This window comes from Microbispora sp. NPDC049125 (assembly GCF_040802045.1).
Taxonomy (GTDB): Bacteria; Actinomycetota; Actinomycetes; order Streptosporangiales; family Streptosporangiaceae; genus Microbispora.
The window spans coordinates 1-56,351 of record NZ_JBEZDW010000036.1 but is presented as its reverse complement, the minus strand read 5'-3'; the positions used below and the strand labels follow the sequence as shown (position 1 = coordinate 56,351).

The 56,351-nt window shown below is 68.7% G+C and carries 49 protein-coding genes, 2 tRNA genes and 2 pseudogenes; 19 read left to right on the top strand and 34 right to left on the bottom strand.

Going from position 1 to position 56,351, the window contains the following annotated elements; genetic code table 11:
- Positions 1-49: 49 nt before the first annotated feature.
- The gene (locus AB0B72_RS31745) at positions 50-673 is read right to left on the bottom strand and encodes an NADPH-dependent F420 reductase (protein WP_367742948.1); all 624 of its coding nucleotides are present in this window, start codon (positions 671-673) and stop codon (positions 50-52) included.
- Between the two features lie 40 nt (positions 674-713).
- On the bottom strand, positions 714-1,448 hold the full coding sequence (locus AB0B72_RS31740; protein ID WP_367742947.1) for an SDR family NAD(P)-dependent oxidoreductase: 735 nt from the start codon (positions 1,446-1,448) through the stop codon (positions 714-716).
- 122 nt (positions 1,449-1,570) lie between these two features.
- Here AB0B72_RS31740 and AB0B72_RS31735 point away from each other — a divergent pair, with 122 nt between their 5' ends.
- The gene (locus AB0B72_RS31735) at positions 1,571-2,209 is read left to right on the top strand and encodes a TetR/AcrR family transcriptional regulator (protein ID WP_367742946.1); all 639 of its coding nucleotides are present in this window, start codon (positions 1,571-1,573) and stop codon (positions 2,207-2,209) included.
- A 591-nt stretch (positions 2,210-2,800) separates the two neighbouring features.
- Here the strand turns inward: AB0B72_RS31735 and AB0B72_RS31730 are convergent.
- Complete coding sequence (locus AB0B72_RS31730) at positions 2,801-3,664, bottom strand: hypothetical protein (RefSeq protein ID WP_367742945.1); 864 nt, start codon at positions 3,662-3,664, stop codon at positions 2,801-2,803.
- 75 nt (positions 3,665-3,739) lie between these two features.
- Here AB0B72_RS31730 and xerC point away from each other — a divergent pair, with 75 nt between their 5' ends.
- The gene (gene xerC / locus AB0B72_RS31725) at positions 3,740-4,576 is read left to right on the top strand and encodes a tyrosine recombinase XerC (RefSeq protein WP_367742944.1); all 837 of its coding nucleotides are present in this window, start codon (positions 3,740-3,742) and stop codon (positions 4,574-4,576) included.
- A gap of 103 nt (positions 4,577-4,679) precedes the next feature.
- On the opposite strand, the gene AB0B72_RS31720 is transcribed toward xerC, so the two are convergent.
- From AB0B72_RS31720 to galU, 7 genes are all read right to left on the bottom strand, one after another.
- Positions 4,680-4,756, bottom strand: a tRNA-Ala gene (locus tag AB0B72_RS31720).
- Between the two features lie 50 nt (positions 4,757-4,806).
- Positions 4,807-5,502, bottom strand: a complete 696-nt coding sequence (locus tag AB0B72_RS31715) for a hypothetical protein (RefSeq protein WP_367742943.1) — start codon at positions 5,500-5,502, stop codon at positions 4,807-4,809.
- A 180-nt stretch (positions 5,503-5,682) separates the two neighbouring features.
- The gene (locus AB0B72_RS31710) at positions 5,683-6,327 is read right to left on the bottom strand and encodes a GNAT family N-acetyltransferase (RefSeq protein WP_367742942.1); all 645 of its coding nucleotides are present in this window, start codon (positions 6,325-6,327) and stop codon (positions 5,683-5,685) included.
- Positions 6,328-6,390: 63 nt separating this feature from the next.
- Positions 6,391-6,867, bottom strand: coding sequence for a molybdenum cofactor biosynthesis protein B (locus tag AB0B72_RS31705; RefSeq protein ID WP_367742941.1), 477 nt, complete (start codon positions 6,865-6,867; stop codon positions 6,391-6,393).
- Between the two features lie 31 nt (positions 6,868-6,898).
- The gene (moaC, locus tag AB0B72_RS31700; protein WP_367742940.1) at positions 6,899-7,366 is read right to left on the bottom strand and encodes a cyclic pyranopterin monophosphate synthase MoaC; all 468 of its coding nucleotides are present in this window, start codon (positions 7,364-7,366) and stop codon (positions 6,899-6,901) included.
- The gene (glp, locus tag AB0B72_RS31695; protein ID WP_367742939.1) at positions 7,363-8,547 is read right to left on the bottom strand and encodes a gephyrin-like molybdotransferase Glp; all 1,185 of its coding nucleotides are present in this window, start codon (positions 8,545-8,547) and stop codon (positions 7,363-7,365) included. Before glp ends, moaC begins: the two co-directional genes overlap by 4 nt.
- A 4-nt stretch (positions 8,548-8,551) precedes the next feature.
- Positions 8,552-9,457: a UTP--glucose-1-phosphate uridylyltransferase GalU gene (gene galU / locus AB0B72_RS31690; protein WP_367742938.1), complete on the bottom strand. Its 906-nt coding sequence runs from the start codon at positions 9,455-9,457 to the stop codon at positions 8,552-8,554.
- A gap of 42 nt (positions 9,458-9,499) precedes the next feature.
- On the opposite strand from galU, the gene AB0B72_RS31685 reads away from it, so the two are divergent.
- The 3 genes and pseudogenes from AB0B72_RS31685 to AB0B72_RS31675 form a co-directional block, all read left to right on the top strand.
- Positions 9,500-10,075 carry a 5-formyltetrahydrofolate cyclo-ligase gene (locus AB0B72_RS31685; protein WP_367742937.1) on the top strand — a complete coding sequence of 192 codons (576 nt, stop codon included), beginning with the start codon at positions 9,500-9,502 and terminating at the stop codon, positions 10,073-10,075.
- Positions 10,076-10,113: 38 nt separating this feature from the next.
- Positions 10,114-11,613: a potassium/proton antiporter gene (locus AB0B72_RS31680; RefSeq protein WP_367742983.1), complete on the top strand. Its 1,500-nt coding sequence runs from the start codon at positions 10,114-10,116 to the stop codon at positions 11,611-11,613.
- A gap of 71 nt (positions 11,614-11,684) precedes the next feature.
- A pseudogene (locus AB0B72_RS31675) lies at positions 11,685-11,897 on the top strand (FmdB family zinc ribbon protein); the annotation flags it as partial.
- Between the two features lie 14 nt (positions 11,898-11,911).
- Here the strand turns inward: AB0B72_RS31675 and AB0B72_RS31670 are convergent.
- A complete protein-coding gene (locus tag AB0B72_RS31670) occupies positions 11,912-12,109 on the bottom strand; it encodes a hypothetical protein (protein ID WP_367742985.1) in 198 nt (65 codons plus the stop codon).
- A gap of 84 nt (positions 12,110-12,193) precedes the next feature.
- Between AB0B72_RS31670 and AB0B72_RS31665 the strand changes: the two genes are divergently transcribed.
- Complete coding sequence (locus tag AB0B72_RS31665; protein ID WP_367742936.1) at positions 12,194-13,000, top strand: S-methyl-5'-thioadenosine phosphorylase; 807 nt, start codon at positions 12,194-12,196, stop codon at positions 12,998-13,000.
- Between the two features lie 5 nt (positions 13,001-13,005).
- On the top strand, positions 13,006-13,629 hold the full coding sequence (locus AB0B72_RS31660; RefSeq protein ID WP_367742935.1) for a flagellar biosynthesis protein FlgA: 624 nt from the start codon (positions 13,006-13,008) through the stop codon (positions 13,627-13,629).
- 33 nt (positions 13,630-13,662) lie between these two features.
- On the opposite strand, the gene AB0B72_RS31655 is transcribed toward AB0B72_RS31660, so the two are convergent.
- Together AB0B72_RS31655 and AB0B72_RS31650 are read right to left on the bottom strand one after the other, a co-directional pair.
- A complete protein-coding gene (locus AB0B72_RS31655) occupies positions 13,663-14,811 on the bottom strand; it encodes a D-alanyl-D-alanine carboxypeptidase family protein (protein ID WP_367742934.1) in 1,149 nt (382 codons plus the stop codon).
- A gap of 151 nt (positions 14,812-14,962) precedes the next feature.
- On the bottom strand, positions 14,963-15,421 hold the full coding sequence (locus AB0B72_RS31650; RefSeq protein WP_367742933.1) for a hypothetical protein: 459 nt from the start codon (positions 15,419-15,421) through the stop codon (positions 14,963-14,965).
- Between the two features lie 158 nt (positions 15,422-15,579).
- On the opposite strand from AB0B72_RS31650, the gene AB0B72_RS31645 reads away from it, so the two are divergent.
- Positions 15,580-15,652, top strand: a tRNA-Arg gene (locus tag AB0B72_RS31645).
- Positions 15,653-15,858: 206 nt separating this feature from the next.
- On the opposite strand, the pseudogene AB0B72_RS31640 reads toward AB0B72_RS31645, so the two are convergent.
- The 3 genes and pseudogenes from AB0B72_RS31640 to AB0B72_RS31630 form a co-directional block, all read right to left on the bottom strand.
- Positions 15,859-16,097: pseudogene (locus tag AB0B72_RS31640) on the bottom strand (site-specific integrase); the annotation flags it as partial.
- Between the two features lie 215 nt (positions 16,098-16,312).
- The gene (locus AB0B72_RS31635) at positions 16,313-16,897 is read right to left on the bottom strand and encodes a hypothetical protein (protein WP_367742932.1); all 585 of its coding nucleotides are present in this window, start codon (positions 16,895-16,897) and stop codon (positions 16,313-16,315) included.
- Positions 16,898-17,188: 291 nt separating this feature from the next.
- A complete protein-coding gene (locus tag AB0B72_RS31630; RefSeq protein WP_367742931.1) occupies positions 17,189-17,356 on the bottom strand; it encodes a DUF2637 domain-containing protein in 168 nt (55 codons plus the stop codon).
- 248 nt (positions 17,357-17,604) lie between these two features.
- On the opposite strand from AB0B72_RS31630, the gene AB0B72_RS31625 reads away from it, so the two are divergent.
- Complete coding sequence (locus AB0B72_RS31625; protein WP_367742930.1) at positions 17,605-17,760, top strand: hypothetical protein; 156 nt, start codon at positions 17,605-17,607, stop codon at positions 17,758-17,760.
- Positions 17,761-17,979: 219 nt separating this feature from the next.
- Here AB0B72_RS31625 and AB0B72_RS31620 read toward each other — a convergent pair whose 3' ends face one another.
- Complete coding sequence (locus AB0B72_RS31620; protein ID WP_367742929.1) at positions 17,980-18,363, bottom strand: hypothetical protein; 384 nt, start codon at positions 18,361-18,363, stop codon at positions 17,980-17,982.
- Positions 18,364-18,419: 56 nt separating this feature from the next.
- On the opposite strand from AB0B72_RS31620, the gene AB0B72_RS31615 reads away from it, so the two are divergent.
- Together AB0B72_RS31615 and AB0B72_RS31610 are read left to right on the top strand one after the other, a co-directional pair.
- Positions 18,420-18,974: a TetR/AcrR family transcriptional regulator gene (locus tag AB0B72_RS31615; RefSeq protein ID WP_367742928.1), complete on the top strand. Its 555-nt coding sequence runs from the start codon at positions 18,420-18,422 to the stop codon at positions 18,972-18,974.
- A gap of 903 nt (positions 18,975-19,877) precedes the next feature.
- Positions 19,878-21,368: an RICIN domain-containing protein gene (locus AB0B72_RS31610; RefSeq protein WP_367742927.1), complete on the top strand. Its 1,491-nt coding sequence runs from the start codon at positions 19,878-19,880 to the stop codon at positions 21,366-21,368.
- A gap of 603 nt (positions 21,369-21,971) precedes the next feature.
- Here the strand turns inward: AB0B72_RS31610 and AB0B72_RS31605 are convergent.
- Complete coding sequence (locus tag AB0B72_RS31605) at positions 21,972-22,541, bottom strand: TetR/AcrR family transcriptional regulator (protein ID WP_367742926.1); 570 nt, start codon at positions 22,539-22,541, stop codon at positions 21,972-21,974.
- Between the two features lie 29 nt (positions 22,542-22,570).
- Between AB0B72_RS31605 and AB0B72_RS31600 the strand changes: the two genes are divergently transcribed.
- Positions 22,571-23,578: an oxidoreductase gene (locus tag AB0B72_RS31600; RefSeq protein WP_367742925.1), complete on the top strand. Its 1,008-nt coding sequence runs from the start codon at positions 22,571-22,573 to the stop codon at positions 23,576-23,578.
- Positions 23,575-23,967 carry a hypothetical protein gene (locus AB0B72_RS31595; protein WP_367742924.1) on the top strand — a complete coding sequence of 131 codons (393 nt, stop codon included), beginning with the start codon at positions 23,575-23,577 and terminating at the stop codon, positions 23,965-23,967. Before AB0B72_RS31600 ends, AB0B72_RS31595 begins: the two co-directional genes overlap by 4 nt.
- Positions 23,968-24,239: 272 nt before the next feature.
- Here the strand turns inward: AB0B72_RS31595 and AB0B72_RS31590 are convergent, their stop codons facing one another.
- A complete protein-coding gene (locus tag AB0B72_RS31590) occupies positions 24,240-24,863 on the bottom strand; it encodes a hypothetical protein (protein WP_367742923.1) in 624 nt (207 codons plus the stop codon).
- 384 nt (positions 24,864-25,247) lie between these two features.
- Here AB0B72_RS31590 and AB0B72_RS31585 point away from each other — a divergent pair, with 384 nt between their 5' ends.
- Positions 25,248-26,297 (top strand): hypothetical protein, encoded by a 1,050-nt coding sequence (locus tag AB0B72_RS31585; RefSeq protein ID WP_367742922.1) that lies wholly within the window; start codon positions 25,248-25,250, stop codon positions 26,295-26,297.
- A gap of 225 nt (positions 26,298-26,522) precedes the next feature.
- Here the strand turns inward: AB0B72_RS31585 and AB0B72_RS31580 are convergent, their stop codons facing one another.
- The 3 genes from AB0B72_RS31580 to AB0B72_RS31570 all read right to left on the bottom strand — a co-directional run bounded on the left by AB0B72_RS31580 (position 26,523) and on the right by AB0B72_RS31570 (position 29,178).
- Positions 26,523-28,166: a multicopper oxidase family protein gene (locus tag AB0B72_RS31580; RefSeq protein WP_367742921.1), complete on the bottom strand. Its 1,644-nt coding sequence runs from the start codon at positions 28,164-28,166 to the stop codon at positions 26,523-26,525.
- The gene (locus AB0B72_RS31575; protein ID WP_367742920.1) at positions 28,159-28,656 is read right to left on the bottom strand and encodes a hypothetical protein; all 498 of its coding nucleotides are present in this window, start codon (positions 28,654-28,656) and stop codon (positions 28,159-28,161) included. The genes AB0B72_RS31580 and AB0B72_RS31575 overlap by 8 nt, the downstream gene beginning before the upstream one ends.
- 81 nt (positions 28,657-28,737) lie before the next feature.
- A complete protein-coding gene (locus tag AB0B72_RS31570; RefSeq protein ID WP_367742919.1) occupies positions 28,738-29,178 on the bottom strand; it encodes a nuclear transport factor 2 family protein in 441 nt (146 codons plus the stop codon).
- Positions 29,179-29,289: 111 nt separating this feature from the next.
- On the opposite strand from AB0B72_RS31570, the gene AB0B72_RS31565 reads away from it, so the two are divergent.
- Positions 29,290-30,213 carry a LysR family transcriptional regulator gene (locus AB0B72_RS31565; RefSeq protein ID WP_367742918.1) on the top strand — a complete coding sequence of 308 codons (924 nt, stop codon included), beginning with the start codon at positions 29,290-29,292 and terminating at the stop codon, positions 30,211-30,213.
- A gap of 1 nt (position 30,214) precedes the next feature.
- Here the strand turns inward: AB0B72_RS31565 and AB0B72_RS31560 are convergent, their stop codons facing one another.
- Positions 30,215-30,658, bottom strand: a complete 444-nt coding sequence (locus tag AB0B72_RS31560; RefSeq protein ID WP_367742917.1) for an ester cyclase — start codon at positions 30,656-30,658, stop codon at positions 30,215-30,217.
- 984 nt (positions 30,659-31,642) lie between these two features.
- Between AB0B72_RS31560 and AB0B72_RS31555 the strand changes: the two genes are divergently transcribed.
- On the top strand, positions 31,643-32,995 hold the full coding sequence (locus AB0B72_RS31555) for a cellulose binding domain-containing protein (protein ID WP_367742916.1): 1,353 nt from the start codon (positions 31,643-31,645) through the stop codon (positions 32,993-32,995).
- 73 nt (positions 32,996-33,068) lie between these two features.
- Here AB0B72_RS31555 and AB0B72_RS31550 read toward each other — a convergent pair whose 3' ends face one another.
- Genes AB0B72_RS31550 through AB0B72_RS31530 form a run of 5 tightly spaced genes read right to left on the bottom strand, consistent with a single transcriptional unit; the run spans position 33,069 to position 42,928 of the window.
- Entirely contained in the window at positions 33,069-34,991 is a 1,923-nt protein-coding gene (locus AB0B72_RS31550; RefSeq protein WP_367742915.1) for a hypothetical protein, read from the bottom strand.
- A complete protein-coding gene (locus tag AB0B72_RS31545) occupies positions 34,988-36,109 on the bottom strand; it encodes a VWA domain-containing protein (protein ID WP_367742913.1) in 1,122 nt (373 codons plus the stop codon). The genes AB0B72_RS31550 and AB0B72_RS31545 overlap by 4 nt, the downstream gene beginning before the upstream one ends.
- The gene (locus tag AB0B72_RS31540) at positions 36,106-38,349 is read right to left on the bottom strand and encodes a DUF5682 family protein (protein WP_367742912.1); all 2,244 of its coding nucleotides are present in this window, start codon (positions 38,347-38,349) and stop codon (positions 36,106-36,108) included. Before AB0B72_RS31540 ends, AB0B72_RS31545 begins: the two co-directional genes overlap by 4 nt.
- A 2-nt stretch (positions 38,350-38,351) precedes the next feature.
- A complete protein-coding gene (locus AB0B72_RS31535; protein ID WP_367742911.1) occupies positions 38,352-39,428 on the bottom strand; it encodes an AAA family ATPase in 1,077 nt (358 codons plus the stop codon).
- Complete coding sequence (locus AB0B72_RS31530; protein ID WP_367742909.1) at positions 39,425-42,928, bottom strand: WGR and DUF4132 domain-containing protein; 3,504 nt, start codon at positions 42,926-42,928, stop codon at positions 39,425-39,427. The genes AB0B72_RS31535 and AB0B72_RS31530 overlap by 4 nt, the downstream gene beginning before the upstream one ends.
- Before the next feature lie 322 nt (positions 42,929-43,250).
- Between AB0B72_RS31530 and AB0B72_RS31525 the strand changes: the two genes are divergently transcribed.
- Positions 43,251-43,634: a gamma-glutamylcyclotransferase family protein gene (locus AB0B72_RS31525; RefSeq protein ID WP_367742908.1), complete on the top strand. Its 384-nt coding sequence runs from the start codon at positions 43,251-43,253 to the stop codon at positions 43,632-43,634.
- A 76-nt stretch (positions 43,635-43,710) separates the two neighbouring features.
- Here the strand turns inward: AB0B72_RS31525 and AB0B72_RS31520 are convergent, their stop codons facing one another.
- Both AB0B72_RS31520 and AB0B72_RS31515 read right to left on the bottom strand, forming a co-directional pair.
- The gene (locus AB0B72_RS31520) at positions 43,711-45,408 is read right to left on the bottom strand and encodes a cellulose binding domain-containing protein (protein WP_367742907.1); all 1,698 of its coding nucleotides are present in this window, start codon (positions 45,406-45,408) and stop codon (positions 43,711-43,713) included.
- 497 nt (positions 45,409-45,905) lie between these two features.
- Complete coding sequence (locus AB0B72_RS31515; RefSeq protein ID WP_367742906.1) at positions 45,906-47,945, bottom strand: NB-ARC domain-containing protein; 2,040 nt, start codon at positions 47,943-47,945, stop codon at positions 45,906-45,908.
- Positions 47,946-48,073: 128 nt separating this feature from the next.
- Here AB0B72_RS31515 and AB0B72_RS31510 point away from each other — a divergent pair, with 128 nt between their 5' ends.
- Positions 48,074-48,229 (top strand): hypothetical protein, encoded by a 156-nt coding sequence (locus tag AB0B72_RS31510; protein WP_367742905.1) that lies wholly within the window; start codon positions 48,074-48,076, stop codon positions 48,227-48,229.
- 197 nt (positions 48,230-48,426) lie between these two features.
- Here AB0B72_RS31510 and AB0B72_RS31505 read toward each other — a convergent pair whose 3' ends face one another.
- Positions 48,427-49,680, bottom strand: a complete 1,254-nt coding sequence (locus AB0B72_RS31505; protein ID WP_367742904.1) for a hypothetical protein — start codon at positions 49,678-49,680, stop codon at positions 48,427-48,429.
- Positions 49,681-49,731: 51 nt separating this feature from the next.
- Positions 49,732-51,600, bottom strand: coding sequence for a cellulose binding domain-containing protein (locus AB0B72_RS31500; protein ID WP_367742903.1), 1,869 nt, complete (start codon positions 51,598-51,600; stop codon positions 49,732-49,734).
- Between the two features lie 1,219 nt (positions 51,601-52,819).
- Here AB0B72_RS31500 and AB0B72_RS31495 point away from each other — a divergent pair.
- Positions 52,820-54,169, top strand: coding sequence for a glycoside hydrolase (locus tag AB0B72_RS31495; protein WP_367742902.1), 1,350 nt, complete (start codon positions 52,820-52,822; stop codon positions 54,167-54,169).
- 187 nt (positions 54,170-54,356) lie between these two features.
- On the opposite strand, the gene AB0B72_RS31490 is transcribed toward AB0B72_RS31495, so the two are convergent.
- Positions 54,357-55,178 (bottom strand): carbohydrate ABC transporter permease, encoded by an 822-nt coding sequence (locus AB0B72_RS31490; RefSeq protein ID WP_367742901.1) that lies wholly within the window; start codon positions 55,176-55,178, stop codon positions 54,357-54,359.
- The gene (locus AB0B72_RS31485; protein WP_367742900.1) at positions 55,175-56,161 is read right to left on the bottom strand and encodes a carbohydrate ABC transporter permease; all 987 of its coding nucleotides are present in this window, start codon (positions 56,159-56,161) and stop codon (positions 55,175-55,177) included. The genes AB0B72_RS31490 and AB0B72_RS31485 overlap by 4 nt, the downstream gene beginning before the upstream one ends.
- Positions 56,162-56,351 lie beyond the last annotated feature (190 nt).

Below are 56,351 nucleotides of genomic sequence, written 5' to 3'. Positions count from 1 at the left end.
AGTCACTCACTTAGCCAACATCAGCGGATTTCGGTGATCTGCCGTGAGTTCAGCCCTGGAACTCGTTGACGCCGAGAGCGAAGTCCCAATGGCCGAGCCCGTTACCGGCAAGGCCCATCGTGACCACACCCATACCTTCCAGCCAGTGCGCCATCTTCAAACCACCGACGTCCAGAGGGCGCAACCCGAGGCTCTCGACGAACGCCGCAAATCCCGCCTTGGCCTGCGCGTCGTCGCCGGCGAAGAACACGTTGGGCCGCCCGTTCTCCAGGACGCCACGGAAGATGGTGTTGAACGCCTTCACCACGCTCGCGCCGGCCGGCGCCACCTTGGCGACCTCCTGCGCGACCGAGGTCTGCTCACTGTGGGCCAGCCCGTCGAACGTAGCGTTGAACGGGTTGCTGATGTCGACGATCGTCTTGCCTGCGAGGGCATCCCCGTACGCGGCGACCACCGGCACGACAGCTCCGTACAACAGGGAAGTGATGACGATGTCCCCGGCCGGGACGGCGCCCCACCTACCCGCCGTCGTACCGCCGCCCAGAACCTTGGCCAGGGCATCGGCCTTGGACTGATCGCGGCCCATGACCTCGACCGTGTTGCCGCCCGCCACCGCGAGCGTGCCGATCGTACGGGCCATGTTGCCGGTGCCGATGAAGGTGATGGTGCTCATGAGACTGTCCTCTTCCTGTTCCCAAGGTCTCGCGTGTGAGTCAGATGGCGGTGACGCCGCCGTCGGCGACCAGTTCCAGTCCGTTGACGTATCGGGAGTCGTCGGAGGCGAGGAACAGGGCGATGGTGGCGATTTCCTCGGGGCTGCCCATCTTTCCTCGCGGGATGAGCGACTCGAATGCGGCCTTGGTTTCCTCGTCGAACAGTTCTTCCTGTTTGGCGGTGGCGACCTGGCCAGGGGTCAGGACGTTGACGCGGATCTTGCGGTCGCGCAGCTCGTTGAGCCAGACGCGGGCCCAGGCCTGCTGGACGGCTTTGCTTCCCGCATAGAGGCTCCAGCCGGGGAAGGCACCGAGTGAGGCGTTCGATCCGGTCATGAAGATCGAGCCTTGGTCGTTGATCAGCGGCAGCGCCTTCTGCACGGTGAACAGCGTCCCGCGCGCGTTGAGCGAGAACGCGCGATCGAACTGCTCCACGGTGATCTCGCCGAGAACAGCGGCCTCGCCCATCCCGGCACTCGCCCAGAGCACGTCGATCGAGCCCTTTTCCCGTTTGACGGTGTCGAACAGGCGGTCCAGATCGTCGAGCTCGGACGCGTCGCCCTGGACGGCGGTGACGTTGCGACCGATCAGCTTGACGGCGTCGTCGAGTGCTTCCTGCCGCCGGGCCTGAATGAAGACGTAAGCGCCTTCCTCGACGAACACTTCGGCACCGGCCAGCGCCATCCCGGCGGATCCACCAGTGATCACCGCTACCTTGCCATCGAGCTTTCCCATGATCACTCCGTTGAGTTGGCGAGTCTATTAAGTACACCGATCTGTTTACGTAACGTACCTGACGGTCGACGCTGCCGCAAGCTATGTAAACCGGTCGGTACCAAACGGCCTATGCTAGGGACATGACGGAGTTCGAGAAGGGCCCTCGGGGCCGGCGCCGCGGCCGTGGCGCACGCGAGCGCATCCTCAGCGCGTCACAGCAGCTCTTCCGCGATCAAGGCATCAACCGCACCGGCATGAACGAGGTCTGCGCCGCGGCCCAGGTGTCCAAGCGGACGGCCTACCAGCATTTCGCCAGCAAGGACGAACTGGTAGCCGAATACCTGCGCCGGTTCGATCCCGACGTCATGCCAGGAGTGTTCGACCGCGCCGACCTCTCGCCGCGAGAACGACTTCTCGCCGCCTTCGCCATGCCCGCGTCCACGCCCCTCTGCCCCTACATCGCGGCGGCCGTGGAACTCCACGACCCCGAGCACCCCGCCTCCCGGTACGCACGCGACTACAAGACCGCCATCGCCGCGCGACTCACCGAAACCGCCCGCGAAGCCGGCGCCCGCAATCCCGAGCAACTCGGCGAACAACTAGCGCTGCTCATCGACGGCGCCGCCGCCCGCACCCGAGTCCTCAACCACGATTCCTTCCCCACCGCCGCCGCCATCGCCGCCGTGCTCATCGACAACGCCATCCCGGCTGCGCCTTCCGAGCAGTCCAGCGATGACCGCGGAGCTCCGGCGTCCGCCCCCGTTCCGATCGGTGGTTGATGACGACCCGCTGACGCTTCGTCACCTGATCGCGACCACGACGGCTGCCGCCGACTGCTCGTCATCTACCGCGGCATCGCTTCGATGACCGATTCCGGAGACGCGCGATGCCGCGGCGTTCCGGCGCGGCGGTGAGCAACCGGATCAGAACGCCGCCGTCCGCTCCGCCGATGTCGGCGACGAGCCGTGCGCCCGGAAGGTGGGTACTCGACGGCATCCGGTTCAAATTTGTTCCGGTGAGCGTCGACCGACCGGCGTTGCCGAACCCGAGCGTCCCAGTTGTCGATCACCGGGACTCCCAGACGAGCGCCCGCAACCGTAGGCGGATCCAGGTGCCGGGTAAGTCCGCCTAAGGTGGCTCCCCGTTCGACTTCCCAGGACCCCAAGATCGGAAAAGGGCCCCCGGAGGAACCTCCGAGACCCCTTCTCCCCTACAAATTCGTTGTGGAGCTATGGGGATTTGAACCCCAGACCCCTTCGATGCGACGTGACCGCATGATGCGCAGATCTGCTGCTCAGCCCGCATCCAACGGCCGTTGTGGTTCGCGGACGCTCACTGTCGATCGCAGCGGTTGTCACTCAATTGGTCACTCATCCTGTCGCGAGTTCCTCGAAACCGAGCTTCAGCCAGCTCTGCCCCACGACGACATGAAGTTCGCTGCCTCGACCCAACACAGTCGCTGTTCTCGGAACCGGTCGCCCGTTAGGCATCACCAGCCGTGCGGGGCGATCCGTCGAAAGGGCTTCGCCTTGAATGCTCCCAGCAACCAGCCGGTGCCGGTCTTCGCCATAGCCGCCGACGAGAACGACTCGGCCATCGGCGACGACGAGCGCATGAGCGCCGTGCACCTCCGTGGACCAGCCGGCGACCACGGCAGATCGGATCCGCACGATCGGGAAGTCGGTGTAGTAGTAGGCCCACACCCCCTCCCCCGCCACGTTCAGCGCGTAGCAGTCGGAGATCGCACCGAACTCGCCGTCATACGGGTAACGCCATGCGACGCCCAGGTCAGGCGTGAAGCGGATCAATCCGGGAGAGCCGATGGGCTCGGGACCTGGACCGCCCCATCCGTAGTTGCCGTACACCCCTTCGTCAAAGTAGCTGACCCATATGTCGCCGGAAGAGGTCGTCTGCACGTCTTCGATTCCGTCTCCCAGCACCCCCTCCCGCACGAGCTCGCCGTCGGCGGTGTAAATCGCGGCGTTGGACTCGGCCGTCCCGTCACTCCAACGGCACCGCGCGCCCACCAAGAGCACACCCCCGTCCGGCAGCGGCTGGACATGAATGTGCGCGAGTGACTGCTCGGCGATGGACACCGTCGTCGCCGGATGGGGACGGTACGTGACGACATGCATCGAGACGGGCGCGGCCGTACGTGAATCCGGAAAAGACGCCCAACCTGGTTGGATAGTCCGTGCGGCCAGCGCATCGGCGTTCTCCTGTGACGCCCACACGACGACCAGTTCTCCCTCGGGACCTGTCGCCGCCCTCACCAACTCCGCACCTGGGGATGGCGGGAGCAAGTCCGCATGGTGGCGCAGCCTTGCAACGCCCGCCTTCCGATTTCTTCCGGTTCGACCTCGCATGGGGCATACGTTATTGATCTCAAGCGGGCCATCCGGCAGGCTCAGGCCCGCGACATGGTGCTGAGGAACGTGGCCGAACTGGTCACCACACCGAAGGGTAAAGCGGGACGCCCCAGCAAGGCCCTCACCCTCGCTCAGGCCAAAGCTCTGCTGACGGCCGCCGAGTCCTCGTCCCTGCACGCCTACGTGCTACTCAGTCTCATGACCGGTATCCGTACCGAGGAGGCCCGCGCCCTCCGGTGGGATCACGTCGTGGCGTGGGTGGACAAGGTCGATGGATGGCGGCCGGTCGCCAATGTCGGTTTCGATCATAAGCGGTTCGCGATCTACGTCTGGCGTGCGGATCGCGTCGGGGGCGACACAAAGACCCGGAAGTCGCGGCGCACGCTGGAGTTACCGCGACAGGCCATCGACGCGCTACGCCAGCACCACGCGCGGCAAGCCGCTCAGCGGCTCAAGGCGGGCGAACTCTGGCAGGATCACGGCCTCGCCTTCTGCACCGCTGTCGGGACCCCTTTGGACGCCCACAACGTGCGGAGAGCCTTCCGGGGGATCACCAAGAAAGCTGGTCTCGGAGACGAGTGGACTCCCCGCGAGCTGCGTCACTCCTTCGTCTCGATCATGAGTGACAACGGCGTTCCCATCGAGACCATCGCCGATCTCGTCGGGCACGCGGGCACCAGGGTTACGGAGCAGGTCTACCGGCACCAGCTCAAGCCGGTGATCACCAAGGGTGCCGGAACCATGAATGCGCTCTTCGGCGGTAGCAAGAAGAGGTAGAAGTCCGGGTGAGGTGGCTCCCCGTTTGGCTCCCAAGGACCCTCAAGATCGGAAAAGGGGCTCCGGAGAACTCTCCGAAACCCCTTCTCACCTGCAACTACGTTGGTGGAGCTATGGGGATTTGAACCCCAGACCCCTTCGATGCGAACGAAGTGCGCTACCGGACTGCGCTATAGCCCCAACGACTCGACCAGATTAGCAAACTCTGGGAGGTCCTCGCGCCATCCGGCTCAGTCTCCGACGGCCCGGCGGCCGTCGGCGTACTGGTCGAACACCTGGACACGCTTGCGCGCCTCGAACTGGATGATCTCCGCCTCCCGCGCCTTGAGCGCCGCCATGGCGCGGCGGCGCTCCCGCTGGCGGCGCAGATGCTCGGCCCGGGCCCGGGCGGCCCTGTCCCGCTGCTCCCTGTCCACGCGTACGGCGACGCGCAGCACGGCGAGATAGCCCACGAGAAGCACGCCGGACGGCGCCACGGCCCACCAGGGCGCCACCCGGACGGCGGCGGTCACCACGGAGGCGAGGACGAGCAGGATGCTCCACAGCAGACGCCTGCGACGGCGCGCGACCACGCGGGCACGGCGCCGCCCCTTGGTACGGACCGGCCGGGCGGGTGCATCCACGCTCGCCGGAGCATCGCCGGAGCCGGCCGCCACGGGTCCGTCGCCCGCGGTCGTGCCGCCGTCCCCCACAGGCTCCTCATTGGAGCGGTCCTTAGCGGGCCCGTCGACGATCGTGTCGGCCTCGGAAGCCTCGTCGGAAGCCTCGTCGGACGCTTCCTCGGACGCATCGCCGGAGACCGGGACGCCGGCGGGCTGCTCCTCGTACGCGTCGTCGTCGTTGTGCCGGTCACGCCGCAGCCACATGGGCAGCAGGACGCTGAGCCACATGACCACGATGGCCAAATAGAGGATGGCGCTACCCATGCGGCCACCTCCGGGCATGGTGAACACGTCCGGGGACCCATGTCGGCGGAGAGGTGCTCACGTCACGCACCGTAGGACTGCGTGTCACTGATTGACGAGCATTCGGTCCGGTGTGTCGCGAGATCGTCAAAGCTGTTCATGTAATTCGATCCCGAGGAGCCTCCCCGGAGAGGGCCACGATTAACCCGGGCTCGGCTCGCTTCTCCGGGCGGCCGAGCCGCCCAGGGTGCGGCGCCACTGGACGAGCAGCCCGCGCGGCACGTCCTCGACCGTCAGCGCGTAACAGATGTGGTCGCGCCACGCGCCGTCGATGTGGAGCTGGCGCCTGCGTACGCCCTCTTCGCGGAAGCCGAGCTTCTCCACGACCCGGCGGCTGGCGTGGTTCTCCGGGCGGATGTTCGCCTCCACACGGTGTAAACCGGTGGTGAAGAAGCAGTGGTCCACCGCCATGGCCAGGGCCGTCGGGATGATCCCGCGGCCGGCGAGGGTGCCGTCGATCCAGTACCCCACCTGGGCGCTGCGGGCCGACCCCCACACGATCGCGCCGACCGTGAGCTGCCCGGCGAACGCCCCGTCGTACGTGACGACCCACGGCATGGCGAGCCCCTGGCGGGCCTCGCGGCGCAGCGTGCCGACCATGGAGACGTACGGCCCCAGCCCGGTCCTGAACAGGGGGGTCTCGGGGTTGCTGGGCTCCCAGGGGCGCAGCCATTCGGCGTTGCGCAGGCGGGTGTCACGCCACTCCCGTACGTCGCGCAGTCGCAGCGGTCGCAGCCCCACTGGTCCCTCGACCAGAGTCGCCGGCCAGCCACGTAGTCGATCCATCCGTCAATCATCCACCGGAAGACGGTCAACGCGCCACGTGGGGCCGCATCGCACCCGCATGGGTCAGCCCGCGTGGTCGCCGCCGTGGATCTGGTCCACGACGTGCCCCAGGATGGGCGCCAGCACGGCCATGCCGTCCCTGACTCCCCCCGACGATCCGGGAAGGTTCACGATCAACGTGGAGCCCGCCTGCCCGGCGAGCCCGCGGGACAGGATCGAGGTCGGCACCTTCTCCCTGTTGACCTGGCGGACGGCCTCGGCGATGCCGGGGATCTCCCGCTCGATGACGCGGCGGGTCATCTCCGGCGTCAGGTCGAGAGGGGTGACGCCGGTGCCGCCCGTGGTGACGATGACCTCGTATCCCCCGGCGACTCCCGCGCGCAGCGCCGCCTCCACCGGCTCGCCGTCCGGCACGACCCTCGGGCCGTCGACCTGGTCACATCCGGCCTCGGACAACAGGCCGGCCAGCAGCGGCCCGGAGCGGTCCTCGTAGACCCCCGCGGACGCCCTGTTGGAGACGGTGATCACCAAAGCCCGCACCCGCGCGCTCCTCTCAGTCCGCTCCGGCGGCTCAGCCCCGGCTCCAGTGGCCGGTCTTGCCGCCGGTCTTCTCCTCGACCCTCACGTCGGTGATGACGGCCGCGGGGTCCACCGCCTTGATCATGTCGATGAGGGCGAGCGCGGCCACCGTCACCGCGGTCAGCGCCTCCATCTCCACACCCGTGCGGTCCGCCGTACGGACCCGGGCGGAGATCTCCACCCCCTCGTCGACCACGGACAGCTCCACCTTCACACCGTGCAGGGCGATCGGGTGGCAGAGCGGCACCAGGTCGGGGGTGCGTTTGGCGCCCATGATCCCCGCGATCCTCGCCACGCCGAGGGCGTCCCCCTTCGGGACGTCGCCGGAGCGCAGCACGGCCACGGCCTCGGGCGACAGCAGGACGCGGCCGGTCGCCGTGGCCGTACGGGCACTGACGTCCTTACCCGACACGTCGACCATGCGCGCGGCGCCCGACTCGTCGATGTGGGTCAGCTTCACAGCGAGATCACCTCCACCTCGGCCCCCTCGGGCAGCTCGGTGACGTCCTCGGGGACCACGATCAGCGCGTTCGCCGCCGCCAGGGCCGCGAGCTGGTGCGAGCCCTGCCCGCGCACGGGCGCGACGGTGCCGCCGTCCAGGACGGCGCGCAGGTACGACCGCCTGCCCGAGGGCGATCGAAGCGATGCGGCCGTGGTCGCCCGGACGGTGGCCTGCGGCCCGGCGGGCAGCCCCTGCATCTTGCGCAGGGCCGGCTTGACGAACAGCACGAACGACACGAACGACGACACCGGGTTGCCCGGCAGCGTGAAGATCGGCACGGAGTCCGGGCCGACCGTCCCGAAGCCCTGCGGCATGCCCGGCTGCATGGCGACCTTCTCGAACGCGACCGTGCCGAGGGGGCCCAGAGCCTCCTTGACCGGCTCGTACGCACCCATGGACACCCCGCCACTGGTGATCACGGCGTCCGCCCGGAGGAGCTGGGCCTCCAGCATGTCGAGGAACTCCTTGGGGTCGTCGGTGACCGCTCCGGCGCGGAACCCCTCACCGCCCGCCTCCCGCACGGCAGCGGCCAGCATGAAGCTGTTGGACTCCCAGATTCGTCCCGGCCCGAGCGGAGTGCCCGGCTCGGCGAGCTCGGCACCGGTCGACAGCACCACGACGCGCGGCCGTGGCCGTACGCGCACGCGGCGCCGGCCGACGCCGGCCAGGATGCCCAGCTGGGCGGCGCCGATCCGGGTGCCTTCACGGAGCACGACGTCGCCGGCGTTCACGTCCTCCCCGGCCCGGCGGATCGCGTTGCCGAGCGCCGCAGGGCGGTCGATCCGGACGTGGACGGTGCCGCCGTCCGTCCATTCGACCGGCACGACGGCGTCGGCCCCGGCGGGCAGCGGCGCGCCGGTCATGATGCGCGTGACCAGCCCAGGGCCGATGGCGAGCAGCCTGCCGTCCCCCGCCGCCACGTCCCCGATCACCGGCAGCGTGACGGGAGCCGCGGCCACGTCGCCGGCGCGTACGGCGTATCCGTCCATGGCCGAGTTGTCGAACGGCGGCAGCGGCACGGGCGAGGCCACGTCCTCGGCCAGCACCGCGCCGAGTGCCGCCTCGAGCTCCACCTCGAACGGGGTGAGCGGCCGCACCGCGGCGAGGATGTCGGCCAGGTGCCGGTCAACGGGCTTCATCGCATCAGGCCCCGGTCCGGTCGAGGAATTCGCGCAGCCACGGCAGGAACTCCGGGGCGAGATCCTCGCGGTTGGCCGCGAACTGCACGACGGTCTGGAGGTATTCGAGCTTGTTGCCCGTGTCGTAGCGGCGGCCACGGAACAGGACGCCGTGGACCGGGCCGCCCTCGTCCGGCCCGGACGCGGCCAGGGTGCGCAGGGCGTCGGTGAGCTGGATCTCGCCGCCGCGTCCCGGCGCCGTGTTCTCCAGCACGGAGAACACCGCGGGGTCTATCACGTAACGGCCGATGATCGCCCAGTTCGAGGGGGCCTCGTCGGCCGGCGGCTTCTCCACGAGGTCGGTGACGCGGACGACGTCGTCCTCATCGGTCGGCTGGATCGCGGCGGCGCCGTACAGGGAGACGTGCTCGCGCGGCACCTCCATCAGCGCGATCACGCTGCCGCCGTACGTCGCGCGCACGTCGATCATCCGCTTGAGCAGCGCGTCGCGCGGGTCGATGATGTCGTCGCCGAGCAGGCACGCGAACGGCTCGTCCCCGACGTGCTGCTTCGCGCACAGGACCGCGTGGCCGAGCCCCTTCGGCGCCCCCTGCCGCACGTAGTGCATGGTGGCCAGGTCAACCGGCTCCTTGACCTGGGACAGCCGCTTCTCGTCCCCCTTGGCGCGGAGCGCGTCCTCCAGCTCGTACGCTACGTCGAAGTGATCCTCGATGGAGCGCTTGTTGCGGCCGGTCACCATGAGGACGTCGAGCAACCCGGCGGACACCGCCTCCTCGACCACATACTGGATGGCCGGTTTGTCGACGATCGGCAGCATCTCCTTCGGAGTCGCCTTCGTCGCGGGCAGGAACCTGGTGCCGAGGCCGGCGGCGGGCACCACGGCTTTGGTCACGGGAGCGAAGTCAGCCATGGTTGAACAGTAACGGAGCGGCCTGTGGACACGGAGCGGCCTGTGGACAAGACACACCTGCGCCGGCGGATCTTGGAAGCCCGCTCACGGCTGGACTCCGGGACCCTGCGAGAGTCGTCGGCCACCATCCGCGAGCTGCTGCTGGACCAGCCGTGGGTGCAGATGGCGGGGCTGGTGGCCTGCTACTGGTCCGTAGGCAGCGAGCCCTCGACCCAGGGGCTCGTCTTCGCGCTGTGGAAACACGGCGCGACTGTGATCCTCCCCGTGCAGCGGCCGGACGGCGACCTCGACTGGGCGGTGTACGACGGGCCTGACTCGCTGGCCCCGGGGCCCAACGGCATGCTTGAGCCGGTGGACACCCGGCGGGGGGTGAACGCGATCCGCACGGCCGCGCTTGTCCTGGTGCCCGCCCTCGCCGCCGACAGGTCGACAGGGATACGGCTCGGCCGGGGCAAGGGCTTCTACGACCGGGCGCTCGCCCGCGTCGGGCCGAACGTGCCGACGGTCGCGCTCCTCCACGAGGGCGAGCTGATCGAAGGCGTGCCGGCGGAGGCCCATGACCAGCGCGTACGCTTCGCGGCCCTGCCCAGCGGCATCGTTCGCTTGGTGCATTTGTGACAAGATTGCTGAAAGCGCGGTGAAGGGAGCGGGTACGTCTGAACGTCTGGCTACTCCTGTCCGCCGCCGTCGTCATCGCGGCCATCGCGTCCGTTCGGATCGCCCATCGCACCGGCCTCCCCAGTCTGCTGATCTACCTCGGCCTCGGCCTGCTGCTCGGTGAGTCCGGCATCGGCGGCATTCACTTCGAGAACGCCCAGCTCGCACAGCAACTCGGCCTCGTCGCGCTCGCCGTCATCCTCGCCGAGGGCGGCCTGACCACCAACTGGAACCACGTCCGCGACGCCGTGCCCGCCGCGCTGGTCCTCGCAACGGCGGGCATCGCCGTGAGCATCGTCGTGCTGGCCGCGGCCGTACACGGCCTGCTGGGCCTGGACTGGCGGACGGCGATGCTGCTGGGCGCGGTGCTCGCCTCGACCGACGCCGCCGCCGTGTTCTCCGTGCTGCGGCGGCTGCCGCTGCCTCCCCGGCTGGCCGGGATCCTGGAGGCCGAGTCGGGCTTCAACGACGCGCCGACGGTCATCGTCGTGGTGATGCTCAGCGAGCTCCCCGGTCTGACGCCCACGCTGGGCGGCACGCTGCTTGAGACCCTCATCGAGCTGGTCATCGGCGCGGGCATCGGCATCGCGGTGGGGCCGGCCGGGGTGTACGCGCTGCGCCGGGTCGCCCTGCCCGCCTCCGGCCTCTACCCCATCGCCGTTCTGGCGCTGGCGCTCTTCGCCTACAGCGGCGCGGCCCTGCTGCACGGCAGCGGCTTCCTCGCCGTCTACGTCGCGACGCTGATCCTCGGCAACGCCCGGATGCCTCACCGGGCCGCGACCAGGGGCTTCGCCGAGGGCGCGGCCTGGCTCGCGCAGATCGGCCTGTTCGTCATGCTCGGCATGCTCGCCAGCCCCGCCGAGCTGCCCGGCGTGCTGGTCCAGGCGCTGGTCTCCGGGCTGGTGCTCGTCCTGCTCGCCCGGCCGGCGTCGGTCATGATCTCGGCCGTGATCGTACGGCTCCTGCGGATCGGCGCGGTCTCGTGGCGGGAGCAGGTGTTCCTGTCATGGGCGGGGCTGCGCGGAGCGGTGCCGATCGTGCTCGCCACGATCCCCTGGGCGGCCGGGATACCCGGCGCCAAGGGCCTGTTCAACGACGTCTTCATCATCGTCATCGTGTTCACGATCCTGCAGGGGCCCACGTTGCCGTACCTCGCGCGCCGGCTCGGGCTGACCGCGGAGGGCGAGGCGCGTGACCTCGACGTCGAGGCGGCGCCGCTGGAGGAGCTGCACGCCGACCTGCTGCAGGTACGCATCCCGCACGGCTCGCAGCTGCACGGCGTGGAGATCTTCGAGCTGCGGCTGCCGGAGAACACCATGGTCACGATGGTCGTCCGGGGGGGCCGCTCGTTCGTTCCCGCGGGGACGACACGGTTGATGGCCGAAGACCAGCTCCTCGTCGTCACCACGGCCGCCCAGCGGGAGACCGTCGAGCGCCGCCTGCGCGCCGTGAGCCGCCGGGGCAAGCTGGCCGGCTGGTACGGCGAGGGCGGCGGCTGATCGATTTGCGGGGGTCCTACTCCGGCGGGACAGGGGGAAACGGACGGACAGGGGCAATAAAGCGGGCCGGAGTGGCGTTTGGGCTCCTAGGTTGCCTACCATTAGCAATCGACCCGGTCGAGTGCCAGTTCCAGGAGGAGCGCGTGCCCACCTACCAGTACGCCTGTACCGCTTGCGGTGAGCAGCTGGAGGCCGTCCAGAAGTTCTCGGACGACCCGCTCACGGAGTGCCCGGTCTGCGAGGGCCGGCTGCGCAAGGTCTTCTCCGCCGTTGGCATCGTGTTCAAGGGCTCCGGCTTCTACCGCACCGACAGCCGCTCGTCGAGCTCGTCCACGACCACGGCGGCCTCGAGCGACAGCAAGAAGCCGTCGAGCGACGGCGCGAAGTCGTCGGGCGACTCGGGGAAGTCCTCGGGGGACTCCGCCTCGTCGAAGAAGGAGCCCGCCGCGGCCTCCACGTCCGGATCCGCCTCCTCCTCGTCAGGCTCCTCTGGCACGACCGCCGCCGCCTGATCCGTACCTCCACGGAGTTGTCCACAGGGGTGCGATGAGGGTGGCCGGCGTTCGCTAGGGTCGGCCGCATGGTCAATCGCGTAGAGATCGGGGTCATCGGCGGGTCGGGGTTCTACTCGCTGCTGGAGGACGCCGAGGAGATCAGCGTCGCCACGCCGTACGGGCCGCCGAGCGACAAGATCACGCTGGGACGGATCGGGGACCGGTCCGTGGCGTTCGTCCCCCGGCACGGGCGCGGTCATGTGCACCCTCCGCACCGCATCCCCTACCGGGCCAACATGTGGGCGCTGCGCTCCCTCGGCGTCCGGCAGGTTCTCGCGCCCAGCGCCGTGGGATCGCTCCGGCGGGAGTACGGCCCCGGCGCGCTCGTCATCCCCGACCAGCTCGTGGATCGCACGTCCGGGCGGGTGCAGACCTTCTACGACGCGGGCGGCGCCGTCCATGTGTCGTTCGCCGATCCGTACTGCCCGTCGGGCCGTGCGGCGGCCGTCTCGCGGGCCCGCGAGACCGGCTGGGACACGGTCGACGGAGGCACGCTCGTCGTGGTGGAGGGCCCCCGGTTCTCCACCCGGGCCGAGTCGCGATGGTACGCGAGCGCCGGCTGGTCGATCATCGGGATGACCGGCCACCCGGAGGCGGTGCTCGCCCGTGAGCTGGCCCTTTGCTACACCTCGCTCTGCCTCGTCACCGACCACGACGCGGGCGTGGAGGCGGGCGAGGGGGTGACGCACGAGGAGGTCCTGGCGTTCTTCGCGGCCAACGTGGAGAAGATGCGCAGCCTGGTCGGCGAGGTCGTGGAGGCCCTGCCGAGCGAGCGGACCTGCCCGTGCGGCGACGCCCTCGACGGCATCAAGCTCCCCTTCGAACTCCCGTAGCCGCCATGCGTGCCGTGAGCCTGCTTCTCGCACGCCGCCGCCGCCCGATCGCCGCGGTCCTCGCCGGGCTCGCCGTGGTGTGCGTGCTGCAGTCCATCCGGCCGCCGCGCGGCGTCGAGGTCTTCGCCGCCGCCCGCGACCTGGCCGGGGGCCGGCTGTCCGCCTCCGACCTCATGGTCGTACGGCTGCCGCCCGACGCGGTGCCCGACGGGGCGTTGCGGCCCGGTTCTTCAGGCGTCGACCGTGTGTCCGCACAGGTGCCCTCTGGACAGATGCCGGCGGGACGAGTCCTGGTGGGGCCGGTTCGCCGGGGCGAGCCGCTGACCGACGCCCGGCTGCTCACCCAGGGGGCGCTCGCCGCCCAAGGGCCGGGGATGGTCGCGACCCCCGTCCGGATCGCCGATCCCGGAGCCGCCACACTGCTGTCCGCGGGCGACGTCGTGGATGTGCTGGCGGCGTTCGAGGATCGGGCGTTCACGGTGGCCCAGCAGGTGCGGGTGATGACGCGGCTTCCCGGGGAGGCCGACGAAGGTGCGCTGCTCGTCCTGGCGACCACGTCGAGCCAGGCGGCCCAGCTCGCTCAGGCCCAGGCGCAGGGACGGCTGTCCGTCGCCATCCATCCCCGATAGGCCGTGCCGTACGGGGTCTTCGATGGCGAGGCGCTAGAGCAGGTTGCCGACCTTCGGGTCGTATTCCCAGTGCCACGGCTCGAAGGGGCTGTGGTAGGCCCAGTCGGGGTGGATCCAGCCGTACCGCTTGCCGTTCGTCTCCAGCCAGGTGAACTGCACGCTCCGGAAGATCTGCACCCCGCCGCACAGGTCGACGGCCAGCCCCAGCCCGTGGTTGCTCTTGCCGGGGGTCGCGGCGAGCCCCGGGCGCTGGTAGTAGACGGCCTGCTGCTCGCCGAGGCTGCGGTAGCTGTCCGACACGCAGATCGGCCGGCCGAAGCGCCGCTGGTAGGCGATGTTGAGGTCCGCGAAGGCGATCGCCGCGTCGGCCCGCAGCTCCTCGCCGCGCTGCGGGAGGGGGCACAGGATGCTCGTCGGCAGCAGCCCGTTGGGGTACTGCCCGGCGAGGCTCACCCGGGTGGGGTCGCACGCGCCGGCGCCGCGGTTGCCCTGGTTGATCTTCACGCCGAGCTTGACGAGCGACTGCGTGAGCGTCTTGACGAGCTTGGCCGACTGCTTGCGGAGCGTGTCGACCTGGAGGTTGAGCTGGGCCTCCTGCAGCAGGTTGGCCGCCCGGAGCTCCTGGGCCTGGGCGGCCAGCCGTTCCTGGCCCTGCAGAAGCTTCACCGCGTCCCCGAGTACGGCGTTGCGGCCGGCGACCATGTAGTCGAGATCGCTCATCGACCGCAGCGTCACCGCACCATTCGTGCCGGACAGGAACGGGCTGATTCCGCTCATCGAAGGGTCCTGATATAGGGAGGACACCAGGTCGGAGAGCGGCTTGCGCATCTTGTTGAGCTGCCTCGTCGCCGTCTGGAGCTTCGTCAGCGTCGTCGCGAGCTGCTTCTGCGAGGCCTCGAACTGCTTCTGCCGCGCCTCCAGGGTCTTCGTCGCGTCCTCGATGCCCTTGTACGCCAGCTGAGCCTGACGCCGCAGCTCGGTGAGTGACGGGTTCTTCGCGGAGATGGTCTTGGCCGAGGTGCTTGCTTGGGCGGTGGCGCCGGCTTGAGCGGTGGTGGTCGCTTCGGCTGCGGCAATTGCCTTGGCTGAGGTGATCGCCGGGATGGTGGAGGCGTCGGCCCTCCCGTACGCGCCTGGGCCGACGAGGGAAGTCATCACCGTGACGACCGCGATCAGACCCACTGATCGAGGGGATGGCACGATCGACTCCTCCGTTTGCGAACTCGTGACCTCAGTCAGGGACGCACGTTACTACAGGGTCAACCATGTCCGGGCCTGAGTTGGCATATGTGCTATCTCCCGGTCTGGGGTATTTCAGCGGAGCGCCCCGCGTTCAGACGTGGCCACCCTGCTCCTGGCAGAGCTCCCAGAGCCAGGTGTCCCGCCATTCAGGGGAGCAGGTGGCCTCCTCCTTGGGCCGGTGCGGCTTGGTCTTGGGCACCGCCTTCGGACGGCTGGGAATCATGACATGAGGGGCGGCAAGGGGCACTGAGAGCCGTACCGCGCCTTCGTAGACCCGGGCCGGCCCGAATGGCTCAGGCACGATGGTCGGGTCAAGGAACCGCTGATGGACGACCGCCGTTCGTGTGCCGCTCTCACCCTTCACCGGTGGGGCACCAGCGGCTACGGGGGGACGTGAGGATTCGCGGTAGTTCGTACGGTTGGCCATGGTGTCGTAGCCGGAGACGTCCGCCACCAGCAGGCCGGAGCCCAGGATCGCGGGCGCGATCAGCGCCGCCACCAGCACCAGGGGACGCAGCCCCCGGACACGTCCGCGTCGCGTTACGGTCACGAGCAGCCAAGGTAGCCACCGCCACAAGCCCGGACGCGCCCGCTTGCCACGCCTTTACCGCATGTGAGCCTGCGGATGACCGCCGGGCTTCACCCGACACCGCCGCCGGAGGCGCGAGGTGGCCCAACCTTTCGCTAGGCTTACAGGGCACACAACCAGCCTCCGTAGCTCAGGGGATAGAGCACCGCTCTCCTAAAGCGGGTGCCGCAGGTTCGAATCCTGCCGGGGGCACTCTTCTGACCAGCCGCCTAGCCTCTGACCTGGGGCTCAGCGCGGCTCCTCTTAGCGATCACATGCAACGAAGTGCCGCCATATGCAGTCGTAGGTCAATGATCGCGAACCATGCGCGAACCAGTCCCGACAACGTCTCCGCAGGTCACCCCGGGAACACAGAAGGCCCCGGGATGCTCCGGGGCCGTGGTGCGCAAAGTTGTGAATCATTCGTCGAGCGTTTCAGAGATCTTGCCGTTGGCCCGCGCCTGCTGCCCTTCGATGCACTTGGCGTAAACCGCAGCAGCACGTCAACGCTGTGGCCGGCACGCTCAGCCACCTCGGTAGCCGGGACTCCGGCGTTCAGCCACAGCGAGACGGCGGCATGCCGCAGGTCGTACGGCCGCGCCGCCAGCGGTGAGACCGCCTGCTCCACCGTGAAGGCCACCCGGCGGGCCTGCTGCCAGACTCCCGCTGGCCGACGCGGCCAAGGCGCACGCCGCCGCGGCGACCGGCGACACCGGTGGCAAGATCGTCTTCACTTTGGACTGACGAATGGCCGACCGAGAGGCCGGGTCTTCCTTTCCGGCCGGGCCTCTCGATGTCCTGGTGCCCCGGACTTGTGCCTGCATAAGCCTGCGCCGTCGCAAACCAAGGTGCCGCTCCCCGGTCCTGAGCTGGTCAGCCCTTCAGATGGCTGACCACGTACGGCAGAACGGGACTGTTCCATTCCGACGTTAGAACCTGGCCGATGACTACCGGTGCGCCGCCTGGCGCCTTGCTGCCCAGAACATCTACCGTACGGCCGTCGCGGGTGGTGCCTGTCACCTGGCTCCATGGCACCGGCTTGCTGAATAGGCCGCCTTTCTTCACGCCCTCAAGGCTCAGCACGACCCTGGCGCCGGCGGGTCCAATCGGCACCGTCTGACCGGCCCGCACGGCGGCCACGACCTCGTCTACCAATCGGGGGACCGCGATGGCTTCGATGCGCTCGACAAGCTGGAGCCACCACGTGCGGTACTGGTCGATGTTCTCGTCTCGATGGTTGGTGGTCAAAAAGAATATGCGGGTGCGTTTGTCCTGTTTTAGTTGGATCTTGAAGTCGGTTCCCTGGTAGGCTCCGTTGAGGTGATTCTGTACGACCTGGTAAGCCACCGCTTTGACGGCCGTGAGGTCGTAGGTGTCCTTGCCATCGATGGTCATCGTGTTCCCGGAAGCTACCAGTGTGTGTCCCCCGTGGCCCTGCACCTGCAAGTAATCGCTCACGCCCGCTACCTCTTGCGTTGGTTTGTCCATCGTCCCAGCCGTACGGTTCAGAATGGCCTTGTCAGCCGCGGCTGATCAAGAGTCGGTGGGAGTGGTTGAGTTCGGCTTGCAGGACGCTTGCGTTCGACCATCCGACAGCGCAATACCGGCGTCGTCACCAATCGTTGTACCGCTGTGATGAAGGCCGCCCGACGGACTCGATCCGCGCCCATAACTCGTCGGGCACGATCCACCGTGGCTGCTCGCCCTTCCTCACGGCGGTGATCAACCTACGGGGGATCAACCTTATTCCTAGATCATTTTGTTAGGACTTCTAAGTGCAGCGGTCAGCGCGCTCCCTCCGTGAGCAAGTGCCAGCTCATGCATGTGCCGGAACGAGACGACCGCGGCGATCAGAGCCACCAGCAGCACGCTGCCTGTCGACGTCCGCCGGATCCAGCGGTTGGGGGATGAAGGCATCGCGTTCATCCCTCCGCCCCGGCTCGGGGGGTACGGACACGGCGCTGTGGAAGGGGTCTGACTGCCTCAATCATGAGTTGTCGAGCGCGAACCACCAGTTCAGAGGGGGTGCCTCCAGTTTCCCTACTCCTGGGTCCCTCGCCGGGGGCACTCACCAAATCTTCGGCACAGGCGCCTGCCTCTGGCAGGCGCCTGGGTTCGTTTCCGCGAAGTTCTTCTGCCATCGCCGCGACTCCTTTGATCGTCTCGTGGTGCAGGGTGATTCGGATCAACGCCACTCCAAGGCGGGCGTCATAGAGAATCTCCAGGCGGAAGGCCGTGAACACCTCGCGCTGGAGCTCTTCGGGCAGCTCGGCGAGCTTCTGTATGCCACCTGGGCCGGCCAAGCCGCTGAGGTCCGCTGACGAACCTCGCGAGCCCGGCTCCCCCACGCGGAGCGGGACTCGCAGGCGTCCGGACCGCAGGCGCGGAGTCCTGATCTCACACTGCGGTCTTGGATGATGGTCGACATGATCAACCGGTGGGCGATGGTTCATCTGTTTCGGCCCCGGCTCGGCCGGCTGGCCGGCCACAGCCCTTCCGACCCGGCGCACCATCGGCCACCGGTCACCCACATGGGAGTACTACGCGGTACGACCGAGCTGGTGGATACGTCGCACCCGGCCGTCGTCGGCGACGTCGCCGATCAGGATCCAATCGATCACCACGCGCCCGCGCTTACGGTGCTCCGTTGTGAGGCAACAGCGTGCGGCGAACTCATGGCCGTTGACGAAGAGGTCGTCGATGCGCATCTCGATGGAGGTGACGTTCTTGCGGGCCGGGGCCGCATGGCGGACCAATTGGTCGCGGGTGAGCGTTGTGCCGTCGGTTACCCAGACCGCGTCGGCGGTCATGGTGCGGTCCACGATCCGCTCGGGGTCTTCGTCGGAAAGGGCCATGTCACGGGTGTAGTCGATCAGGAGACGGCGTGCCGCCTGCTCAGTTATCTCTGACATGGTTGTCAGCATTAGCGTTGTCGTTATAATTGTCAACCGTGTCAGAGATAAGGCGGCGGCGTCAGCGGGTGGAGGTCGCCCGCAACCGTGACGCACTGGTGTCGGCGGCGATCCGAGTGCTCGCCCAGCACCCGGAGGCGAGCATGGCGGAGATCGCATCCGGCGCCGGCGTGACGCGGCAGACCGCGTATGTCCACTTCGGCACTCGCGAGGCGCTCCTTGCGGCGGTGCGTGACGAGCTGAACCGCCGTGCGTTCGCCGTGCTGGACGCCGCCGATCTCGAGACAGGTACCCCCACAGAAGCTCTCGGCCGCTTTCTCACCGCAGCCGGAACACTGCTGACCGAGCAGGCGGCAGTCGGTCATGGGGATGCCACCCAGGAGGAAGACGAGTCGCATCACCTGCTGGTCGAGGAGCGCTTGGAGAGCCTGATCCGTCGCGGCCGCGACAGCGGCGAGTTCGCCACCGATCTGGAGACCGGCTGGTTGGTCGCCGCGACGATCGCGCTCGGCCACGCCGCCGACCGTCACATCCGCGCCGGCCGCTTGGACGCCCGGGAGGCGGCCAGGCATTTCCGGGCCTCGGTGACGCGCTTGTACGGCGCCGACGATCCTGACCACTAGGCCACCGAGAGCAGCCCTGAATCGCTGTTCACGGAATATGCACCGATGATCTTTGGCGCCAGATCAACGCAGATGGTGGGCGTTCTACGGTCAGGTTTCGCGGGGTTATGTGCCGCACGGGAGATAGTCATCGCCTGCGGTCAGGGCTTGACGACTGCACCCCGCGCACACTCGCTTCCGCACCGGATTCAGACGCATCAGGATGGTCCGTTGTGTTAGCGCTGCCATCCATTGTGGACACCACGGCAGAGCGCGTGCGAATCAGCCTGCTCGCGGGGCATACAGTTCGCCGCCATCCGCCTCAAGCCGCCGAAACCAGGCGCGTGGTATCAGGTATTGACCGCACAGTTGTGATCGATCACACTGTTGTAACGCCGATGTAACCTTTACGTCCATCGCGGATGCAGGATGCGCGCGACACCCCGGCGATACGCACCTACCGCCCTGCCATGCGACGTAACCTGCCCTATAAATGTTAGCGATAACATTCGTTGGAGCTCTGATGCAGTCCGCCCAGCTGAACCGTCGCCGGGGCCATCCCCGTCATTGGCGCCCGCACCGTCCACGCGGCACCCCTCCCGCCGGCCCGGGCCGATATCCGCGTAGCGGCGTACGCGTCCTGGTGGCGCAGTGTGACGCCTAAAAGGGCGTCCCACCTGCCAATCCTCTGTGTGCAACGATGCGGCCGACCCATGTCATCACCGCCGTCGCTTCGTGGCGATTTCCCATTGCCGCCGATCCTGCTGTTGGAACAGCACCATGCGGCCCGGACGTACGTCAGCAACACGATGTCTTCAAGTGAGCGTTTGACCCCGGACTTCAGATCTAGTGATTGGAAATTTCATGGCACTGATCATGGCGTCTGATGGTTACTCATCAGAACCATCGCGGAGCACCCGGCCGTTGCGCCGGTCGCTGATCGCCCTTGCGGTGACCGCGCTCACCGCAGTGGCGGGTCTCGTCCTCGCGCCGTCGGCCAATGCCGCCACCAGCCAGTTCCGAGGCATGAACTGGGCCGTGCTGGGTGACAACTTCAGCACCGGCCCGCTCGTCGTGCAGGGCCTGAGCCAGTCCGACAGCAACGCGACAGTACGGGCCAAGGCCAACGCCCTCTACGACGACATGGCCTCCACCATGGGGGTCAACACCGTCCGGCTGCCCATCAACGGTCCCACTGTGTCCAACACGACCTGGTGGAACGCCTACCGCGGCGCCATTGACGCCGCCACCGAGCGTGGATTCAAGGTCATCCTGGCCTACTGGGAGGACGGGTCCGCCTCCGGCGGCAGGATCACGAACCTGACCGCGTGGAATGCGATGTGGTCCACCGTGATCAACACGTACGGCTCGAACAGCAATGTCTACTTCGAGCCGATGAACGAGCCGCACGGCTACTCGTCGGCGGACTGGCGCAACGTCGCAGCGAACTGGCTCAGCGCTCACCCCTCGGCGGCGCCCGGCCGGGTGCTCATCGGCGGCACCGGCTTCAGCCAGGACCTGCGGGACATCTGCAACGACAGCCGCTTCAACTCGACGCTGCTGTCCTTCCACTACTACGCCTTCTTCTACGGCGCGATGACCTACGACGCCTTCCGAAGCCACATTCAGACGCGTCTGGGCAACTGCGCCTCCCGCGCGGTCGCGACCGAGTTCGGCGCGCCGATGTCCACCGGGCTCAACTACGCGGATGCGAACAGCACCGACAACTTCGTGCGCTACATCCGCGCCATGGCCCAGGTCATGCGGGACAACCAGATGGGCGGCACCTACTGGCCCGCCCTCGGCGGCAAGCCGGGCACCATCGGCTACGACTGGTACTCGATGTACGCCGTGAGTGGCAGCGGCACCGATCTCAACTTGACCATCCGCAACACCTCCGGCGCCGACCGGATCCGGTATGCCTGGGGCGACACCATCGGCAGCTCCACCCCCACCCCCACGCCGACCCCGACCCCTACGCCTACGCCAGACCCGGCGACGTACTACAGGATCGACGTGCGCCACAGCGGCAAGACCATGGACGTCCAGCAAGCGAGCACCAGTAACAGCGCGCGCATCGACCAGTACACCTACAGCGGCAACGCCTGGCAGCAGTGGCAGTTCCAGGACGCCGGCAGCGGCTACTGGCGCATTGTCAGCCGCCACAGCGGAAAGTGCCTGGACGTGACGGGCGCCTCGACCGCCGACGGCGCCGAACTCATCCAGTACACCTGTGGCACCGGCACCAACCAGCAGTTCCAGATGGTCGCCAACGGCGGCTACTTCCAGCTCCGGGCACGGCACAGCGGCAAATGCGTGGACGTACCGGCCGCGTCGACCGCCGATGGCGTGATCATCAAGCAGTATGCGTGCAACACCGGCACCAACCAGCAGTGGTCGCGCACGCCCGTCTAACGGTCATCTCGACGTAACCGCGGAGCTGCGGTACAGCACTCACGCCCCCCGGTACCGATCTCGTGCTGTGTGGTCGGTGCCGGGGGGAATCCGGATTGCGGCGTCCCCCTTAAGTCCGCATCAAGGTTGTTGTTCAGCGTCTTCGCGTGCACCTCGACCGACCAGTCGGCATCCACCGGTCCCAGCTCGAACGTCTGATGGTCGTCGGGCCCCTCGAAGTTCTCGCGAGCCCGCACCTTGCCGGAGGGCACGCGCATCCGACCACTCCACGAGCGGCTCCAGGAGGCATCGACGGACGGGGGCGGGCCGCTCCACAATTCGAGCCGTACGTAGGACCTGCTCTCTCTGCTGGCGCAGCGGAGGAGGAATTCATTATCTGTCTCGATCCCACCAGTATTCCTCCCGAGCTTCTGCAGGGAGTGACGCGGCCAGGGCGTCGCCGCTGTCCCCGTCCACGATGTCGATGTGCCCATAGAGATCGTCGACTTCTTCTACGAGGCTCTTCAGGCATTCAGCCACGCAGACCTCATCTCACGTTCGGAGCCTGTCTCGCGAGAATCAAAGCAGGCAGGTACGACAACCCCAGCAGGCAGCGGCCGCACTTCACCTGGTACGAAGACCGTCGCAGACGACGGTGATAACGCGGTCGCGTGCGCCGGCGTCGCCTGGGGCGACTTCCCGCGCAAGGCAGCCGCTCATCAACGCTTTCACGTCGGCGAAGGTGATGCCGCCCCGTACCGCGCCTGCCCGTTGGGCGGCCTTCAGCATGGCGTGCAGCCGACCTGACACGTCGCTTCCGGCGTCGATGGCAGCCGACTCGATGTCGAATCCGACACCGGCCAGCGACTCCGCCAACCCGCGGTGGTCGGCGCCCTCGTGGACGAGCGCGGCGAAAAAGGTGAAGAACGCCGTCCCCGGATCCTCGGTCGCCGTAAGGACGTCCGCCCGAGCGGTGAGCAACGCCATGCGATCAAGCAGGACCGCCGCGAACAGCGCCTCCTTGGTGGGAAAGTGGCGGCTCACGGTGCCGGTGCCCACCCCCGCACGTCGCGCGATCTCGTGTACCGGCACGGAAAGCCCTTCGGTCGCGAACATCTCCGCCGCCGCCCGCAGCACCGACGTCCGATTGCGGCGGGCATCGGCGCGCGGTGCCCGCACAGGCTTGCCCGTCATCGGACTTCACCTCCATCTATACAACCGGGATGGCCATCCCGTATATTCGCTCTATCCGGGACGGCAGTCCCGATTATAGGCGATCAGGGGAGAGCACCATGGCTGCATGGACCACCGCCGACGTCGATGACCAGCATGGGCGCACCGTCGTGATCACCGGCGCCAACAGCGGCATCGGTCTCGAAACGGCCAGGGTGTTCGCAGCCCGCGGAGCTTCGGTCGTGCTGGCCTGCCGCGACCGCGGCAAGGCCACGGCCGCGGCGACCACCCTGCCTGGCGGGAACGTCACCACGGTCGACCTCGACCTGGGCTCGCTCGCCTCGATCCGCCGCGCCGCGGAAGAGCTGCGGTCGCGCCACGCTCGGCTGGACCTGCTCATCAACAACGCGGGACTGATGATGCCGCCACTCGGTCGCACCGAGGACGGGTTCGAACTCCAGATCGGAATCAACCATCTGGGCCACTTCGCCCTGACCGGGCTCCTCCTCGACCGGCTGCTCGCCACGCCCGGCTCTCGCATTGTGACCGTCAGCAGCTCGGCGCACCGCCAGGGGCGCATCGACATCGACGACCTGCAGTTCCAACGCCGCCGCTACAAGCCGACAACCGCCTACAGCCAGTCGAAACTCGCCAACATCATGTTCACATATGAGCTCCAGCGACGCCTCAGAGCGGCGAGTGCCCAGCCCATCGCGGTCGCGGTCGAACCCGGTATCGTCTCGACCGGCCTCCAACGCCATGTCAGGGGCGCGATGGCCGTCGGTGTCGCGGCCGTCGGGAAGCTCATCGGCCAACCGACCGCTGCAGCCGGCGCGCTCGCGACCCTGCGCGCCGCCACCGACCCGGCTGTGCAGGGCGCCGACTACTACGCCCCGAACGGCCGGCTACTGAACGCATCGGGCCATCCCGTGCCGTCTCGATCGAGTTCCGCGTCACATGACGTCGACACCCAGCGCCGGCTGTGGGAGGAGTCCGAGCGACTGACCGGCGTGACGTACTCATTCACCAGCCGGTCCGACGCGGGCGCAGCCCTATGACGCTCCGCTGGCTTCTCAGGATCGTGGCAATCTACCTCGGCGCCCTGGGCGCCGCCTCACTGCTCGTCCCGCAGGCCGCGTCATCCGGCCTGGGCCATGCGTTAACACCTTTCGACATATTCGCGGCGCGCACCATCGGAGCGACTCTGCTCACGATCGCGATCCTGAACTGGTCGGCGAGCATGAGCGCTCTCATACCGGTCGGAGTGGTCCTCGCCAACGTCTTCATGAACGCCGTGCTCGGCACGGTCGATGCCACCAACATCATCGGCGGCACGATCGGCGCCGGCAGTTGGAGCGGCGTGGCCATCCATGCGGCGCTTGTTCTCGCTTTCAGCCTCTGTCTCTTCCGCGCCATGCGTCGACACAAGGCCGCCCGCCTGGCCTGAGCCGGCTTCCTTTTCGCAGCATTCCGACCCGGCCATCGCTGCCGTCAGTGATATACGACGTTCGCCGGCTTCGGTGGTAGCTCGACAGTCTGCACGCCGAACGCCGATGCGATGCGGCCACCAAGAACCCGGACCGAGACCTCAAAACAGCGAAGCCGGCGTTCAATGGAGCAAGGGTGATATGTTCTCCCGATGTTCACTGTGGACATCCGTGATGCCGTACGTCAGCGGCTGATCGAGCAGGCACGTCAGGACTCGCGGGTAACAGACAGCTAATGATCTTTGCCTACTCTCCTGCGTATTTCCTGGAGTCGTGTCACAGCCGTCTCGGCGGCGGTCTTGGTGAGCGCAGGGTCGAATTCACCTACGTTGCCATCGTGCTCCAGCACAATCAGAGTGCTCTTCACCCGAATGATTACAACATCGATGGCGACCATCATGCCGGCCGCCAGTTCGGAGTCCCGCTCTAGATTGCTGTCTGGGAACCCGCTGCGAAACTTGACCCCATATGTGCTATCGCCGAGCCGACTGATCGACAGCTTGCGAATGATGTCTTTCGAGCCGTCCGTCTTGACCGTGATCTCGCGGCAATGACGGACCATGCTCCTGGCAGCGCGCTCCAAGGCGGAGGTCTCGCCGGAGGGGCCGCTCACGATGTATTCGCTGATCCCCTCCCACCGCTCCTTCCGCTCCAAAGCTGTCGAGATCTTGGTGCGATAAATCACGGCGATGCGCTTGGAGGCCTTGCCGCACGCTTTCGAATGAGCGAAGGCGGGATTCAGCAGACCTTCAGTGCGGTACCCCCGGAGGCTGAACTCGCTCCCGAGGTCCTTCGGCATGAGGAGGGCGGCCTTGAGCGGATCGAAAGACCGCGGAGCCGACACGTTCTGGGCCACACGGGGACTCGGTATCAGCAGCGACCCAGCTAAGACAGCTGTCAGTGGAAACGACCAATTCATGATCACCTCGGCCACCCTAGGGTCATTTCTTCTCGCCCTGGAGGAGCGCCCCATAGCAATCTGACAACAATCATCCCGTGATCATGATCGCCGACATGTCGTCAGAGCGCTGTTGTTCTTGGCCGATAAGCCAACTTGGAGCGTCCGCCCTGTGCAGGCACGTGGTGTCGTGGCAATCCTAGAAATCGAGGAGACGTCTCTATACGGCGATCGCGGGGCCCGGGCGAGATGTCCGGCCGTCGAACGCGCCTGGGCCCTACGCCCGTCGAGCTGAGTGCCTATACTCATGTGCCGTTCTGGCCGCCGTCATACGCTTCGATCATGTTCGTGAAGCTGGCCGCGACCGCGACCGCAGCCGCCGCCGGCCTCTGGCTCTGGTGGGCCGCCCTCTGGGATGACGGCAACGACCGCTGGAAACTGGTGGCCAAGCAGTCGTCGGTCACCTACGGACAGGTCGTCGCCACCGGCGAGCACGACGCCTGGGCCTTCGGCTGGGACATCCTCGGCATCGGCGCCTGGCTCCCGGTGGTCGACGGCCCGCACCGCCCCACGGCCTTCCACTGGAACGGCGACCGCTGGACGAAGAGCGACTTCCCTGTGAAGCGCGGCGACATCGGCTCGGTCGCCGCATCCTCCCCCTCCAACGTGTGGACTCTTGTCAGCGACGAGAGCGGCACCTCCGCCGTGCGCTGGGACGGACACACCTGGGCGATTGTCCAGAAACCGCCCGCTACGGCCGGGAGCCTCGTCGTCGCCGCCGACAACGACGTGTGGGTTTTCGGCGACCACAAGGCCTGGCACTACAACGGCGCCACCTGGTCGGAACAGAGCATTTCCTTTTCCACCCTGCGGGTCAGCGCCCGCTCCGCCTCCGATATCTGGGCTCTCGACATCGACGCCCCCAGGGTGCACCACTTCGACGGCAAGGCATGGACCCGAGTCGACCTGACTTCGGCGCTGCCGAAGACCCCGCCCCCGTCCGACGATTCCCCGCCCGACCCGGCCGGCCCTCGGCTGACCGCCATCACCGCCGACCCGTCCGGCATCTGGGTCACCGGGGAGATCGGGGCGTCGTCGTTCCTGCTCTCCCAGACCGGTTCCGGCTGGCGCAGCGAGGACACCTCCGCCAAGGCCGGACGCATGGTCCGTGACCTCCCGCCCGTCCCCGACGGTAGAGGCGGCCACTGGTTTCTCGGCTCCACCGACATCAACGGCGACGACTCCGCCCTCGCCCACCGCGACCCCTCCGGCCGCTGGACCAGGGTGCCGTCCGGCGGTGAACTGACCTCGCTGTCGGCCGTCCCCGGCGGCCCGCTCCTGGCCACCGGAGTGATCGGCAAAGCTTCAGGCGTCTTCCGCAACCTCGGCTGAAGCCGGCCGTACAGCACCTCGGCCTGCGGTCACAGCCGCGACCCGCGGCCGCGCGAGCCACTCGTGAACCTCCTCAACCGTCGCAGGGTCGTCGCCGCCGCGCCAGCTCATCGCGAAACGACCCACCGCCTGACGTGCCTTCGCCATCGGGGAGATCAGCAGGCCAGATCCGTCACGTCCTGCCCGTGGTCGAGCGCCTGCCGGACGGGATACGCATGCGCGGTGTCAGATGATCTCCAGGTTGGCCATCATTCCCATGTCCTCATGTTCGGCGTTGTGGCAGTGGAAGAGGTAACGGCCGCGGTAGCCGTCGAAGCGGGTGATGATCTCCGCCGATTCGCCCGGCCGCAAGGAGATGGTGTCCTTGAGGCCCGCGTCGTGGGGCAGCGGCGGCCGGCCGCCGCGTGAGAGCACCCGGAACCCGACCAGGTGCAGGTGGACGGGATGGTGGACATCAGCGGCCATCCGCCACACCTCGACGTCGCCGAGGCGGGTGGTGACGTCGGAGCGGGCGGGGTCGAACGGCAGCCCGCCGATCAGCCAGCCGTGACCGTCGCGCATGCGCCCGGCGCGAAAGGAGAAGTCGCGCACCCTGACGGCCTCCGACCGGTGCCACACCGGCAGGTCGGTGGACAGCACAAGGGGGATGCGGCTGTCGTCGGTGACCTCGCGTGCGATGCGGAAGGCCATGACGTCGCGGGTTCGCCCGGCGCCCAGCCGGTTGAGGATCCTGACCCGGCCACCGACCGGGACACCCGCGAAGTCGATGATCACGTCGTAGCGTTCGGCCGGCGCGATCGGCAGCGACTGGTGGGTGACCGGGGCCGCGAGCAGCCCCTGGTCGGCGCCGATCTGGACGAGATCGAGCCGGTGCCCGTCGTCGGTGACCGCTTCGAGCTCGTAGTGGCGGGCGTTGGAGGCGTTCAGGATGCGCAGCCGGTAGCGGGCCGCGTCGACCTCGTGCACGGGCCACGGCGCGCCGTTGACCAGGATCACGTCACCGAGGACTCCGGCCAGGTACGGCTCACGCACGCCCGGCCGTTCCCGCAGGCTGGGGTCGAGCGCGGGATAGTCCAGGCTGCCGTCGGCGGCGAACGTCCGGTCGGCGATCATGAGGGGCAGCTCGCGCCGGCCCGAGGGCAGGCCGAGCGCCTCTTCGGCGTCGTCGCGCACGATGTGCAGCCCGGCCAGGCCGCGCCAGATCGCGGGGGCGGTGAAGTCCATGCGGTGGTCGTGGTACCACAGCAGTGCCGGCCGCTGGTCCAGCGGGAAGGTGTAGGCCCGCGTCAGCCTGCTCAGCACCGCTCGCGGGTCATGCACACCGCTCCCCATCCCCTGCATGTCGTGCATGTCGTGCATGTCGTGCATGTCGTGGTCGGCCTCGGGCCGGCCCGCAGGCAGGACGAGGTCGGTCGGGTACCCGTCGGAAGCCGCCGGGGTTCGCCCTCCGTGCAGGTGCACGACGGTCGGCACGGGCAGCTCGTTGCGGTGCGACACGGTGACCGGCCGTCCGCGGCGTGACTCGATCGTCGGCCCGGGGAAGGTGCCTCCGTACGTCCACAGCGGTGTTCTGACCCCGGGCAGGATCTCCGCGGTCACCTCACGCTGGATGATCTCGTAACGGTCGGCGCCGGCCGAGGTGCTGACCGGCGCCAGCGCGGACGGAATCGGCAGAGGCACCTGGAACGCGGGCGGCAGCGGTACGGCGCTGCGCAGCTCGGCACCGGTGACCGGCGGACGCCGCGCCAGCGCGGCCGAGGCCGTCAGACCGCCGGCCGCCATCAACCCGAGCGCCCCGCCGATGCCCAGAAACCGGCGCCTGGCCATGCCGGGGGCCCGCCCGGATCGATCGTCATGTCGCTCACGCATCGCCGGCTTCCCTCTGCTCACGCTTCCGCGTGGTTCGCACCCGCTCCCGCGCGGGTCCCGGTTGCCGTTGCAGGGGCCGGCGCCACACGGCGATGAACTGCACGACGAGCGCGGCGATGGTCATCACTCCCAGCGGGATGTGCAACCACAGCGCACCGTCCAACCCGGCGAAGTACTGCACGGTCTCGGCCGCCACCAGTGCCAGCGTGGCGAGGAACGGCCAGACCTGGCGCAGCCGTACCCAGACCACGATCGCCACGATCACCTGCAGGTAGCCGATGGCGGTGACGGTGTCGGCGCCGGCCGCGTGCCAGCGCAACCCGTCGTAGTCACCGCTCAGATAGACCCCGGCGAACACGGGCTGGCCGACGATGGCCACCATGTGCGCGCTGACGACGGCCCGCAAGACCCACCCGCTGGGGCTCGCCCGGTGCGTCGCATCGGATCGGACCGGCGCGGCCGGGCGGACCCCACCGGCTGTCCGGACCATACGGCGTCCTCCCCGCTCTGTTCCCGATGTGTGATTGCGCACGACACCGGTGACGGAAGCCGCGCGAACTCGTGCGGAGCGTCAGGGCTCGAGGTCGACCACGCCCTTGCCGCTCACGACGTCGATCGGCACTGAGACCTGGTCATGCGCGATCACCCAATCGCCGTCGATCTTCTGGAAGCCGTACGTGACCCTCACCCACATACCGCTCGTCGCCGTCCCGTTCTTCAGCGTGCCGCTGAGACGGGCGAACGCGTGCCCGAACGCCACTTCATCCCCTACGGCGAGCGTCAGGTCGCGGACCTCATAGGTCACACTCTCGAAGAACAGGAACACGTTCGCCCAGTTCTTGAGCTTCGCCTCGATCCCCACGTGCTGCAGCGGCGGCTCGACGTCGAAGGACACCACGTCCTTCGCGTAAGGCTGCTTCAGACCCTCCAGATCTTTGGCCCGGAGCGCTTCGACGATCTTGTCGACCTGCCGCCGAATCGCGGCTTCGTCTACCTCGCGCTGCGTAGGCATCGCTATCCCAGCCTTCCTTGGTGGATCTCGCCATCAGACATATCCGACGCTATGGCCTAGGAGCTATCTTGTCTAAGATCAATATTGCTATGGGGTTATGGTCATGGAGGCATGATGGAGCTGAACTCGCTCAAGCAGTTCCTGGTGGTGGCGCGGCTGGAGCACCTCAGCCGGGCGGCCGACGAGCTTCACGTCGCCCAGCCGTCGCTGAGCCGTACCGTCGCCCGTCTGGAGAGTGAGCTGGGCGTTCCGCTGTTCGACCGCAGCGACCGGCTCCGGCTGAACGACATGGGCAAGCTCTTCCGCGATCACGTCGAACGCGCCCTCGGGGAGCTCGATGCGGGACGACGCGCCGTCGCCCGGGCCGCCAGCGATGGCTTGGGCACCGTGAGACTGACGTCGGAAACCTTCCTCACGCTCACCGGACCACTGGCGGCCTACAAGCGAGCCCACCCCACCATCGAGATCCAGCTCCACTGGTCGCCGGCCGACGACATGGCCCGCCGCCTACGGACCCAAGACGTCGACCTGTGTGTCACCTCGCAGCGGATCCATGCCGAGGGCCTGGAGTCGGTGCGACTGTTCGACGACGCGGTCGGGGTGGGCGTTCCACTCGATCATCCACTGGCGACCCGTACCTCCGTGAGCATCGACGAACTCGCCGGCCAACCCTTCATCACCGCACGCAAGGGGCACTGGCTACGCGGACTGCTTGATCGGCTCTTCGCCGCGCGAGACCTCACCCCGAAGATCATCTGCGAGACCGACGAGCACAGCGCCATCGTGGACCTGATCGTCGCGGGACTCGGCATCGGTCTCATCCCCTCCGCCGCCCGCCGCCTGGCCCACCGCGGCGCCGGGGGTCCGCCCGCCGCCTGGATCGCCGTCGACAGCCCCGACTGCCGTCGTACGGTCACCCTCTACTGGGGCGCCGGCACCCGCCTGTCCACCGCCGCCCGGCTGATGCGCACCACGATCACGGGCTGGGACTGGACCATCGACCCCGGGGGACACGCTGACGATCAGCCTGTGTGAACTACGTGGGGGCCGGATCGTCCATCGACAGGTGCAGGCCGAGCTGTGTGTACAGCTCCAACTGATCGAAGTACTCCCGGTGCGTGACGACCTTTCCGTTCTCGACGAACGAGGCGCAGGTGCCGCGCAGGGCGATGCGGCGGCCCGTCGCCTCCAGTTCCCGTCCGTCGGGCAGCAGAAACGGTCCGGTGTGCGTGCCCGTCCCCGTCCATTCGACCATCATGGGGCTGTCGGTGCCGGTGGCCTCGTACCACACCGTCAGGTGCAGGTCCGGAAAGCCCTTGAAGAACTGCTCGAAGATCCACGCGATCTGTTCGCCTCCCTCCGCCAGTCCTACGGGAGAGACGAAGACGGCGTCCTCGGTGAACAAATCCACCAGTCGCTGCACATCGTGGTCGTTGATCGCGTCGGCCAGACTACGCTTCACTTCCCACTTGTCGACCATGGCCGTGACCCCTCCGTGGTCTGAATATCAACTCGTAAATCACGTTACTAACGAATAGGTCGAATACGGACCACGAAACCGTCGCGGAAACGCCAGGGAACGCCGGCGATCTCCCAGCCGGGGCAAATTCGGGTAGACCATTGCCGCGCCCGCCGGGTCTCCCGTCACGGCCCCGCCGCAGTGACGCGCACCGGCCCCCGCAGCGCCGGCCCGGTCCGCCTGATGGACAGGCACACACCCAAGCCGCCATGGCGGAAACCTCAGCCTTTCGACGCCGATACCGCCTGACCACCCCGTCCTCTCGTCTGCACGCGGACGCGAAAGAGACGGGACGCGCAATGCCGTCGCCGATGAAAGTTACATTATGGCGTCGACCGCGGCCGCGGCTTTCTCCCTGGTCAGAAACCGAAGGAATGGACGGTTTCGACGCGAGCCCCGCCAGGAGAAGGCGCGATCCTTGACAGATCTCATGACTTCATATTTGCTCCGCTGCACCACCGCCACCAGTCACCCGGAAGAGAGGAGCACTCGATCGCGTCCGTAATTGTTAACGGTAACATGCCGTCGACTCCACGGCCAAGCGGGACAGATCGGCCCGGAAGAGCGCAACGCATTTCGCCTTCGCATGCAGATGACAAACTGCATTACGAAATTCCACCGCATTCTCCGTCGGCACCCCGGACGAGAGAACACGGCAAGCGAATGCCGGCGCCCAACGGCTGTCTGAACTCGCCTTGCTCTTCTCCAGCGGAAGAGAGTCGACACGCGTGCCGCTGACGATGGCCGGTCGCCGGCCGCTCCGGACTGACTGACGGCGGGCTCGCTTGGCGTTTCGAACCCGTCCGGGAAGGCGTCGCTCGGCTCACGCGCATGCCGAGTACGGACGCTCCCGCCACATGCAGGAAATCAAATGACTTCCCTGTCGACACATGTCGATATTCGAACGAAAAAGGGAGTTGCGTGAAGTTGAGACAGAGATCCATCTTGACCACTGTCGCGGCCGCCGCCCTTCTCGTCCTGGCTTCGGGACGCATGGCACTCGGCGACAGCCTCGGCACGACCACGTCGTCCACGACGAGCGCCGCCGCGGCGGCGACCGCCGGATGCGGCAAGGCCCCGACGCTGCGAAGCGGTTCACAGTCGATCACGATCAACGGCAAGAATCGCACCTGGATCCTGAGGATTCCCGACAACTACGACAACAGCCGCCCCTACCGGTTGATCATCGCGTACCACTGGTTGAACGGCACCGCCCAAATTGTCGACTCGGGCGGATCGGACGGAGCCGTCTGGGCCTACTACGGGCTCAAGCAACTTTCCAACAACAGCACGATCTTCATCGCGCCCCAGGGAATCAACAACGGCTGGGGCAACAGCAACGGTGAAGACCTGACCTTCACCGACGAGATGCTGAAGCGTGTCGAGGGCGATCTCTGTGTCGACACGACGCAGCGCTTCGCCCTGGGGTGGAGCTACGGCGGATCGATGAGCTTCGCGGTCGCGTGTGCCCGGCCGACGGTCTTCCGTGCGGTCGCGGTCTACTCCGGCGCGCAGCTCAGCGGGTGCAGCGGCGGCACTCAGCCCGTCGCGTACATGGGAATCCACGGCATCCACGACTCGGTGCTCAACATCTCCAACGGACGGTCGCTGCGTGACAGGTTCGTCACGAACAACGGCTGCACCCCCATGAACCCGCGAGAGCCGTCACAGGGCAGCCTGACGCACATCATCACCGCGTACTCGGGGTGCCGGGCCGGCTACCCGGTCGTGTGGGCCGCGTTCGACGGAGATCACACCCCCTCTCCGAACGACGGGTCCACCTCTACCAGCGGCGCCAGGACCTGGACGTCGGGAGAGGTGTGGAAGTTCTTCACGCAGTTCCAGTCCAACCCGTCGCCCTCTCCGTCTCCGTCTCCTTCGCCCTCGCCTTCACCCTCCCCGTCTCCGTCTCCTTCCCCCTCGCCGTCGCCGTCTCCCTCACCCTCACCCTCGCCGTCCCCCTCGCCCAGCGGCGGATCGGGCGCCTGCCGCGTCAGCGCCACCGTCAACGCCTGGAACAACGGCCTGACCGAGGACATCACCGTCACGAACACCGGCTCCGCCGCACTGAACGGCTGGTCGCTGGCCTTCACCCTCCCCGGCGGACAGACCATCACCAACGGGTGGAACGCCACCTACTCCCCCACCAGCGGCCAGGTCACCGCCAGGAACGTCGGCTACAACGGCTCGCTGCCATCCGGCGGCTCCGTCCAGATCGGCTTCCAGGCCACCCACACCGGTAACGCCGGCAAGCCCACCGGGTTCTCCCTCAACGGAAGCCCCTGCACCACCGCCTGATCAGCAGCGATCACCCGGGGGGCGTCCGGCCGGGCTCCCCCCGGGCCCCCCTCGCAAAGATTCCCCACATCGGTCAGTTCAGGTCCGCAGCGACCTCCAGACGCAGGTAGGCGTCGACCCAGGCCTGCTCGGCCGCCTCGTCGCAGTCGTGGGTCCGCGTCGCCGCGAAGGCCGTGACGGCCTGCGCGACGCGGTGCAGCCCGAGCACGGTCAACCGCCGCGCCGCGGCGGCGAGCCGGTCGTCGTAAGCCGGCGACAGGTGGGACAAGCCGTGATGGGCCACTTCTGCGAGCAGCCCTCTGGTGTCGATCAGAGCCGCGGTGAGCGGCTCGTGCCGTTCGTCCTCGGCGACCATGAGAGTGCCGCTCCCACCGGCGGGCTGGAGGTCGGGGACGACGACCCGGCCGCCGGCCGCCAGGCCGACCGGTTCGATGACGACACCGCCCGCTGTCCGCCCGACCACGCCGCTGACGAAACGCAGCTCGCCCTCCTCACCGGCGAGCACGGCGGCCAGCGAGTCGAGGCGTCCGGGAGCGGCGCCGCTGTGAGTGGCTCTGACGATGGCCGTGCCGCCCGCCTGATCGGCGATGACAGCGTCGAGACGCTGGTCTCCGGGTGCGTAGGTGACGGCCTCCACCCGGGCGACGGCGACGACCCGGACCAGTTCCGCCTCCACCCGCGGACGGATGGGCCGCAGTGTCAAAGCGTCGAGCTCACGGCTGAGCGCCGCGAAGTCGGTCACCACCAGAGACGGCGGCAGTTCGCCCCAGTCACCCTGTGACGGGCTGACCGTCGTCTTGGAGATCCGCCCGGCGGCCAGGCGCACCGTCCGACTGGCGCTGCGGCCGGCGGACTCCGTGACCAGGGTGCCGCCGGCCAGGGCGGCCAGCGTGGACGTGGCGATCCGCCGCCGGGCCAGCGCCGCCCCGTCGTCGTCGCCGTCCCACTGACGGCGCAGGACCAGCACCATGGCGCTGTCGCCGTGGGCCAGGTAGACCTCGGCGATCCGCTGGTCGCCGAGACCGCGGATCCGGCAGCCCAGGCTTTCCAGCCGCGCCCGGCGCAACGGGGTCTCGGCGGCCTCGGTGGTGCCGAGCACGCTGCTGCGCGGGGTGGCGCCCGGCCGCGTCACCGCGCGGTGCCGGGCGTGCAGTTCGGCGATGTGGCTCGCGAGCAGTTCGGGACGGTAGTGGGAGCTACGGTCGCGGTAGGAGGTCAGTTGCTCGGCGAGGTCGCCGACGGCCAGCAGCGGCCATTGCAGCCCGGCGGCGTCCAGGTGGCGCCGCACGTCGGCGATGGTGGCTTCGAGTCCCTGCCCGATATTCGCAGCACCCTCGCGCAGGACCGTGCCGGCCAGGCCCAGCGCCCGCTCCAGCCCCGATCCGGCACCGGCTTCGGCCTGGCCGCCGACGTCGATCCGCACCTCGGGGACGCCGGGGTGCAGCTCGTCGGCGACCCGGAACGCCCACACCGCCAGGGCGATGACGTCGTCGCGACTACCGGCGACGGTGTCGGTGTGGACGAACCCGAGATCACCGGGGACCAGGAAGCGCACGGTCGCGGTGGCCAGCTCGACCTGCGGCACCGGATCAGCGGAGGTCGCGCGGCGCACCCGCGCGGTGAATCCGGCTCTCTCCGTACGGCGAGCGGCGGCCATCAGCCGGGCCCCGATCTTGGCGGTGAGTTCGTCGTCGGTCACCTGCCCCGGTGACCAGGGCAGGGGCTGTGGGGCAGCCTCGGCGGGCAGGCGTTGGTAGGCGAGGATCACCCCGATGACGTGCCGGCAGACGCCGGTGGCGCCGCAGGTGCAGCGGGCCAGGTCGAGGCCGCCGGGAGGCAGGGTCGCGGTCACGCCGTCGGAGAAGCCGCCGTGCACGGTGCCGTCAGGGTCGGTCCGAAGCTCCGGCGCGGCCTCCTTGCCGGCACGTTTGACCAGGCCGCGGTTGGTGAGCGCGGCGAGGGAGTCCGCCGTGAGCCCCAGGAGATCTGTCCTCATCGGCCCACGTGCTCCGCCACGAAGGACGCCAGTTCGCCGGGTGTCATCGCGCCCACGTGGGCTCCGGCATCGGCCAGACGCTGCGCCAGCTCCCGGTCGTAGGCGGGATTCGCCTGCTCGTCGAGGGCGGCCAGGCCCAGCACCTTGCTGCCCTGCGCCACCAGGTCGCGTACGACGCGCACCAGCCGGTGCGGATCACCGCCCTCGTAGAAGTCGGAGATCAGCACGACGATCGCGCGGCGCGGCTGATCCACCAGGCCCGCGCCGTACGCCGCCGCGCGGGCGATGTCGGTGCCGCCGCCGAGCTGGACCTTCATCAGCAGCTCCACCGGGTCGTCGACGTCGGCGGTCAGGTCCACCACTTCGGTGTCGAAGGCGACCAGATGGGTGCGCAGACCGGGCAACCCCCACAGGCAGGCGGCGGTGACCGCCGAGTGGATCACCGAGTCGACCATCGACCCGGACTGGTCGACGAGCAGGATCACCTGCCACTGCTCAAGGTGGCGGCGGGTGCGGGAGAAGAAGTACGGGGTCTCGATCACCACCTTGCCGGTCTCGGGCTGGTAGCGGCCGAGGTTGGCGCGCAGGGTCCTGACCATGTCGAAATTGCGGGCCAGTCGCATGCGGCCGGGCCGTCGCACCTTGGTGCCGGAGAACGCGCTGCGGACCTCGGTGGCGAGCTTGTCCATCAGCTGCCGGACGACCTGCTCCACGATCCGCCTGGCCAGCCGCAGCACCTGCGGGTTCATCAGGTGCTTGGTCCGCAGCACCGCCTTGAGCAGCGCGGGATTGGGCTCGATGCGCGCCAGCACGGCCGGGTCGGTCACCACGTCATGGATCTCGTACCGCTCGACCGCGTCACGTTGCAGTCGTTCGACGGTCTCCTTGGGGAACAGCCGGGTGATGTCGTCGAGCCAGTCGAAGGTGGTCAGCGTCGACTCGCCCGTCCCGCCCTGCCGTCGCACACCGCGCCGGCGCAGGTCCTCGTCGCGGCCGTAGAGCCAGTCCATGGCCGCGTCACGGGCGGCGGCCTGAGCGTCGAGCCCCTGCCCGCCGAGGCATGCGCCGCCCGGCTCGCCGAGCAATAGGCGCCACCGTTCCAGGGTGGGGTCGGTCATGATGTGATCAGTCCCTCCCGGCGCAGCGCCGCCTCGACCCGTTCGTCCAGTGCCCTGCCCGCGGCCACCAGCTCCGGCGCCGCTTCCAGCCGCATCAGGTCCCATCCAGACGCGCCGCCGGCACGCCGCTCGACCAGGCGAGTGGCGATGAGGTGCCGTTCGCGGGGCGGGAAGAACCCGAACGCCTGGCGCAGCGCGGGCAGCGCCACCAGGAAGTCGTGATCGGTCATCTCTCCGACCAGCTCATCGAGCAGCTCCAGCATGCCGGCGGTGTGCAGCACCTCCTCGCGGGCGAGCGCGAACAACCCGGCCAGCCAGTCCCCGGCTGACGCGGGGACGAACGCGCCGCGCACCGCGCGAGCGGGGTCCGCGGGGGCCGTGCCACGCAGTGACCAGCCCAGACCCAGCGCCGCTCCACGCAGGTCGGGGGGCACGTCCTGGCAGGCGGCGATCCGGTCCGCGACGCCCAGCGCCGCGCGTATGTCCAGCCCGAGCGACGGGCCGGCGTTCCTGAGGGCGTCGCGTACGGCGGTCATGGCGTCGATGCGCTGGAGGTCGGCCGGTGCGGGGCCGCCGCGCACGCCTTCGGCCAGCCACAGCGCCCGGCGGGTGGCGGCCTGGACGACCGTGCCCACGGTGGTGCCGCCGCCGGTGTGGAACAGGTCGTCGTGGCGCCACATCGCCAGGGCGACGGTGAGGGTGCGGCCCAGCGACCCCAGGTCGGCCGCCGCGCCGACGGCCCGCGCCAGGTCGTCCAGCACCTGTCCGGCCAGCTCGCCGATGCCGCACAGCGCCGTGTCGAACAGAACGCCGGCCAGCTGGTCCAGGTCCGCGCCCGGGATCCGTTCGGCGAGGGCGGCGGCCGCCGCCTCCTGCGGGGCCACGCCATACCCGCCGGCCTCGATCAGCGCGGGCAGCCGGTCGTCTGGCTCGGTCAGCGTCCATCGTTCGACCAGCTCCGTGCCGCCTCCCGGACGTGGCCCTGAGGTGCGCACCACGCCGGGGATCCGCAGCACCCGCAGCCGGTGCAGCAACCGGCTGCGCTCGCGGCCGGCGTCCTCGGCGAGGTCGAGCCGTTCCTCACCCGGACCGCCCAGCACCGCGAGAACCGCGTGGACCAGCGGTGGCAACGGAGTCGAGTGATGCAGGCGGCCCACCCGGTCGCCGTTGAGGGCCGCGATCATCTCCACGATCACGGGGTGACTCCCGGCCCGCAGCGGGCCGCGGGCCGACCAGGGCAGCGGGGTCTCCAGAGCCTCGCTGACCAGCGCGCCGGCCAGGCCGTCCAGCACGTCGACCCGGGCCGGATGGGGATGACCGCGCATCAACGCGATCCCGTCCGCGGTGGCCCGGGCGGCGATCAGGTCCGCGGTGGACACCGGCTGACGCCGGGCGCGCAGCCGGGCGGTCACCGCCTCGGTGAGCCTGCGTGCGGCCTCGGCGGGGCCGGACTCCCACAGGTGCTGGTAGTAGCCCGGCGACGGCATGCCCGACTGGTAGCCGTCGAAGGCGTCCAGCCGCCGGAACGAGTACGGCACCAGGTAGCTGCCGACGACCGCGTCCGAGGGCGGCCGCGGCACCTCCGGCCAGCTCCGGTCACCCTGCTCCGCCAGCCGGATCAACGCGGGACGGTGGAAGCCGCCCGTGACAACGACCACCGGCCTGTCGCCCGCGTCGGCCACGGCGGCCCGGATCCACTGCGCCATGTACGCCTCGCGGGCCATGTCGTCCGGCCCGGTCCGCGTGTCGCCGCGCACCAGGTCGAAGTAGGCGGCCAGCCGTTCGGCCAGCCCGCCGGCCGGCTCGATCTCGAAAAGGTGGTCCCACAACGCGTCCACGTTGTCCACGGCGAAGGTGCGGCACAGCCGTCCGGTCACCTCGCTGTAGCGGATCTCCGCGTCGGCGTAACGGTTGCGGACTTCGGCCAGCGCCGGATGCCAGGCCGGCAGGTCGATGAAGCGCAGCTCGGCGCCGGTGTCGCGGCCCGCGGTCAGCGCCGTCCACTCCGGGGAGTAGTCGCACAGCGGCGTCCATGAGCCGTGCCGCCGTTCCGGATCCCGGTAGCCGGTGTAGACCGCGATCGGCAGCTCATGCCCCAGCAGGAGCTCGCCCATCCTGTGGTTCATGTCCGCCGGGCCCTCGACCAGCACGTACGCGGGCCGTACGGAACGGATGGTGTCGGCGACCAGCCGGGCGCAGGCGGGGCTGTGGTGCCGCACGCCGAGGAATGTGACCGTCATCGTCAGCCCGGCAGCAGGTGGCGGGCCTCGTACAGGGCCTTCCACTGGTCTCCGGGCCGCCTCTGCTCCAGATATCTGCGCAGCTTCGCCAGGTCCTCCGGATTGTCCTTGGCCGCCGTACCGGCCAGGCAGGAGACCAGGTCGGCGGCGGTGCCGGGCTCCCCGCGCAGGAACCAGCCGCGCAGCCCGACGGCGTGCGCGACCGAGACGGCCTCGGCGGTGCTCATCACCCCCGACAGCCGGTCGGTGGCGTCACCGCGCGCGGTCTGCCCCTCGCGCAGCTCCCGGAACGCGGTGACCAGGACCTCCAGCACGTCGCGCCGTGGCGGCGCGCCGACGCCTGACCGCTTCAGCAGAGCGGTGGCCTCCGCCTCCACCAGCCGCAGCTCGGTGCCGAAGTCGGCGATCGGGAAGACCGTCTCGAAGTTGAACCGGCGCTTGAGCGCGGCGCTCATCTCGTTGACGCCGCGGTCGCGGGTGTTGGCCGTGGCGATGACGGTGAAGCCCTCCTGGGCGAACACCATCGCCTCCGGACCGGTCAGCTCCGGCACGGCGAGCACGCGGTCCGACAGCGGCGACAGCAGGCAGTCCTGCACCTCAAGCGGGCATCGGGTGATCTCCTCGAAGCGCACCACTTTGCCCTCGGCCATGCCGCGCAGCAGCGGAGCGGCCACCAGTGAACGGGTGGACGGGCCCTCGGCGACCAGCAGCGCGTAGTTCCACGAATACTTGATCTGGTCTTCGGTGGTGGCCGCCCCGCCCTGGATGGTGAGCGTCGACGTTCCGCTCACCGCCGCGGCGAGCAGCTCGGACAGCAGCGACTTCGCCGTGCCCGGCTCGCCCACCAGCATCAGCCCGCGGTTGGTCGCGAGCGTCACCAGGGATCGGTCGATCAGCGAAGGATCGCCCACGAACTTGCGGCTGATGCCGAGCTTGTCGTCCCCGAGGACGAAGCTCCGGGCGGCTCGCAGGCTCAGCGCCCAGCCGGGCGGACGGTCGCCGGTGTCGTCGTCCCGCAGCCGGGCCAGCTCGCCGGCGTAGCGGATCTCGGCCGGGGGCCGCTGGACGTGCTCGTTCATCGGGTGATCTCCCGGAGGTCGCGCAGGATCTCGGAGGCGGTGATCGGATCGAGGCCGTCGAGGGCGATCCCCTCAAGGGTCTGCTCGTCGGCGAAGTCGAGATAGCCGATGGCGATGCCCGGATCGAGGCCGATCGTGACGGCTCCACCCCCTGGTACGTCCCGCTCGATCCAGAACTGGAGGCCGGCGTCCTGCGGCGTGCCTCGCCGCCAGCCACGCCGTTCCAGGCCGATCACCTTGACGGTCGGGATTCTGGCGCCGCTGATCTCGGCCAGCAGCGTCTCTTCCGGGGCGTATGTCTCCCGGCCCAGTTGCGGGAACGGCTGCAGGATCTCGTAGTCGGCGAACACCTCGGCCCAGGCGGCCAGCTTCTCCCCCAGCTCCAGCGGGTGCGCCACCCCCACGACGGCCTCGTCGGGCAACAGCAGGGTGTCGTCCTCGGCATCGGCGAAACTGCGGTCCTCGGCCACGCGCAGGGCGCCCGTGAGCCGGCCGGAGGGGTCGTAGAGGCCCCACACGAGCCGCCGCACGATGTGCCAGAGCAGTGGATGACCGACGAGCAGCCGCTTGAACTCCTCACCGCTCCAGCGGCGCCGGTTCACCATGGCCTGCTCCAGCCGGCTGATGTTGTCCGCGGCCACGGCGCGCACGTCCTTCTTCAGCCCGGCGAACCGCTGGTAGCCGGAGGGGGCGAGCTCCGGATCGTCGTTCGCCCCTGGCTTGGGGAGGTTCTTGAGCCGCTTGCCCGCGGCGTCGGTCACGTATGGCTTGAGCTGCTCGTCGAAGCCGACGACGAACCGCCTGCGGCCGTAGTCGAGGGTCAGGCTGCCGTCGGCGGACAGCCCGAAGTCCGGCACCAGCCGGTCGGCCAGCTCCTGGGGCGTCAGGCCGAGCTCCGCGGCGACCTCGTCCATCTTCTGCCTGGCCCGGCCCTTGAGCCCGGTGAACTTGACCTTCTCGGCGATGCCGTGCAGGTGCATCAACGCGACCTCGGAGCCGATGGCGGCCAGCAGGTCCAGACCCGCGACCGCACGCGCGTGCCCTCCCTCGCCGGGCCAGGTCCTGATCAACGGCGTCAGCCGCCGGACGGTCTCGTCGTCGCCGAGCAGTGCCAGCGCGTCCATCACCCAGCTCTCCTTGGACGGGTAGCCGGCCGCCTGCCAGCGCTGGAACAGCGCCCAGCCGAAGTCCGCGAGGCTACGGCTGTCGCAGGCCTCCTTGACCGCGGTGAGACCGGCGTACGGATCACCGGGCCGGGAGATGGCCAGCATCGTCACCACGTGGCGGGCCGCCTCAACCGGCAGCGCACCGCCGTCGCCGCGCAGGTGGATCGGTGTCACGATCGCCACCTCCGCCCACTCGGGCAGCGCGGGCATCTTGGCAGGCAGCGCGTCGAGCGGGTCGGCCGAGAGCAGGTCGGCGATCGCGGCCTCGGCGACGGGGCCATAACCTGTGGCGGCCGCCGCCACGACGTCGCGGTTGCCGCCGGCGGCCAGCGCCGCCAGCGCCTGCTCGGCCTGTCGCCGGGCCGGGCCCGGCCTGCCCAGAGCCTCCGGGATCAGCGCCATGGCGGCCGCCTCAGGGTGGCGCGCCAGCCACGCCAGCGCGGTGGCGCGCACCGACTTCAGCCGGGCCAGCCAGTCGGCCATCAGCACAGCGATCTCCGGCCCGGCGAACGGGAGCAGCACCGGAGCCATCGCGCCGGGGCTGCGCCGGGCACAGTCCAGGACCAGGGGCAGCGCTGCCAGCTCGAACCTGGCGACCACCCTCGGCATCCATTCGGAGGCTCCGTACGTATCAGCCGGGCGCCACTTCCCGAGCAGCGGTCCGGCCAGCTCCTCAGGCCCGGAGACGAACAGGGTGATCTCGTCCCACCAGCTGCCGTGCCGGCCGCCGGCGACCTGGTCGGCGACCTCCTTCCAGCTCCGGTGCCAGACCTGATGCCATGAGTCATGCCCCGGCGGGGCCGCACGCCATCTGTCCCGCTCGCCCGGTCCCCACACCACCGTCGTCTCGTCGGCACACACCAAGTCACTCACCACGACCGGCTTGCGTGCCGTACGCGGACGGGTCCAGGGCGGGCTGACCAGCACCTCGGGCAAGGCCTCAAGCGAAGCTGTGGGGACGGCCGCGGCGGTCGCGATCTTCCTGATCCGCTCGGCGGCGGCACCGTCGACGCTCGTGAGCACCTCGTCCACCAGGTCGGCATGGGCCAGGACGTGGGCGCGCAGCAGCAGGTCCGCGACCTTGCCACCGGAGGCGGCCAGCATCCGCATCGCCCGGCGCGGGAATCGGGCCGCCGCGCGCAGGATCGCCGGCTGGGCGTACTTGGAATCGATCCGATCGAGGAGCGCCCGCATGGCCGCGTCGGCCGGCAGCTCGGCGAGCACGCCCAGCAGCCGCCGCCGGCTTTCCGCGTCGTAGAGCTCGTCGAACCAGCTGGTCAGAATCGGAACGGCCGCCTCCCCGATGCCGTCGACGAGCGTGACGGGCAGAGCGAGGGAGTGCATCACCGAGTAACCCCGCACGTGGCTCATGATGACCGCGGTGTGCTCAGGCGTGCTGACGGAGGCGACAAGGCCGAGGGCGAGCTCCGGATTGACGCGGCTCACTTCGGCGCAGTCGGCCGCGACCCACTCGACCTCGGTAGGCGCCAGGTAGGAAGCCGCCACCTGATGGCGGAGCCCGCCTGCACGGCTCCTCGCCAGCGCCGCGACGACCTCGGCATACTCGGCGTCCGATGCGGCCACGAGGGCGGCACGGACCCGCGCCGCGACATCCATCCAACTCCAGCCGTACCACTGGCCGTCGGATTCACCGGCGGCCAGCCGCTGAAGCGCCGACCCGCGCCCGTTGGAGAACAGATTCAGCGAGGCCATCTCCGTAACGGCCACCGCCGCGAACACCAGGCCGCGTTCGACCAGCCAGGTTTCGGCGAACAGGAGCAGCTCCGTCCGTTCGTTCCATGGCAGCCACGTGGCCGTCAGACCGGCGACCACCGCCGCGCCCAGCGGTGTGGCGGTGGGCTCCCCGGCCAGGTACGCCGCGCCCGCGGAGGCCAGCTCCGGGTCGGGACACTCCGCCAGCGAGTCGAGGATCAGCTGCCGGCGCCCGTTCAATCTCGCGGCGAGCTCCTTGGGCGCGCCCGCGTCCGGCCGCTTCACTGTGACCTTCACTCCACCCCGCCGCGGATGAACAGAGCGCAGCCAAGCGGCCGGCATCGCCAGCCGGTCCTCATCCTCAACGCCGCCGGTCACCGGCGGGGAGGTCACCGGCGCGGCGACTGCTTCGTCTTCCGTATAACCCTTGCGTAATTTCTCCGCCACCAGCTTGTCGGCCGCCGCCGCGGCGGAGGCGGCGGAGTCGAACGACTTGACCTGCGCCTGACCGGCTGCGCCCAGCCGTCCATACCGAATGTTTAGCTCCGTACCGTTTTGCCGGACTTCCCAAAACTTCGCCGAACCGCCGCCGACATAGGTCAGCACCCGATCTGCGCTCATGCCAATGCCTCCACGCTGGGTTTTGGAGAGCTCGTCGTTCAGGCGACGGAGTAACCGCGCTATCTCCGACATCTCATCCCGTGATCGCCAGTTGCGAGTATTGCGGGGAGGACTGACAAATCGCGCTCACCGTATTGCCGGCGGATTCAGCGCCACGAAATAGGCGTGGATCGTCCGGTGACCGTGTAGACGGCGCCGGGCGGTCGTTCCGGCAGTGCCACGGGAGGGAGCCGTAGCCCGAGGACGTGGGCGTCGCCACGTACGGCGGCCGGCGACGGACCCCGGCGAGGGCCGGCGAGCACGGTCCTCGGAGAATGGCCCTATGACGGACCACGTCATCTTGTTCTCCTACGGCACGCTGCGCTGGCGCGACGTGCAGCTTTCGGTGTTCGGGCGCGAGGTCGCCGGCACTCCCGACCGGCTGCCCGGCTACCGGCTGTCCATGCTGGAGATCACCGACCCGGACGTGATCGCGGTCAGCGGCGCCACCCACCATCCGATCCTGACGGCCACCGGCGATCCCGCCGACATGGTGGAGGGCACCGCGCTTCATGTCACCGCGGACGAGCTCGCCGCGGCCGACGCCTACGAGGTCGGCGACTACCGGCGCGCGCTCGTACCGCTGGCGTCCGGACTGCGCGGCTGGGTGTACGCCGCGGATCACGGGGAGGAGACCGCCAGCACGTGGCGGTCTCCCAGCTCGTAGAAATCAGGACGCGGCCCCTCCGTCACCGGAGGGGCCGCGCCTGTTCACTGGCTTCGAGGGTTGTCTCGCCTGCCGGTCAGACCACGACGCAGGGAATGCCGTTGAGGGTGAAGGCGGTCGGTTCGGCGGTGTTCCCGGTGTGCGTGGCCTGGAAGCCGAAGTCGATGGTCGCCCCGGGGGCGATCGTGCCGTTGTAGCTCACGTTGCGGGCGCTCACCTGGCCGCTGGAGGGCGAGTAGGTGGCATTCCAGCCCGAGGTGATGGCCTGGCCGGACGGCAGGGTGAAGACCAGCGTCCAGCCGTTGATCGTCGAGGTCCCGGTGTTGGTGACGCTGATGTTCGCGGTGAAGCCGTTGCCCCAGGGGTTCATCGTGTAGGCGACCCGGGGGCCCGCGCCGCCGCTGGGCGACGGACTCGGCGACGGACTCGGCGACGGGCTGGGCGTGGGAGTGGGAGTAGGGGTGGGGGTGGGCGACGGGCTGGGCGTGACACCGTTCAGGCTGGTCACGAAGGTCATCACGCTTCGGGCGGGAAGCGTGACGGTGAGGGAGCCGTTCGTCATGGTGAGCGCGCTTTGGGGCGCGACGGTCCTGCTCGCGTCCGTCAGCCAGTTGGAGACACTGCCGGACGCGGCGCTGTTCGACAGGGTGAACTGCTGGCTCGTCGACGAGGTGTTCTTGTTGACGGCGACGATGACGACGGTGTCACCGCCCCGGTACGCCGAGACGTAGACGTTCGACGCCGGGTTCGCCGTCGCGTCGATCCGCACATATCCGGGACGGACGAACCTGGAGAAGTGCGCCATCATGGCACCGCGCTTGCTGATCTGGCCGTCCTCACGCATGGGGCCGTAGCTGCGCCGGATGGTCCACCAGACGTAGGTCTGGAACTCGGCCTCCACCATGGCGCGGTGGATGTGCTCCCCCAGGTCGAGCGCCTGGGGCCAGGTGTCCCCCGAATCGCTGCTGTTGGGGTAGTAGACCTCGGTCATCCAGAGCTCTTTGCCCGCGCCCTTCTGCTTGAACAGGGGGTAGGGGAAGTTCGCGTACGACGTGCCGTAGAGGTGCGCCCCGATGATGTCCACGTTGGCGAGCGCCGTGGCGTCGTTGAGGATCGGGTCCGACATGGACTTCACGTACTGGAAGGACTCGGGCGCGATGACCTTGGTGTTGATCGAGCCGGCGTTCTCCCGCAGGAACCGGACGATTTCGGCGCTGGTCCACCACGTCCAGTCCTGCGCGTAGTCGGGCTCGTTCTGCACCGATATGGCGTACAGGTTCACCCCGTTGTTGCGCATGTACGTGGTGAAGTCGTTCAGGTGCTGGGCATAGGCGGCGTACGAGCTGTACCTGAGGCGCTTCGCGTTGGTCTGGCTGCCGCGGGTGAAGGTCTCGGTCATGCTGGCCGGGGGGTTCCACGGCGACGCGAAGACGGTCGCGCCCAGCTCGACCGCGCGCTTGGCCGTCGCCAGGTCCCGGCTCCAGTCCGACTGGTTCTCGTTGACGGGGATCCTCAGGATGGAGAACCCCAGGCGGCCCTCACCGGCGCCGAACGCCGTGTCCCTCTGGGCGGCCGTCAGATCGCCGATCCACAACGCGTGGGCCATGCCGCCGAAGCCTTTGATCGTCTGCTTCTGTGCCGACGGGTTGATGGTCGCCGTCGCGGCCGCGGCCTCCGTGGCCCGCACGACCGACGCCGCGACCGTGATGACCGGTACGGACCCCAGTGTCGTCAGGACGGATCTCCGGTTCAGCAAGCTTCGCTCGCCGCTCACGGGCTCATTCTGATCTTGCGTCATGTCTCGTCCTTCTGGCTGTTGGTGCTGATCCGCGCCTTCTCGGTCCCCTTGGCCCGGTCGGCACCGTTTCCTGCGCCGCCACGGTGATTGACCTTGGTCCCGATGCCGACGACCTTTCCGGCTTTGATCGACTGCCGTGATTGTTGGCGTTAACAATTCGTCTTGTGAACCGGCACGCGAGGGAGACGAAGATGCGGGCCGCTCAGATGATCGCGGAGGGTGATGCTTCAGCGGAGTGTGGTTTCCGCTCTCGGCACGGGTCAAGTACGAACAGACCGATGAGCAGGCGAACTGTGCGAATGCCTCACCGGAGGTGAAAATTTCAGGTCAGGAGGTTACGGCCGCGCATCGGCTCCGCCCCAGTTCGCCGGGGTTCGCCGGGTCGTGGCGAACATGGCGAACATGGCGATCCACAGCGCATGGCCGCGAGGCCGGCGACCGTCGCCGCGACGACGGCGAGCTGACGGTGACGGTCACCCCGCCGGCGTGAACACCCACACCTGATGGTCCTCGTCCCAGTCCAGGACGGGGTCCAGCAGCCTGCGCATCTCCGGGATGCCGTCCAAGGCGTCCCGCTCGACCATGAGCGCGTAGGCACCGAGCTGCTCGTGGAACCGCACAGTCGCGTAGTGGTGATCTTCGCAGAGCAGTCTGCGCACCATATCTCTGCCCCGCAGCGTTCTCTTGAGAAGATGAACGAGGGCGAGCAGCTCCTTTTCCGCGTTGAGCTGGCAGCGAATGTGCCCACATCGCGCGGCAAAGGGCCGGTCGGCCCAACGCCGTTCCATGTCCTTCTCCCAGGCCGCCCGAAGGCTCTCACGCGCCTCGTCGCTGTCTGACGGAATCCACACCTGGTGTTCATCGCTCCAGATGCCGTCGGGCACAAGGCTCTCGAAGGACGGCACGCTCTCGGGAAGCTCCCCCGTCGGGACGATCACCCAGCAGCCGAGCTCCTCGTGGAACCTGATGGTCGCCACGCGGACTCCGTCCGCCTCAAGGTGCATTCGAGCGTCGTTGGAGAAATCCTGCTCCAGGCAGTAGTACAGGAACCGGTGGACCGACTCGCCCGCCTCTTCGCCGAGCCCGTCCTTGTCCGTACGCTCGCGGGCGAACAGGATGATCAGGTCGTGCATCCGCCATCGCTCGGGCGGGACCCCGTGCTTCCAAACGTGCTGCTCCAGCAGATGAGCATGGGCCAGTTCCAGAAGGCACGGTCGCATCTCGTGGGGAGTGGTACGGCACAGCACCGCCGCTCCCTCGGTCGTCAGGTATGGCTTGACGGGGGTACCGGTCAGCCGCCAGAGCTCAAGCATCTCTTCGTCGACCGTGTGGCGCGGCTTCCAGGACAGCAACACAAGGTGCCGCCGCAGGTCCTTCGGCAGGCGCTTGTAGGAGAGCCGGAAGGCGGCCCGGACGCCCCGCTGCCTTTTATCCGGATATTTCAGCTTGTCGAGCCGGGTGCCCTCGTCGGTGAGTTCGTCGGCCAAGCCGGTCAGCGATCCGAATCTGTCCCCTTTCAACAGGGCCGCGGTGATCTGCAGGGCCAGCGGCAGGCGCCCGCACAACCTGATGAGGCGACGGGCCTGCTCCGGGCTCTCCTCAATGCGCGTGTCACTCTCGTCGGCCAGGCGCAGCGCGGTTCCGAGAAGCTCGATCGACTCCTTGGCCGTCAACACGCCGAGCTCGAAGTTGTAGGCGCCGGTCAGGGACGGCAGCCAGTGGCGGGAGACGGCCAGGATCCGGTGGTCGCCGACCCCGGGCAGCAGCGCCTCAAGCGCATCGGCGGAGGGCACGTTGTCGATCACGATCAGCACCGGGTCCCGGCGCTCGGCCAGGGCGGCACGGTAGAGCGCGGCCCGGCCGGCCTCGGTGGCCGGCATTTCTCGCACACCCAGGGTCCACAGCAGGGTCTCCAGCGCGGACTCCGTGGCCGCGTTTCCGGCGTAACCATCGACGTCGGCGAACAACGCGCCGCCGGGGAAACGGCCATCGCGCAGCGCCTCGTGCGCCACGTGCAGCGCCAGCGCGGTCTTGCCGACTCCGGGCATGCCCGCCAGCACCACGGTGCGCCGGGCGTCGAGCTCTGCCAGCACCTTCCTGACAGCACGCTCGCGGCCGACGAACCCCTCAGGCTCGCGCGGCAGACTGATCACGGGCGGCTTCGACGGGGCCGGCTTGGGTGACCTGGGTGTGCTCAGTGGCCTGACAGTCGCGGCCTTCTCCCAGTACTCCTTCCAGAGCCTGCGCTGGGACTTCCACCAGGAATTATCGGGGTTGTACGGCGGCGGGCTCCCGGCCTTCTCCAGCAGCACGCGCACCAGTGCCCACAGCCGCTGGAAGTCTCTGGGCGCACGACCCTTGGCGTACCACTCTCCGACCGTGCTCGTGCTCATGGCCTGCTCTTCGAGGAGCAGACCGTTCGCGTCCCTGATCATCTCCGCGCGCGTCAACCCGGGAACCCGCTCGCACGCCCGCCGCTCCAGTGCGTTCAACTGACGTGCCAGCACCGTCATGTATCCGATCCGATCCGCATCCGACTTCGCGGTCACCGGACACCCCCGTGAGCTGGGCGTTCGGGCTCCCGGTCGTACCTGTCCGATATCTCTTCATTCGCCGCGGAACAGGCACTGAACTGATGCCTATGAAGCCCGAGACACTGATGCTGATACCGGTGTGCGTGACCTTCGCGGCCGTGCTGATGGTCGCCATGGCCATCCACGGATGCACCCCTGCTGAGCGCGCACGGGTGCTGCGCGCGCTCGCGGAGGTCATCCGCGCGCTGTGGGGGAAGCGATGATCGCATGGCACAAGCATGAGGCGCACACGGCCGACCCCGCCAGCCACCCAAGGGCCTGTGCGGGAACCACGGCGACGACCACGACAGGTGCCGCCGGGCTTGGAACCGCGCATGGAACTCCAGGCGGCTCCCGCCGGCCGACGGCGCACGCCCTGGCCGGCGCGGGGCACGCGCCAGTCGCGCGCCGAGAGGAGCCGTCAGGAGACGGTGAGCGTGCCGTCCGGGTTACGGGCGCACGTGACGATCGTGCGGGGCGCGGCGGTGAGGGCGCCGGTCAGGCACTGGCCGAGCACGGCGTGGCCCGCGGCGTTGGGGTGCCACGACTCCTGGCAGGTCTGGAAGTAGGTGACGCAGGTGTTCGCCAGCCGCTGGATGCCGATCTTGTCCCAGCCGGACAGGCTGGTGACGGGCGTGCCGGACGGTCCGTCCTGCACCCGGAGCGGCGTGGCGAGCGCGCCCGCCGGGCTGCCGGGGTTCTCGCAGAGCCGGGCCCCGTCGAAGGCCTTCTGGACGTCCAGCACGCGCAGGTCGTCCGCCGGGCGCTCAGCCGTCAGCGTCGCGTAGGCGTTCTCGACCAGGGAGCCGAGGTTCTGGGAGAACACATGCCCGGGGGCGAGGCTCGCGCGGTGGATCGGGCAGCCGGCGGCGTACCGCTCGGCGCCGAGGGCGCGGAACTTGTCGCGGGTGTCGGTGCGGTCGTCCTCGTCCCGGTACTGCGGGGCGACGTCGAGCGGCATCGGGTTGGTGTAGGTCTGCAGGACCACCCGGTGGACGCCGTCGGCGTCGATCTGCGCGAGGGTGTCGAGGATCTGGCGCAGGGCGGCGGTGGTCTCGGCGGTTGCGGTGGCCAGCTCGGCGTCCGTGGCCAGGTCCGAGGCGGTGCAGGGCTCCTGCGGCACCTCGCCCTCCAGGTACGCCCAGAACTCCCACCAGCCCGTCCAGGCGTCGGCAATGAAGCGGTTGGCGCACACCGAGGCCACGTCGCCGAAGGTGAACTGTGAATTGTTGGAGCCGAGGCCGATGAGGACGACATCGATGTCGTGGGTCTGGGCGACGGCACGTAGCTGGTCGAGCTGCGAGGCGACGGAGCGGCCCTTGGCGCGGGCGCCGGAGGGGTTGGCGATGTCGGCGGGCTGGCCGCCGGAGCACGCGAGGTTGAACCGGTCCTGGATGCCGGGCAGTGACGCCTTGAACAACGAGGCGTTCGCCGACCGGTGGCAGAAGTAGGCGTTGCCGTTGGCCGCCGACCAGCCGGGGAAGGCCTGCGCCGTGCCGGAGGCGTCGACGACGGGCTGGTAGTCCCCCGCGCCCTCACCGCTGACGAAGCTGTCGCCGAGCGCGACGGCGGCGGTGGGCAGGGCCGCCTGCGCGGCCCCGCCCTGGACGACGTGGATGCCGGCCGCACCCATCAGGAGTGCGGCCAGCGCGGCCGCACGTCGTAGACCCCTCACAACCGCTCCACTTCTGTTCTCCTACGGCACCTGTTACCTGGCGTGGCCGAATCAGCTCGCGGTGCAGGTGACGGGGGACGGGACGCTGTTGGCGCCACTGGCGTTTCCGGTGAAGCCGAACGTGGTGGAGGCCCCGGAGCCGAGTGCGCCGTTGTAGTTGACGTTCTTCACCGTGACGGCGGCCCCGGACTGGGTGACGGAGCCGCTCCAGAGCTGGCCGACCGTCTGGCCGTTCGTGAAGGTCCAGCCGGCCGTCCACCCGCTGATCGCCCGGTTGGCGGTGACGGTCACCTCGGCCTGGAAGCCACCCGGCCACGTGTTGACCAGCTTGTACGTCGCCGTACAGCCCTGCCCGGACGACGGGCTGGGCGACGGAGAAGGCGACGGGCTGGGCGACGGTGAAGGTGACGGTGACGGCGACGGCGACGGCGACGGCGACGGCGACGGCGACGGCGACGGGGTCGGCGACGGGGAGGGTGACGGGCTGGGGCCGCCTCCACCGGCCTTCAGGACCGTGATCGAGTACGGCGGGAGAGTGATCGAGGTCGCCGAGGAGCCCGTGGTGGTGCTGATCGAGGTGTTCCCCTTCTGCCACTGCACGACGGTCGGGCTGCCGCCGGGGGAGAACCCGGAGTAGGACAGCGAGACCGTGGTGGAGTTGTTCAGGTCCTTGTTGACCAGCACGACGTTCATGCCGCTGGAGGTCTTCACCGCGTGCGCGGCCAGCAGCGAGTTGGACGAGGACGCCTGCACGAGCGTGTCGCCCGGCGCCCCGGCCCTGCCGACCATCGCCAGGCCGTAGTACGGCGGGAACGGCGTGTTCAACGGCGGCTCCCCGGAGGCACCGGAGGAGAGGATGCCCTCGTCGTGGTAGTCGACGGTCCCGTCGTCGTTCCTGCCGGGGCTCGCGCTGGTGCCGTTGTGGAGGTTCCACCAGTCCAGGTTCATCGCGCCGTTCTCGAACCACGTCAGAGAGCTGTCGGCGGCGAACAGCGCGGCGGTGGCGCTGTTGAGCTGGTAGCTGGGGTTCAGCTCGGTGACCGTGATGCCGATGGAGGACGCCCGGCTTCCGGCGTACTTGCCGATCAGGGTGCGGAGCGTGCTGGTGATCGTCGAGACCTGCGACACCTTGGACAGGGAGTCGGCCGCCGAGGAGCCGCCCGGGTACCAGTGGACGATCACGAAGTCGGCTCTGTCCTTGACGATCGACATCACGGTGTTGTTCCAGTCCGCGCTGTCGCCCGAGCCGACGATCCCGTCGGGCCAGCCGCCCGGCGTCGTGAGCACGACCCCCACCTTGATCGAGGAGTCCACGGCCTTCATCGCCGAGATGTACTGCACGACGTTGTTCGCGTACGCCGTGGGGCTCTTGTCCGAATGGTTGTCCTGCTCCCACCCGGACCCGTAATGGCCGTTGCCGTAGACCTCGTTGCCGATCTCCCAGAGCTTGACGCCGTAGCCCTTGGTGACGTTGGCGTACCGCACCCAGTCGGCCGCCTCCTGCGCCGTACCTGTGCCGTAGTTCGCGATGATCACCGGCTGCGCACCGGCGGACCTGACGGTGCTCATGTACGTGTCGAAGTCGGTGTTGGGGGCGACGTACCCGCCGTCCGTGGTGTTGGTCTTCCAGTGATAGATGTCGCCGTAGGACCCTCCGGGGTAGCGGACCGCCGTGAAGCCGGCGTCGCGCAGCAGGCCCGGGATGGCCGAGTGGTTCATGTTCCCGTCATAAACGGCGACGTTGACGCCGTGCCCGGCCGCGGGGATCACTCCCCGCGCGCTGTTAGCGTTCACACTGACGCTCGCCGAGGTCGCGGCCGACGCTGGATCGGCGGTCACGGCGGCGATCGTCGTCGCGGCCAGCGTCGTGGCGGCCAGCAGCGCCACGGCGGAACGCCGGCGGTCGGGCAAGCCAGGCATGCGGACTCCTCGGTTCGTGTGCGCGAGGGCGCACCGGGTCTCGCGGAGACTGCGTTCGGCGCCGCCCTCCGGTCAAGCGGACGGCTCCCGGAGGGCGGCCACAGCCGCTCAAGCTGCGGTGACCCGATTCGGCCCGTGCAATTTTCAGGCACCGATCGCCGCGGTCGTCACGAGCGGCCGCGGCGATCGGCGCCAGGTCCGTCGGCCGGTCACCCCGCCGCTGCGACGATCTTCCACTTGCCGCGTGTATTTCAGTGGTCACGGCCGCGGCATCCTCTACGGCGACCGGGCCGGCGCCTCTCGGTAAGCCGTCCACCGGGCGGGCCGGCATCGGCGCCGGCCCGTCCGGTGGAGCCCCGGCGGGCGTGGGCACCACTACGAGCCGGCATGACCGCGCCACGGAATTCGACGGTTCGGAATTGCGCCGCAAGGAGAGAAGCCGCCGGAATGGAGAAAACAGCGTGTTCACGCCACGTCACCATTCACCGCACGGCTTCAACCACTGATGGCGAGAGATATGCAGCCATCCCCCGCGAATCAGTCAGAAAGTTTCGGAGGTCATCCGATAGTTTTAGTCCTGAATCGTAGGCGTGCCGCTAACAGTCGTCAAGGGCAGTGAGTGCGGCCGTCAGAACCACGCGACCCGCGACTGTCACACCAGAGATGCTCTGAACTGGCACTATGCCTTCACGGTCACGATGTCACGCTCTTCTGAGCGGCCGCCGTAACCGGGGCTCCGGGGAAGCCCTCTCATCGTGAGCCGGTCTTCGCGCCGCGACCCCGCGGCCGATGGCCAGACCTGCGTCTTCCCCACAAAGACGAGGAGTCGAAATTTTCGTAATTCACTCCGACATATTGAGTCAGACGATCCGGCGTGCTATCACTGTGAGTGTTCATATCCAGCATCGTTTATGAGCCCTGCGGAACTTCAGGGTTACGCGACAGACCCCGGCATGGCCACGATTCCCCTAAACGCGACCCCAGCCCACATTGCCAGCGCTGTTGAAACCGCCGGCGGCTCGGTTCGGACGGCCCGTTCACGCCGTCCGGCCGCCGGGGAGCTCGGCGAACCGCCGGCATGAGCCGCCACCGGACGAACGGCGGTCGTGTGATCGCGCAGTGGCCACGTGACGCCGGCCCTGCCGGCGTGGTCGCCGGAACAGATCCCGGCGTGCCTGTTCAGGCACGACACCCTCCACAACCGAACACCGGAGTAGGCATGCGAAAACACCTCATCGTGGCCGCACTGCTCGTCGTTCCACTGGTCGGGCAGGCGCAGCCGGCGTCCGCGTCGGCGGTCACCATCACCATCGACGACGGCGCCAAGTACCAGAAGATCGACGGGTTCGGCGTGTCCACGGCGTTCCGGCGCAACGAGCTGATCAAGGCGTTGCCGGAGGACAAGCAGCAGGAGATCCTCGACCTGTGGTTCAGCCGCACGAAGGGGGCCGGGCTCAGCATGCTCCGGCTCGGCATCGGGGCGAAGCCGCTGGGCGTGCCGTACGACCAGATGGTCTCGATCCAGCCCGAGAACCCCGGCGGCCCGGACGCGCCGCCCAAGTACGTCTGGAACGGCGACGACAACAGCCAGGTCTGGATGGTCAAGGCGGCCAAGAGATACGGGGTGAACCGCTTCTTCGCCGACGCCTGGAGCGCACCCGGCTACATGAAGGACAACGGCGACGCGGCGAACGGCGGCACCCTGCTGCCGGAGTGGCGTCAGGCCTACGCGAACTACCTCGTGGCGTATGCGAAGTTCTACGCGCGTGAAGGCATCAAGATCACCGACCTGGGGTTCACCAACGAGCCCGACTGGACGGCCACCTACGAGTCCATGCGCTTCACGCCCGAGCAGGCGACCGAGTTCGTCAAGGTGCTCGGCCCGCTGGCCAAGGCCGCGGGCGTGAACCTGGTGTGCTGCGACTCGTTCGGCTGGAACGAGGCCAAGGCGTACACGGAGGCGATCGAGGCGGACCCCGAGGCGAGCCGCTGGGTGAAGGTCCACACCGGGCACTCCTACGCCAGCCCCCCGACCGCCCCGCTGCCCACCAAGCGGAACACCTGGATGTCCGAGTGGGGGCCCGGCGGCAGCACGTGGGACGAGAGCTGGGACGACGGCAGCGGCCAGGACGGCATGACGGTCGCGCAGAGCATCAACGACTCGCTCACGCGCGCCAACGTCTCCGCCTACATCTACTGGCTGGGGGCCTCGGCCGGGGGCACCAGAGCGTTCATCCAGGTCGACACCGCGACCCAGACCTACCACGTGTCCAAGCGGCTGTGGGCGATGGCCGCCTACAGCAGGTTCATCAGGCCCGGCGCGGTGCGGCTCGGGGCGACGGCCTCAGACCCCGGCCTGCAGGTCTCCGCGTTCCGCAACGCCGACGGCTCTCGCGTCGTCGAGATCCTCAACACGGGTACGGCCTCCGTCACCTGGGACAAGATCAAGGGCCATGGCCGGGCCAGGGCGTACGTGACCGACGAGAACAACGCGGTGGCTCCCATCCCCCTGCACGGCAAGAGCGTGACGATCGCGCCGCGCGCCCTGACGACGATCGTCCTGGGCTGAATCGTCCTGGGCTGAATCGTCCTGGCTGGGGCGGCGAACCCGGACCGGCGCGAGCCGGGCCGGGGGGTCGCATCCCGGCACCTGACACCGATGCGCCGCCGCGTCTCACCGGCGCGGCGGCGCACGAGTCCGCGGCGGCCTGCGACCGCGGGCGGATCCGCAGAGACCCCCGGGCCTGCGACCGCGGTCAGTCCTTCACCGCGCCGGCGGTCACTCCGGCGGAGACGTAGCGCTGGGCGATGACGAGGAGCACGGTGGCGGGGATGGAGGCGACGACGGCGGTGGCCATGATGGCGTTCCACTGCTGGTTGTTGTTGCCGATGTAGTGGTAGATGCCGAGGGTGATCGGCTGGTGGCCGCCGCCGCCGTCGAGGGTGCTGGCGAAGATGAAGTCAGACCAGGCCCACAGGAACGTGAACAGCGACACCGTGATGATCGCGTTCCGGCTGACGGGGAGCACGACCGACCAGAACGTGCGGAGCGCACCCGCGCCGTCCACCCGGGCGGCGTGCATCAGTTCCTCGGGGATGCCGGACATGAACGTCGTGAAGATCAGCACCGCGAACGGCACGGCGAGGGTCGAGTCGGCCACGATCAACCCCGGCGCGGTGTTGAGGACGCCCGTGCTCAGATAGATCGCGTAGAAGCCCATCGCCATGATCACCCCGGGGATCATCTGCGCGATCAGCAGCACGAAGCTCAGCACGCCGCCGCCGCGGGGGCGCAGCTTGGCCAGCGAGTACGCCGCGGGCGCCGAGATGGCCAGGGTCAGCGCGACGGTGCCGATTCCCACGATCAGGCTGGTGATCAGATACGGCCCCTGCTGGTCGAACACCGCGCGGTAGCCCTCCAGCGTCCCGTTCACGGGGAACCAGTAGGGCGGGCTCTTGCGCATGTCCTGGTCGCGGGTGAACGACACATTGATCATCCAGTAGACCGGGAACAGCATCAGGGCCGTGAACACCAGGCCCAGGCCGGTGTTCCACCAGCCACGCCGATTCGCCGTCATGCCGGTCCCTGCCTTTTCTGCACGCGAATGTAGATCAGCCCGAAGATCAGCGCCATCAGGATCAGCAGGTTGCCGACCGCGGCGCCGGGGCCGAACGACGGCAGGAGATTGCCGAAGCCCAGCCGGTACGACCAGGTGGCCAGGGTCGTGGACGAGTTGCTCGGGCCGCCCTTGGTCATGATCCAGATGATGTCGAAGACCTTCAGCGTGTAGACGAGGCCGAGCAGCAGCGTGATCGCCGACACCGGGCGCAGCAGCGGGAGGGTGACCCTCCAGAATCGGCTCCAGCCCACCGCGCCGTCGAGCGAGGCCGCCTCGTACACCTGCGTCGGGATCGCCTGCAGACCGCTGTAGAGCACGACGAGGTTGAACGGGATGCCGATCCAGATGTTGGCGATGATCACCGACCACAACGACCACTGCGGCGAGGTCAGCCAGTTGACCGGCCCCAGCCCGAAGGTGTGCAGCAGCGCGTTGACGACGCCGGAGTCGCTGTTGAGCATCCACGACCAGGTCGAGGACGACACGATGAGCGGAAGCAGCCACGGCACCAGGAACAGCGCCCGCAAAGTCGCCGACAGCCGGAAATTCCTGATGAAGAACAACGCCAGAGCCAGCCCGATGACGAACTGGAACGCCAGCGACACCACGGTGAAGACCACCGTGTGCCACAGGGCCGGCCCGAACGTGGCGTCGCCTATCACCTTCGCGTAGTTGCCGAACCCGATGAACGGGGCGTCACCCTGGACGAACGAGCGCACCGTGTAGTGACGCAGGCTCAGCTCGATGTTGCGATACAGCGGATAGGCGTAGAACACGATCAGGTAGAGCGCGACCGGCGCGAGGAACGCCCACGCCGCCAACTGGGCCGACCAGGCCCGCTGCGTGGGCCTGCGGCGGGTGCCGCCGGATTGCCGTGCCGGGGGCCCCTGCCGCCCGTCGCCCGCCGTGGGCCGGGCCGGCGTATGTGTTGCGTGTTTCATGCTTTCCTTCGTCTGACGTCCATCGGGGCGCTTCGGTCGGGCCCGGATCCCACACGGCTCCGGGCCCGCACGTCGCTCCTACTGGGTGGCGCTCCTACTGGGTGGCGCTCGCCGCGGCGGTCTGCGCGTCGGTCATCGCCTGCTGCGGGTTCTTCGACCCGCTCAGCGCCGCCTGCACCGCGCCCCACAT

What these genes read in the sequence shown, in the direction of transcription:
- AB0B72_RS31715 (WP_367742943.1), bottom strand. Translation starts at nt 5,502, where the DNA reads ATGGGTAGCGCCATCCTCTATTTGGCCATCGTGGTCATGTGGCTCAGC.
- AB0B72_RS31540 (WP_367742912.1), bottom strand. Translation starts at nt 38,349, where the DNA reads ATGACGGTCACATTCCTCGGCGTGCGGCACCACAGCCCCGCCTGCGCC.
- AB0B72_RS31530 (WP_367742909.1), bottom strand. Translation starts at nt 42,928, where the DNA reads ATGAGCGCAGATCGGGTGCTGACCTATGTCGGCGGCGGTTCGGCGAAG.
- AB0B72_RS31665 (WP_367742936.1), top strand. Translation starts at nt 12,194, where the DNA reads ATGGTCAATCGCGTAGAGATCGGGGTCATCGGCGGGTCGGGGTTCTAC.
- AB0B72_RS31630 (WP_367742931.1), bottom strand. Translation starts at nt 17,356, where the DNA reads ATGCCTTCATCCCCCAACCGCTGGATCCGGCGGACGTCGACAGGCAGC.
- AB0B72_RS31525 (WP_367742908.1), top strand. Translation starts at nt 43,251, where the DNA reads ATGACGGACCACGTCATCTTGTTCTCCTACGGCACGCTGCGCTGGCGC.
- AB0B72_RS31495 (WP_367742902.1), top strand. Translation starts at nt 52,820, where the DNA reads ATGCGAAAACACCTCATCGTGGCCGCACTGCTCGTCGTTCCACTGGTC.
- AB0B72_RS31575 (WP_367742920.1), bottom strand. Translation starts at nt 28,656, where the DNA reads ATGGTCCGGACAGCCGGTGGGGTCCGCCCGGCCGCGCCGGTCCGATCC.
- AB0B72_RS31745 (WP_367742948.1), bottom strand. Translation starts at nt 673, where the DNA reads ATGAGCACCATCACCTTCATCGGCACCGGCAACATGGCCCGTACGATC.
- AB0B72_RS31485 (WP_367742900.1), bottom strand. Translation starts at nt 56,161, where the DNA reads ATGAAACACGCAACACATACGCCGGCCCGGCCCACGGCGGGCGACGGG.
- AB0B72_RS31500 (WP_367742903.1), bottom strand. Translation starts at nt 51,600, where the DNA reads ATGCCTGGCTTGCCCGACCGCCGGCGTTCCGCCGTGGCGCTGCTGGCC.
- AB0B72_RS31580 (WP_367742921.1), bottom strand. Translation starts at nt 28,166, where the DNA reads ATGCGTGAGCGACATGACGATCGATCCGGGCGGGCCCCCGGCATGGCC.
- AB0B72_RS31560 (WP_367742917.1), bottom strand. Translation starts at nt 30,658, where the DNA reads ATGGTCGACAAGTGGGAAGTGAAGCGTAGTCTGGCCGACGCGATCAAC.
- galU (WP_367742938.1), bottom strand. Translation starts at nt 9,457, where the DNA reads ATGGCTGACTTCGCTCCCGTGACCAAAGCCGTGGTGCCCGCCGCCGGC.
- AB0B72_RS31550 (WP_367742915.1), bottom strand. Translation starts at nt 34,991, where the DNA reads ATGAGGACAGATCTCCTGGGGCTCACGGCGGACTCCCTCGCCGCGCTC.
- AB0B72_RS31600 (WP_367742925.1), top strand. Translation starts at nt 22,571, where the DNA reads ATGGCCATCCCGTATATTCGCTCTATCCGGGACGGCAGTCCCGATTAT.
- xerC (WP_367742944.1), top strand. Translation starts at nt 3,740, where the DNA reads ATGGTGGCGCAGCCTTGCAACGCCCGCCTTCCGATTTCTTCCGGTTCG.
- AB0B72_RS31620 (WP_367742929.1), bottom strand. Translation starts at nt 18,363, where the DNA reads ATGCTGACAACCATGTCAGAGATAACTGAGCAGGCGGCACGCCGTCTC.
- AB0B72_RS31740 (WP_367742947.1), bottom strand. Translation starts at nt 1,448, where the DNA reads ATGGGAAAGCTCGATGGCAAGGTAGCGGTGATCACTGGTGGATCCGCC.
- AB0B72_RS31710 (WP_367742942.1), bottom strand. Translation starts at nt 6,327, where the DNA reads ATGGATCGACTACGTGGCTGGCCGGCGACTCTGGTCGAGGGACCAGTG.
- AB0B72_RS31570 (WP_367742919.1), bottom strand. Translation starts at nt 29,178, where the DNA reads ATGCCTACGCAGCGCGAGGTAGACGAAGCCGCGATTCGGCGGCAGGTC.
- AB0B72_RS31565 (WP_367742918.1), top strand. Translation starts at nt 29,290, where the DNA reads ATGATGGAGCTGAACTCGCTCAAGCAGTTCCTGGTGGTGGCGCGGCTG.
- AB0B72_RS31605 (WP_367742926.1), bottom strand. Translation starts at nt 22,541, where the DNA reads ATGACGGGCAAGCCTGTGCGGGCACCGCGCGCCGATGCCCGCCGCAAT.
- AB0B72_RS31735 (WP_367742946.1), top strand. Translation starts at nt 1,571, where the DNA reads ATGACGGAGTTCGAGAAGGGCCCTCGGGGCCGGCGCCGCGGCCGTGGC.
- AB0B72_RS31515 (WP_367742906.1), bottom strand. Translation starts at nt 47,945, where the DNA reads ATGACGGTGCTGGCACGTCAGTTGAACGCACTGGAGCGGCGGGCGTGC.
- AB0B72_RS31535 (WP_367742911.1), bottom strand. Translation starts at nt 39,428, where the DNA reads ATGAACGAGCACGTCCAGCGGCCCCCGGCCGAGATCCGCTACGCCGGC.
- AB0B72_RS31585 (WP_367742922.1), top strand. Translation starts at nt 25,248, where the DNA reads ATGTTCGTGAAGCTGGCCGCGACCGCGACCGCAGCCGCCGCCGGCCTC.
- AB0B72_RS31545 (WP_367742913.1), bottom strand. Translation starts at nt 36,109, where the DNA reads ATGACCGACCCCACCCTGGAACGGTGGCGCCTATTGCTCGGCGAGCCG.
- AB0B72_RS31510 (WP_367742905.1), top strand. Translation starts at nt 48,074, where the DNA reads ATGAAGCCCGAGACACTGATGCTGATACCGGTGTGCGTGACCTTCGCG.
- AB0B72_RS31660 (WP_367742935.1), top strand. Translation starts at nt 13,006, where the DNA reads ATGCGTGCCGTGAGCCTGCTTCTCGCACGCCGCCGCCGCCCGATCGCC.
- glp (WP_367742939.1), bottom strand. Translation starts at nt 8,547, where the DNA reads ATGAAGCCCGTTGACCGGCACCTGGCCGACATCCTCGCCGCGGTGCGG.
- AB0B72_RS31595 (WP_367742924.1), top strand. Translation starts at nt 23,575, where the DNA reads ATGACGCTCCGCTGGCTTCTCAGGATCGTGGCAATCTACCTCGGCGCC.
- AB0B72_RS31490 (WP_367742901.1), bottom strand. Translation starts at nt 55,178, where the DNA reads ATGACGGCGAATCGGCGTGGCTGGTGGAACACCGGCCTGGGCCTGGTG.